This window comes from Streptomyces sp. NPDC050211, assembly GCF_040656035.1.
Taxonomy (GTDB): Bacteria; Actinomycetota; Actinomycetes; order Streptomycetales; family Streptomycetaceae; genus Streptomyces.
The window spans coordinates 135,612-176,994 of sequence record NZ_JBFALC010000013.1 but is presented as its reverse complement, the minus strand read 5'-3'; the positions used below and the strand labels follow the sequence as shown (position 1 = coordinate 176,994).

At 67.9% G+C, this 41,383-nt stretch carries 62 protein-coding genes, 1 tRNA gene and 1 pseudogene; 42 read left to right on the top strand and 22 right to left on the bottom strand.

Annotation, left to right across the window (positions count from 1 at the left end; translation table 11 throughout):
* Positions 1–208: 208 nt before the first annotated feature.
* The 8 genes and pseudogenes from AB0I98_RS17130 to AB0I98_RS17095 form a co-directional block, all read right to left on the bottom strand.
* Positions 209–490 (bottom strand): annotated as a pseudogene (locus AB0I98_RS17130) (sortase); the annotation flags it as partial.
* Between the two features lie 215 nt (positions 491–705).
* Positions 706–1,125, bottom strand: coding sequence for a hypothetical protein (locus tag AB0I98_RS17125; protein ID WP_362941789.1), 420 nt, complete (start codon positions 1,123–1,125; stop codon positions 706–708).
* A gap of 504 nt (positions 1,126–1,629) precedes the next feature.
* A complete protein-coding gene (locus AB0I98_RS17120; protein WP_362941786.1) occupies positions 1,630–2,388 on the bottom strand; it encodes a class E sortase in 759 nt (252 codons plus the stop codon).
* A gap of 12 nt (positions 2,389–2,400) precedes the next feature.
* Positions 2,401–3,705 (bottom strand): class E sortase, encoded by a 1,305-nt coding sequence (locus AB0I98_RS17115; RefSeq protein ID WP_362941784.1) that lies wholly within the window; start codon positions 3,703–3,705, stop codon positions 2,401–2,403.
* Complete coding sequence (locus tag AB0I98_RS17110; protein ID WP_362941782.1) at positions 3,702–4,340, bottom strand: aminodeoxychorismate/anthranilate synthase component II; 639 nt, start codon at positions 4,338–4,340, stop codon at positions 3,702–3,704. Before AB0I98_RS17110 ends, AB0I98_RS17115 begins: the two co-directional genes overlap by 4 nt.
* Positions 4,337–4,534 carry a hypothetical protein gene (locus AB0I98_RS17105; protein ID WP_210573855.1) on the bottom strand — a complete coding sequence of 66 codons (198 nt, stop codon included), beginning with the start codon at positions 4,532–4,534 and terminating at the stop codon, positions 4,337–4,339. The genes AB0I98_RS17110 and AB0I98_RS17105 overlap by 4 nt, the downstream gene beginning before the upstream one ends.
* A gap of 17 nt (positions 4,535–4,551) precedes the next feature.
* On the bottom strand, positions 4,552–5,244 hold the full coding sequence (locus AB0I98_RS17100; RefSeq protein WP_362941780.1) for a class E sortase: 693 nt from the start codon (positions 5,242–5,244) through the stop codon (positions 4,552–4,554).
* Positions 5,245–5,263: 19 nt separating this feature from the next.
* On the bottom strand, positions 5,264–6,043 hold the full coding sequence (locus AB0I98_RS17095; protein ID WP_362941778.1) for a DUF881 domain-containing protein: 780 nt from the start codon (positions 6,041–6,043) through the stop codon (positions 5,264–5,266).
* Between the two features lie 142 nt (positions 6,044–6,185).
* Here AB0I98_RS17095 and crgA point away from each other — a divergent pair, with 142 nt between their 5' ends.
* Entirely contained in the window at positions 6,186–6,440 is a 255-nt protein-coding gene (gene crgA / locus AB0I98_RS17090) for a cell division protein CrgA (protein WP_362941776.1), read from the top strand.
* Positions 6,441–6,698: 258 nt separating this feature from the next.
* Here crgA and AB0I98_RS17085 read toward each other — a convergent pair whose 3' ends face one another.
* Positions 6,699–7,604 carry a rhomboid family intramembrane serine protease gene (locus AB0I98_RS17085; RefSeq protein ID WP_362941773.1) on the bottom strand — a complete coding sequence of 302 codons (906 nt, stop codon included), beginning with the start codon at positions 7,602–7,604 and terminating at the stop codon, positions 6,699–6,701.
* Between the two features lie 110 nt (positions 7,605–7,714).
* Positions 7,715–8,248, bottom strand: coding sequence for a peptidylprolyl isomerase (locus AB0I98_RS17080; RefSeq protein WP_362941770.1), 534 nt, complete (start codon positions 8,246–8,248; stop codon positions 7,715–7,717).
* A gap of 319 nt (positions 8,249–8,567) precedes the next feature.
* Between AB0I98_RS17080 and AB0I98_RS17075 the strand changes: the two genes are divergently transcribed.
* Entirely contained in the window at positions 8,568–9,269 is a 702-nt protein-coding gene (locus tag AB0I98_RS17075) for a DUF5324 family protein (protein WP_362941767.1), read from the top strand.
* A 421-nt stretch (positions 9,270–9,690) separates the two neighbouring features.
* On the opposite strand, the gene AB0I98_RS17070 is transcribed toward AB0I98_RS17075, so the two are convergent.
* A tRNA-Ala gene (locus AB0I98_RS17070) sits at positions 9,691–9,763 on the bottom strand.
* Positions 9,764–9,945: 182 nt separating this feature from the next.
* Between AB0I98_RS17070 and AB0I98_RS17065 the strand changes: the two genes are divergently transcribed.
* Both AB0I98_RS17065 and AB0I98_RS17060 read left to right on the top strand, forming a co-directional pair.
* Positions 9,946–10,494, top strand: a complete 549-nt coding sequence (locus AB0I98_RS17065; RefSeq protein WP_210573411.1) for a DNA-binding protein — start codon at positions 9,946–9,948, stop codon at positions 10,492–10,494.
* Between the two features lie 192 nt (positions 10,495–10,686).
* Positions 10,687–12,333 (top strand): protein kinase, encoded by a 1,647-nt coding sequence (locus AB0I98_RS17060; protein WP_362941764.1) that lies wholly within the window; start codon positions 10,687–10,689, stop codon positions 12,331–12,333.
* Positions 12,334–12,358: 25 nt separating this feature from the next.
* On the opposite strand, the gene AB0I98_RS17055 is transcribed toward AB0I98_RS17060, so the two are convergent.
* A complete protein-coding gene (locus tag AB0I98_RS17055; protein WP_362941761.1) occupies positions 12,359–13,654 on the bottom strand; it encodes a hypothetical protein in 1,296 nt (431 codons plus the stop codon).
* A 289-nt stretch (positions 13,655–13,943) separates the two neighbouring features.
* A complete protein-coding gene (locus AB0I98_RS17050) occupies positions 13,944–14,072 on the bottom strand; it encodes a DLW-39 family protein (protein ID WP_003999697.1) in 129 nt (42 codons plus the stop codon).
* 327 nt (positions 14,073–14,399) lie between these two features.
* Between AB0I98_RS17050 and AB0I98_RS17045 the strand changes: the two genes are divergently transcribed.
* Both AB0I98_RS17045 and AB0I98_RS17040 read left to right on the top strand, forming a co-directional pair.
* On the top strand, positions 14,400–14,735 hold the full coding sequence (locus AB0I98_RS17045) for a DUF6344 domain-containing protein (protein ID WP_362941758.1): 336 nt from the start codon (positions 14,400–14,402) through the stop codon (positions 14,733–14,735).
* 690 nt (positions 14,736–15,425) lie between these two features.
* The gene (locus AB0I98_RS17040; RefSeq protein WP_362941755.1) at positions 15,426–15,938 is read left to right on the top strand and encodes a hypothetical protein; all 513 of its coding nucleotides are present in this window, start codon (positions 15,426–15,428) and stop codon (positions 15,936–15,938) included.
* 256 nt (positions 15,939–16,194) lie between these two features.
* Here the strand turns inward: AB0I98_RS17040 and AB0I98_RS17035 are convergent, their stop codons facing one another.
* The 3 genes from AB0I98_RS17035 to AB0I98_RS17025 all read right to left on the bottom strand — a co-directional run bounded on the left by AB0I98_RS17035 (position 16,195) and on the right by AB0I98_RS17025 (position 18,526).
* Entirely contained in the window at positions 16,195–17,628 is a 1,434-nt protein-coding gene (locus tag AB0I98_RS17035) for a site-specific integrase (protein ID WP_362941752.1), read from the bottom strand.
* Between the two features lie 16 nt (positions 17,629–17,644).
* Complete coding sequence (locus AB0I98_RS17030; protein WP_362941749.1) at positions 17,645–17,890, bottom strand: hypothetical protein; 246 nt, start codon at positions 17,888–17,890, stop codon at positions 17,645–17,647.
* Positions 17,891–18,106: 216 nt separating this feature from the next.
* Positions 18,107–18,526 carry a transcriptional regulator gene (locus AB0I98_RS17025; RefSeq protein ID WP_362941746.1) on the bottom strand — a complete coding sequence of 140 codons (420 nt, stop codon included), beginning with the start codon at positions 18,524–18,526 and terminating at the stop codon, positions 18,107–18,109.
* Between the two features lie 230 nt (positions 18,527–18,756).
* On the opposite strand from AB0I98_RS17025, the gene AB0I98_RS17020 reads away from it, so the two are divergent.
* The 24 genes from AB0I98_RS17020 (at position 18,757) to AB0I98_RS16905 (ending at position 32,169) form a co-directional block, all read left to right on the top strand.
* Positions 18,757–19,257, top strand: coding sequence for a hypothetical protein (locus AB0I98_RS17020; protein WP_362941743.1), 501 nt, complete (start codon positions 18,757–18,759; stop codon positions 19,255–19,257).
* Between the two features lie 78 nt (positions 19,258–19,335).
* On the top strand, positions 19,336–19,938 hold the full coding sequence (locus AB0I98_RS17015) for an RNA polymerase sigma factor (RefSeq protein ID WP_362941740.1): 603 nt from the start codon (positions 19,336–19,338) through the stop codon (positions 19,936–19,938).
* Entirely contained in the window at positions 19,935–20,696 is a 762-nt protein-coding gene (locus AB0I98_RS17010; RefSeq protein ID WP_362941737.1) for a BN159_2729 family protein, read from the top strand. Before AB0I98_RS17015 ends, AB0I98_RS17010 begins: the two co-directional genes overlap by 4 nt.
* Complete coding sequence (locus AB0I98_RS17005) at positions 20,693–21,424, top strand: DUF2786 domain-containing protein (RefSeq protein ID WP_362941734.1); 732 nt, start codon at positions 20,693–20,695, stop codon at positions 21,422–21,424. The genes AB0I98_RS17010 and AB0I98_RS17005 overlap by 4 nt, the downstream gene beginning before the upstream one ends.
* The gene (locus AB0I98_RS17000) at positions 21,424–21,666 is read left to right on the top strand and encodes a hypothetical protein (RefSeq protein ID WP_362941731.1); all 243 of its coding nucleotides are present in this window, start codon (positions 21,424–21,426) and stop codon (positions 21,664–21,666) included. The genes AB0I98_RS17005 and AB0I98_RS17000 overlap by 1 nt, the downstream gene beginning before the upstream one ends.
* A complete protein-coding gene (locus tag AB0I98_RS16995) occupies positions 21,663–22,187 on the top strand; it encodes a hypothetical protein (RefSeq protein WP_362941728.1) in 525 nt (174 codons plus the stop codon). The genes AB0I98_RS17000 and AB0I98_RS16995 overlap by 4 nt, the downstream gene beginning before the upstream one ends.
* A complete protein-coding gene (locus tag AB0I98_RS16990; protein WP_362941726.1) occupies positions 22,184–22,480 on the top strand; it encodes a hypothetical protein in 297 nt (98 codons plus the stop codon). The genes AB0I98_RS16995 and AB0I98_RS16990 overlap by 4 nt, the downstream gene beginning before the upstream one ends.
* Positions 22,477–23,775 (top strand): AAA family ATPase, encoded by a 1,299-nt coding sequence (locus AB0I98_RS16985; RefSeq protein ID WP_362941723.1) that lies wholly within the window; start codon positions 22,477–22,479, stop codon positions 23,773–23,775. The genes AB0I98_RS16990 and AB0I98_RS16985 overlap by 4 nt, the downstream gene beginning before the upstream one ends.
* A 78-nt stretch (positions 23,776–23,853) precedes the next feature.
* A complete protein-coding gene (locus AB0I98_RS16980) occupies positions 23,854–25,323 on the top strand; it encodes a UvrD-helicase domain-containing protein (RefSeq protein ID WP_362941720.1) in 1,470 nt (489 codons plus the stop codon).
* Positions 25,320–25,799: a hypothetical protein gene (locus AB0I98_RS16975; RefSeq protein WP_362941717.1), complete on the top strand. Its 480-nt coding sequence runs from the start codon at positions 25,320–25,322 to the stop codon at positions 25,797–25,799. Before AB0I98_RS16980 ends, AB0I98_RS16975 begins: the two co-directional genes overlap by 4 nt.
* A 78-nt stretch (positions 25,800–25,877) precedes the next feature.
* Positions 25,878–26,324 carry a WhiB family transcriptional regulator gene (locus AB0I98_RS16970; protein ID WP_362941714.1) on the top strand — a complete coding sequence of 149 codons (447 nt, stop codon included), beginning with the start codon at positions 25,878–25,880 and terminating at the stop codon, positions 26,322–26,324.
* A gap of 73 nt (positions 26,325–26,397) precedes the next feature.
* A complete protein-coding gene (locus AB0I98_RS16965; RefSeq protein WP_362941711.1) occupies positions 26,398–27,441 on the top strand; it encodes a helix-turn-helix domain-containing protein in 1,044 nt (347 codons plus the stop codon).
* On the top strand, positions 27,438–28,136 hold the full coding sequence (locus AB0I98_RS16960; protein WP_362941708.1) for a hypothetical protein: 699 nt from the start codon (positions 27,438–27,440) through the stop codon (positions 28,134–28,136). The genes AB0I98_RS16965 and AB0I98_RS16960 overlap by 4 nt, the downstream gene beginning before the upstream one ends.
* On the top strand, positions 28,133–28,423 hold the full coding sequence (locus AB0I98_RS16955; RefSeq protein WP_362941706.1) for a hypothetical protein: 291 nt from the start codon (positions 28,133–28,135) through the stop codon (positions 28,421–28,423). The genes AB0I98_RS16960 and AB0I98_RS16955 overlap by 4 nt, the downstream gene beginning before the upstream one ends.
* The gene (locus AB0I98_RS16950) at positions 28,420–28,713 is read left to right on the top strand and encodes a hypothetical protein (RefSeq protein WP_362941704.1); all 294 of its coding nucleotides are present in this window, start codon (positions 28,420–28,422) and stop codon (positions 28,711–28,713) included. The genes AB0I98_RS16955 and AB0I98_RS16950 overlap by 4 nt, the downstream gene beginning before the upstream one ends.
* A complete protein-coding gene (locus AB0I98_RS16945) occupies positions 28,710–28,922 on the top strand; it encodes a DUF6011 domain-containing protein (RefSeq protein WP_362941702.1) in 213 nt (70 codons plus the stop codon). The genes AB0I98_RS16950 and AB0I98_RS16945 overlap by 4 nt, the downstream gene beginning before the upstream one ends.
* A 2-nt stretch (positions 28,923–28,924) precedes the next feature.
* On the top strand, positions 28,925–29,419 hold the full coding sequence (gene ssb, locus AB0I98_RS16940; RefSeq protein WP_362941700.1) for a single-stranded DNA-binding protein: 495 nt from the start codon (positions 28,925–28,927) through the stop codon (positions 29,417–29,419).
* Positions 29,419–29,592 carry a hypothetical protein gene (locus AB0I98_RS16935; RefSeq protein WP_362941697.1) on the top strand — a complete coding sequence of 58 codons (174 nt, stop codon included), beginning with the start codon at positions 29,419–29,421 and terminating at the stop codon, positions 29,590–29,592. The genes ssb and AB0I98_RS16935 overlap by 1 nt, the downstream gene beginning before the upstream one ends.
* Positions 29,593–29,653: 61 nt before the next feature.
* Positions 29,654–30,271 carry a hypothetical protein gene (locus AB0I98_RS16930; RefSeq protein ID WP_362941694.1) on the top strand — a complete coding sequence of 206 codons (618 nt, stop codon included), beginning with the start codon at positions 29,654–29,656 and terminating at the stop codon, positions 30,269–30,271.
* Positions 30,271–30,531, top strand: a complete 261-nt coding sequence (locus tag AB0I98_RS16925) for a hypothetical protein (RefSeq protein WP_362941692.1) — start codon at positions 30,271–30,273, stop codon at positions 30,529–30,531. Before AB0I98_RS16930 ends, AB0I98_RS16925 begins: the two co-directional genes overlap by 1 nt.
* Positions 30,528–30,719: a hypothetical protein gene (locus AB0I98_RS16920; protein WP_362941689.1), complete on the top strand. Its 192-nt coding sequence runs from the start codon at positions 30,528–30,530 to the stop codon at positions 30,717–30,719. Before AB0I98_RS16925 ends, AB0I98_RS16920 begins: the two co-directional genes overlap by 4 nt.
* A complete protein-coding gene (locus AB0I98_RS16915; protein ID WP_362941687.1) occupies positions 30,716–30,985 on the top strand; it encodes a hypothetical protein in 270 nt (89 codons plus the stop codon). Before AB0I98_RS16920 ends, AB0I98_RS16915 begins: the two co-directional genes overlap by 4 nt.
* A gap of 91 nt (positions 30,986–31,076) precedes the next feature.
* Positions 31,077–31,784 carry a hypothetical protein gene (locus AB0I98_RS16910; RefSeq protein WP_362941684.1) on the top strand — a complete coding sequence of 236 codons (708 nt, stop codon included), beginning with the start codon at positions 31,077–31,079 and terminating at the stop codon, positions 31,782–31,784.
* Between the two features lie 220 nt (positions 31,785–32,004).
* Positions 32,005–32,169 (top strand): hypothetical protein, encoded by a 165-nt coding sequence (locus tag AB0I98_RS16905; RefSeq protein ID WP_362941682.1) that lies wholly within the window; start codon positions 32,005–32,007, stop codon positions 32,167–32,169.
* A gap of 109 nt (positions 32,170–32,278) precedes the next feature.
* Here the strand turns inward: AB0I98_RS16905 and AB0I98_RS16900 are convergent, their stop codons facing one another.
* On the bottom strand, positions 32,279–32,434 hold the full coding sequence (locus AB0I98_RS16900) for a hypothetical protein (RefSeq protein WP_362941679.1): 156 nt from the start codon (positions 32,432–32,434) through the stop codon (positions 32,279–32,281).
* A 634-nt stretch (positions 32,435–33,068) separates the two neighbouring features.
* On the opposite strand from AB0I98_RS16900, the gene AB0I98_RS16895 reads away from it, so the two are divergent.
* On the top strand, positions 33,069–33,401 hold the full coding sequence (locus AB0I98_RS16895) for a hypothetical protein (protein ID WP_362941677.1): 333 nt from the start codon (positions 33,069–33,071) through the stop codon (positions 33,399–33,401).
* A 37-nt stretch (positions 33,402–33,438) separates the two neighbouring features.
* Here the strand turns inward: AB0I98_RS16895 and AB0I98_RS16890 are convergent, their stop codons facing one another.
* Positions 33,439–33,774 (bottom strand): DUF6233 domain-containing protein, encoded by a 336-nt coding sequence (locus tag AB0I98_RS16890; protein WP_362941674.1) that lies wholly within the window; start codon positions 33,772–33,774, stop codon positions 33,439–33,441.
* 55 nt (positions 33,775–33,829) lie between these two features.
* Here AB0I98_RS16890 and AB0I98_RS16885 point away from each other — a divergent pair, with 55 nt between their 5' ends.
* Entirely contained in the window at positions 33,830–34,222 is a 393-nt protein-coding gene (locus AB0I98_RS16885) for a hypothetical protein (RefSeq protein WP_362941672.1), read from the top strand.
* A complete protein-coding gene (locus tag AB0I98_RS16880) occupies positions 34,206–34,415 on the top strand; it encodes a hypothetical protein (RefSeq protein WP_362941669.1) in 210 nt (69 codons plus the stop codon). Before AB0I98_RS16885 ends, AB0I98_RS16880 begins: the two co-directional genes overlap by 17 nt.
* 3 nt (positions 34,416–34,418) lie before the next feature.
* Here AB0I98_RS16880 and AB0I98_RS16875 read toward each other — a convergent pair whose 3' ends face one another.
* Positions 34,419–34,649, bottom strand: a complete 231-nt coding sequence (locus AB0I98_RS16875; protein WP_362941667.1) for a hypothetical protein — start codon at positions 34,647–34,649, stop codon at positions 34,419–34,421.
* A 200-nt stretch (positions 34,650–34,849) separates the two neighbouring features.
* Between AB0I98_RS16875 and AB0I98_RS16870 the strand changes: the two genes are divergently transcribed.
* The 7 genes from AB0I98_RS16870 to AB0I98_RS16840 all read left to right on the top strand — a co-directional run bounded on the left by AB0I98_RS16870 (position 34,850) and on the right by AB0I98_RS16840 (position 38,427).
* Positions 34,850–35,605, top strand: a complete 756-nt coding sequence (locus tag AB0I98_RS16870; RefSeq protein WP_362941665.1) for a DUF2637 domain-containing protein — start codon at positions 34,850–34,852, stop codon at positions 35,603–35,605.
* A 10-nt stretch (positions 35,606–35,615) separates the two neighbouring features.
* Positions 35,616–35,768, top strand: a complete 153-nt coding sequence (locus AB0I98_RS16865) for a hypothetical protein (RefSeq protein ID WP_362941663.1) — start codon at positions 35,616–35,618, stop codon at positions 35,766–35,768.
* Positions 35,769–35,775: 7 nt separating this feature from the next.
* Entirely contained in the window at positions 35,776–36,285 is a 510-nt protein-coding gene (locus tag AB0I98_RS16860) for a hypothetical protein (RefSeq protein ID WP_362941661.1), read from the top strand.
* Positions 36,282–36,962: a hypothetical protein gene (locus tag AB0I98_RS16855; RefSeq protein ID WP_362941659.1), complete on the top strand. Its 681-nt coding sequence runs from the start codon at positions 36,282–36,284 to the stop codon at positions 36,960–36,962. Before AB0I98_RS16860 ends, AB0I98_RS16855 begins: the two co-directional genes overlap by 4 nt.
* Before the next feature lie 125 nt (positions 36,963–37,087).
* Positions 37,088–37,297, top strand: a complete 210-nt coding sequence (locus AB0I98_RS16850; protein WP_362941657.1) for a hypothetical protein — start codon at positions 37,088–37,090, stop codon at positions 37,295–37,297.
* A gap of 152 nt (positions 37,298–37,449) precedes the next feature.
* On the top strand, positions 37,450–37,845 hold the full coding sequence (locus tag AB0I98_RS16845; RefSeq protein ID WP_362941655.1) for a hypothetical protein: 396 nt from the start codon (positions 37,450–37,452) through the stop codon (positions 37,843–37,845).
* A 183-nt stretch (positions 37,846–38,028) separates the two neighbouring features.
* The gene (locus tag AB0I98_RS16840) at positions 38,029–38,427 is read left to right on the top strand and encodes a hypothetical protein (RefSeq protein ID WP_362941652.1); all 399 of its coding nucleotides are present in this window, start codon (positions 38,029–38,031) and stop codon (positions 38,425–38,427) included.
* 84 nt (positions 38,428–38,511) lie between these two features.
* Here AB0I98_RS16840 and AB0I98_RS16835 read toward each other — a convergent pair whose 3' ends face one another.
* Positions 38,512–38,877 carry a peptidase inhibitor family I36 protein gene (locus AB0I98_RS16835; protein ID WP_362941651.1) on the bottom strand — a complete coding sequence of 122 codons (366 nt, stop codon included), beginning with the start codon at positions 38,875–38,877 and terminating at the stop codon, positions 38,512–38,514.
* Between AB0I98_RS16835 and AB0I98_RS16830 the strand changes: the two genes are divergently transcribed.
* A complete protein-coding gene (locus AB0I98_RS16830; RefSeq protein ID WP_362941649.1) occupies positions 38,876–39,142 on the top strand; it encodes a hypothetical protein in 267 nt (88 codons plus the stop codon). The genes AB0I98_RS16835 and AB0I98_RS16830 overlap by 2 nt on opposite strands.
* Before the next feature lie 257 nt (positions 39,143–39,399).
* Here the strand turns inward: AB0I98_RS16830 and AB0I98_RS16825 are convergent, their stop codons facing one another.
* Both AB0I98_RS16825 and AB0I98_RS16820 read right to left on the bottom strand, forming a co-directional pair.
* Entirely contained in the window at positions 39,400–39,522 is a 123-nt protein-coding gene (locus tag AB0I98_RS16825) for a hypothetical protein (protein WP_362941646.1), read from the bottom strand.
* Positions 39,523–39,734: 212 nt separating this feature from the next.
* A complete protein-coding gene (locus tag AB0I98_RS16820) occupies positions 39,735–40,337 on the bottom strand; it encodes a hypothetical protein (protein ID WP_362941643.1) in 603 nt (200 codons plus the stop codon).
* A gap of 119 nt (positions 40,338–40,456) precedes the next feature.
* Here AB0I98_RS16820 and AB0I98_RS16815 point away from each other — a divergent pair, with 119 nt between their 5' ends.
* A complete protein-coding gene (locus tag AB0I98_RS16815; RefSeq protein WP_362941640.1) occupies positions 40,457–40,636 on the top strand; it encodes a hypothetical protein in 180 nt (59 codons plus the stop codon).
* Positions 40,637–41,383: the final 747 nt, after the last annotated feature.

Below are 41,383 nucleotides of genomic sequence, written 5' to 3'. Positions count from 1 at the left end.
ACATGCCCCTTCACCCCTGAGGCCCTGAGCATCGCCGCCGAGACCGGCATCACCGCCATACACCGCGGAGTGCTGGAGGAGTGGAGCGCCGGGGAGCCGCTGAGGGTTCTGGAGTAGGCGCGGCGTGACACACGGAGGCCCGAAGCCGCAAGAGAAGGTTGCGGCTTCGGGCCTCCGTCATGCTACTGAGTTGCTGCAAGTTACTCAGTCAGCGCAGCTCCTCCGGCGGCGTCCGCTCCCCGTCCACCTTCTCCACCCGCTCCAACTCCCCCCCACACACCACATACCGGTACCGAGACGTGAACACCGGCGTGCAGGTCGTCAGCGTGATGTACTTGCCGGCCTTGTTCTTGCCGGATTCCTTCGGGATGGGCGAGAGCACCTTGACGTTGTACTTCGAGGTCTCGGGCAGGACGGCGTAGACCTTGTAGACGTACCACTTGTCCTTCGTCTCGAAGACGATCGGGTCGCCCTTCTCGATCTAGTCGATGCAGCGAAACCTGACAGCGATGGCCTTGACCATGTCGTGGCGCACACTGTCCTCGTCTCACTCTGCGGAGTTGACTGGACAATGGCCCGGTCCGGGCGACGCTGGCCAGCCTGCTCGGCCAGCGTCCACCCGTTCTTCCCCCGCAGTGGAGCGATCAGTAGCCTCAGCTGGTTAGTGCGTGCCGCTCCCGGGGAGGTCGCCCGATCTGACGCCCGTCAGGACCAATCGCGGCAGGAGTTGAGCTTGGTGTCGCCTTCGAAGCGCGCCACCTCGACCCCGGTGGCCCAAATGCCATTCGAAGTCTGGGCTGTGGTGCTGAGGGTCAGGGTGTTGCCCGAGCCCGAGGTGAGGGAGTGCCACTTCCACGTCGTGACCGCATCGGTCCCGACCGCCTTGGTGAGGAGGCGCACCCGCACGTGGTGCCCGTCGGCGGACGTGTCCGAAACCGACAGCGAGATCTTGAACTCGTCGTACATCCAGTTGTCGCCCGAGGGGTAATTCGCCCCCATGCTGCCCCTCGCCCCGGTCGTCGAGCAGCTGGCGGTCCCCTCCGCTGCGGATGCCTGACCGGTGAACGCGACCGTGAGCACAGCGGTCGCGGCAACGGCGGTGGCTATGCGCGTGCGAGTTCTCATATTGCTTCTACCCTTCGGTCGCCGGTGGCCCGATCCCCCTCGGACGGTGGCCTCCCGGTGATCGACGCCGATGGTTCCCTAAGCCTTGATCAAATTCAAGTACATGTCGAACAGTTGATCGACATTGGGCCAGTCCACTTGTTGTTAGCGGATAGTTCAGATCTCTGCGAGCGAACAGGGGAACCTGCGCGCCACCGACGCCCCCTCCGCTGGCACGTTCACACCAGTTTCGAACAAATGATCCCTCCGCGGTTGGCTCAATGCCGCCCAGCCGTGAAGACCGACCGAACTTGGAGGGACCATGAAGAAACCCGACAGGGAAGCGACGGAAAACATGCACGTTCCGGGTGCTGCCGCACGTGCGGATTCGGCGTCTGCGCTGGTGGGAGCGATCCGAATCGGCGCACAGGTGCGCACGGATGAAGTACGACGGCCTTTCGGTAACCGGCCCATACGGCGGCCGAAAATGATCTATCTGGCAGGCCGACGAATGCCCGAAGGCGCTCAGCGCAGCTCCGCCGGCCGCGTCCGCTCCCCGTCCACCTTCTCCACCCGCTCCAACTCCCCCCACACCACATACCGGTACCGAGACGTGAACACCGGCGTGCAGGTCGTCAGCGTGATGTACTTGCCGGCCTTCTGCTTGCCCGACTCCTTCGGGATGGGCGAGAGGACCTTGACGTTGTACTTCGAGGTCTCGGGCAGGACGGCGTAGACCTTGTAGACGTACCACTTGTCCTTCGTCTCGAAGACGATCGGGTCGCCCTTCTGGATCTTGTCGATCTTGTGGAACTTGGCGCCGTGGCCGTCACGGTGCGCGGCGAGGCTGAAGTTGCCGTTCTTGCCGCTGGTGGGGAGGGCGGCCTTGACGGGGTCGACGTAGTAGCCGGCGACGCCGTCGTTGAGGATCTTCGAGGTCGTGCCCTTCTCCACGAGGATCTCGCTCTTGCTCATCGCGGGGACGTGCAGGAAGCCGATGCCGTTCTTGCTGTCGAAGGCGACGGGGCCGGAGTCGCCGTCACGGGCCCAGGTGTCGCGGACCTTGTCGGCCTGCTTGTCGGCCTCCCGGTCCGCGATGACGTTCGTCCACCACAGCGAGTAGACGACGAACAGACCGAGCACCAGGCCCGCCGTGATGAGGAGCTCACCGAAGACACTGACCGCCATGGCGATCCGCCCGGGACCGCGGCGGCGCGGGGCGGGCGCGGATCCGGGCGCGCCGGTGCGCTCTGCGTGCTCGGTGTCGTCAGTGGTCGCTGCCACGTTCATCCGCCCTTACGAGACGAGCGCATCCGGCTTCCCCTTGCTGCGCGGCCGTTCCTCGACCATCTTGCCCCAGACGATCATCCGGTACTTACTGGTGAACTCCGGCGTGCACGTCGTCAGCGTGATGTAGCGGCCCGGCGCGGTGAAACCGCCGGCCTTGGGCACGGGGTCCAGCACGCTCACATTGCTCGGCGCAGTCACCGGCAGGATCGACGCCATCTTGTAGACGTAGTACGTGTCCTGCGTCTCGACGACGATCGGATCGCCCGGCTGAAGTTTGTTGATGTACCGGAACGGCTCGCCATGCGTGTTGCGATGCCCCGCCAGCCCGAAGTTACCGGTCTTCGCACTGGGCATCGCCGTCTTCAGCGCGCCCTCGGCGTAGTGGCCGACCATCCCCTTGTCGAGCACCTTCTTGTTGCTGATGCCCTCGGCGATCGGCACCACCACGTCCAGCTTCGGGATGTACAGAAGGGCGAAGCCCTGCCCGGGCTCGAAGGTCCCCGGGGCACGTTTACCGCTCGCCCAGTCCTGCTGGAGGTTGCTCGCCGCCTTCCCGGCCTGCGCATGCGCCCGGACGTTCGTCCACCACAGCTGGTAGGTGACGAACAGCAGCATCAGTACGCCGGTGGTGATGAACACCTCACCGATCGCCCGGCTGGCCATGACACCGGCGCTCGGCTTGTTCGCCCGCGCCCGCCGACGAGCCTCCACACGCGACAGCGGCCGCTCGTCCTCCGCCTCGGCCGACGACGCCGCCTCCCGCGGCTCCCGCGCCCCGCCATGCCGCCCGTGACGGCGCTTGGCTGCCTTTCTGCGGGCCGCTCGGCCACCCGGGGCGGGTCCGGTGGCCGACGGGGCAGAGAAAGCGCCAGAAGCCGATATGGACGCGCCGCCGGCTGCCGGAGGCGGATCGGGTATCCGCAGGGCGACGGTCTCCTCATCGACGGGAGGCAGAAAGGCCTCACCGCCCGGCGGTATGGAGGGTCCGTCCACAGGGGTGTCATACGCGGATGCGTCGACGGGCGTGCGATACGAGGCGTCATCGACGGAAGCCTGATACGACGGCGCGTACGGCTCCTGCGCCGCATAGGCCTGCGTTTCCTCCACCCCGTAGGCCTGCGTCTCCCCGGCTCCGTAGCCCTCCCGTACTCCTTGGCCGTACGTCCCCTGCCCGCCCTGCCAGTCCTCGCCCTGCCAATCCTCGAACGCACCCGGCGCCCCGTACGGCTGCTCGCCGTACGAGGTCCCCTGGTCGCCGGCGTTGCCATAAGCGGCCGCGCCGGACTCGCGCTCGGGGCGCAGGGCGGTCACGCCGAGGCCCTGCCCACCACCGGGGCGAGCCCCGCCGACCTCGCCACCGCACCCTGGTCGCCGCACTCCACCAGCCAGTTGGCCAGCATCCGGTGACCGTGCTCGGTCAGCACCGACTCGGGGTGGAACTGCACACCCTCGACCGGGAGTTCACGGTGCCGCAGGCCCATGATGATGCCGTCGTGGGTGCGGGCGGTGACCTCCAGCTCGGCCGGGACCGTCTCCGGCTCCGCCGCCAGGGAGTGGTAGCGGGTCGCCGTGAAGGGCGTCGGCAGGCCCGCGAAAACGCCCTCGCCCCGATGCTCGACCAGCGACGTCTTGCCGTGCAGCAGCTCGGGCGCACGGTCCACGACACCGCCGTACGCCACCTGCATCGACTGCATACCGAGGCAGACGCCGAAGACGGGCACCCCCGTGGCGGCACAGTGGCGGACCATGTCCACACAGACCCCGGCGTGCTCCGGCGTGCCCGGGCCCGGCGACAGCAGCACCCCGTCGAAACCGTCCTGGGCGTGCGCCGTAGACACCTCGTCGTTGCGCAGGACCTCGCACTCGGCGCCCAGCTGGTACAGGTACTGGACCAGGTTGAAGACGAAGCTGTCGTAGTTGTCGACGACGAGAATGCGCGCGCTCACTGGTTGTCCACCGTCACATCGTTGAAGGGAAGCAGCGGTTCAGCCCACGGGAAGACGTACTGGAAGAGGACGTAGACCACGGCCACGACCAGCATGAGCGAGATCAGCGCCTTCACCCATGCGTTCCCCGGCAGATGCCGCCAGATCCAGCCGTACATGCCGTCCCTTCCGTCGCACCACGGCACCAGACTCACGCCGTACCCGCACCAGACTAACGGCGCAGGGCCTCTGGTTTCCCGGCCTCCACAGGCTGGGTGGAGTCGAGATGAGCCCAGACGATCAGCCGGTGACTGCTTCCCCACTCCGGATCGCAGGTGGTCAGCGTGAGATAGCGGCCCGCACGTGTGTACCCCGATTTACGTGGCACAGGATCGATCACCTCAACGTCGGTGGGAACGGTTTTGTAGGGCCCTTTGTCGATCCTGTACGTGAACCACGTCGCCCCGTCCGTCAGCACCACCGCATCCCCCGCCCTCAGCTCGGGAAAGTCCTTGAACGGGTCTCCATACGTGCGCCGATGCCCCGCGACCGAGAAGTTGCCCTTCTGACCGAGCTGGGCGGTGCGCGCGTAGTGGCCGAGGCCCTTCTTGAGCGTGCCGGTGGCGGTGCCCTCGAGCACGGGCTTGTTCCACGTGAAACCAAGACGCGGGATGTACATGATCGCGAAAGGCTTGCCACTCTCGTACAGCGCCGGCTCCGCCGGGGCGGCCGAAGCGCCGGGGGCCGCCGACGGCGCGGGCTGCACCGCCCCGCGCGCCCACTGCTCCTCGAGCTGGTCGATCTGGTCGCCCATGACGTTGTCGGCCTTCACGCCGATCCAGAACAGCACATAGACGACGAACAGGACTATCAAGGTGCCTACGGTGATACAGAGCTCGCTGACAGTCCTGACGACGACACGCACCGGCAGCTCCTGAACAGACTCACTCCACGGGCTGGGCGTACTGCAGATCCACTGTGCCCGAGTAGCCGGGCAGAGTCACCGCCCCGTCCTCCTCGACTTTCCAGCCGAGCCCGTACACGTTGACGTACACCATGTAGTTCTGGATCGCCGGAGACGCGGTGAGCGCCTTCTGCAGCTTCTCCGGGTCCCCGACCGCCGTGATCTTGTACGGCGGCGAGTAGACGCGGCCCTGAAGAATCAGGGTGTTGCCCACACACCGCACGGCGCTGGTGGAGATCAGCCGCTGGTCCATGACCTTGATGCCCTTGGCACCGCCCTGCCAGAGGGCGTTCACCACGGCCTGGAGGTCCTGCTGGTGGATGACCAGGTAGTCGGGCTGCGGCTCGGGATAGCCGGGGAGCTTGGCCGTGGCGTCCGGCGGAGCGTCGTTGAGGGTGACCGTGATCGCCTCACCGGTGAGCTTCTGGGTACCCGCGTTCTTCTCCAGGGCGGCCAGCCTGTCGTCCTCGGCCTTGCTGCTGCCGTCGTCCCGCTCGGCAAGCGCGTCGATGTCCTCCCGCAGGCCCGCGTTGGATTCATCCAGCTTGCCGTTGTTGTGGCTGCGCTCCTGAATCAGGTCGGACAGCTTCAGCAAGGAGTCATCCGTGCGGATATTGGTGCCTTTGGCAGTATTGAAACTGGTGAAGAAAATGAGCCCCGCGAGAGCGAACACACCCGCTGTGAGCACCCGCACCGGCCGGAAACGGCGTCCGCGGGCAGGGCTGGATCCCGTCCCGGGGGAGTCGGCAGAATTGCTCAACGTACCCTTATCTCCTTCGGCGCCGCGGAAGCACTACGCTAACGGACGCCCGGGGGAGCACTAAGAGTCCCCTTGTACGCTGCCCCGGAGCCCGCCCCAGTTCCCTGCGCGGCCACGCAGCGCATCGACAGGAGAGACCCTCGTGCCGAAGTCACGTATCCGCAAGAAGGCCGACTACACGCCGCCGCCGGCGAAGCAGGCGACCTCCATCAAGCTCACCAGCCGCACCTGGGTCGCGCCCGTCATGCTGGCCATGTTCCTCATCGGCCTGGCATGGATCGTGGTGTTCTACGTCACCGACGGCTCCCTGCCCATCGACAGTCTCGACAACTGGAACATCGTCGTGGGCTTCGGCTTCATCGCCGCGGGATTCGGCGTTTCGACCCAGTGGAAGTAGCGGCCACGGGCCGGTGAACACAGTTCTGCCCAGGCCTATCCGCTGAGTTATCCACAGTCGTTGTCCACAGTGTGGAAAGAACGACGATCTGTGGATAACCCATCGAGTGTTGACGCCGGTGTGACAGACCTACCGGCAACCGAAAGCACGTTCGCCCCCTGTATCTGACCTGCGGAAACGTAGGTCAGATACAGGGGGCGCAGCCGTTCCCGCACAGCGTGCACAAGATCCGCCACAGACTGTGGACAATGCTGGGGATCAAGTGAGCTGGGCTGTCCTCAAGAGAGTCACTCCGACGATCACGACCAGCAGCAGCACACAGCTGCCGTACTGGACGAGGTTCCGCCGCTCGCGGGGGGCGTGGACCATCGCGTAGCCGATGGCGGCACCGGCGACGAGGCCGCCGATGTGCGCTTGCCAGGCGATGTTGGGCCAGCCGAAGGTGAAGATGAGGTTGATCACCAGAAGGGCGATCACCGGCCGCATGTCGTAGTTGAGGCGGCGCATGAGGATGGCGGTCGCGCCGAACAGGCCGAAGATGGCGCCCGAGGCTCCGAGTGAAGGCTGGTTCGCGGCAGCGAGCAGGTAGGTGAGCGCGCTGCCTGCGAGACCCGAGACGAAGTAGAGCGCGAGGTAGCGGACCCGGCCGAGCGCGGCTTCCAGAGGACCGCCGATCCACCACAGGCTGAGCATGTTGAACAGGATGTGGATGTAGCTGCTGTGCAGGAACATCGCTGTCAGCAGCCGATACCACTGGCCCTCGGCCACGCCCTCGACCCCGCCGAGGAGGGGAAAGTAGGCCCGCCCGAGGAGCTCGAAGCGCTCGGTGAAGCGGTCGCCGACGGACAGCTGGACAAGGAAGACGAGGAGGTTGACGCCGACGAGAATCTTGGTAATCAGCCGGGGATCGACAGTCACCGTGCCGCCGGCGATGGTGCGGGGCCGGGATGCGGTGGGCGAGACGCCGGTGCCGGTGCCTTCGCGGACGCAGTTGGGGCACTGGAAGCCGACGGAGGCGCTGACCATGCACTCGGGGCAGATGGGGCGCTCGCAGCGGGTGCAGCGCACGCCGGTCTCGCGGTCCGGATGCCGGTAGCAGACAGGTGCGCTCTGCGCGGGGCCCTGGTCCTCCGGGCCCTGTGGGCTGCCTGGCGCCTGGTCCATGGGATCCCCTCGTCTCGTACGCAGCTGAACCGCCCCGCACATCCTTACGGATGAGCGGGGCGTTTGGTTCCCTGCGGGAGGTACCGGGCCCTTCGGACCCAGGGTCTGTCCTAGCCTTCGCGGGTCTCGACGACGACCGACTCGATGACGACGTCGTTGACCGGGCGGTCGGTGCGCGGGTTGGTCTGCGCGGACGCGATGGCGTCGATGACCTTCTGGCTCGCGCCGTCGGTGACTTCGCCGAAGATGGTGTGCTTGCGGTTCAGCCAGGTCGTCGGGGCGACCGTGATGAAGAACTGCGAGCCGTTGGTGCCCGGACCGGCGTTGGCCATGGCCAGGAGGTAGGGCTTGTCGAAGGAGAGGTCCGGGTGGAACTCGTCCTCGAACTGGTAGCCGGGGCCGCCGGTGCCGTTGCCCAGCGGGTCACCGCCCTGGATCATGAAGCCGCTGATCACCCGGTGGAAGACCGTGCCGTCGTAGAGCTTGTTGGTGGACCGCTCGCCGGTGGCGGGGTTGGTCCATTCACGCTCGCCCTTGGCGAGCTCGACAAAGTTCCGGACCGTCTTGGGCGCGTGGTTCGGCAGGAGCCGGACTTCGATGTCGCCGCTGTTGGTCTTCAGGGTGGCGTAGAGCTGCTCAGCCACGATCTGCCTTCCGTTGTCTTCCTGTGACCCCCTGATCCTCGCACGGTCCACGCCGTACGTCGCCCGCCGCCCGGTTCCGCACCGGTTTGCCTGCGTGTCGCCGGGGAGAAATCCGGGCGAGTGGCCTCGGGCCGGGGGCGCGAAGCGGCGATCCGTGGCATTGTCGACGACAAGCTCCCGTTGCCCCGTATTCATCCGCTATTGCACTTGATCCATGACCCGGATGCCCGCCCTCACATGCCCAAGGGCTTCCTTGCAGGCATGATCCGTAAAAGGGTGGATAGCCGAAATACCGTACGCCACCGAGGAGGAGGATCCCGTGACCCGCATCGACAGCGTGCGCGCCGCGACCGGCTCGGCGAAGGACAGCGTGCTGCACGCCGCGGAAGTGGTGGCGCCCTACGCCGACACGGCCAAGGACAGGGCCGCGCACTATGCGCACGAGGCACGCGTACGGCTTGCGCCGAAGGTGTCGCTGGCCGCCGAGCAGGCGCGCGCTCAGTACGGCACGCATGTCGTGCCGCGTCTGGAGCAGGCCCGCACCCATGTACCGCCGAAGGTCGACCAGGCCGCCCATGAGGCCGCCGCCCGCACCCGCAAGGCTGCTCGGCAGGCCGCCGACTACTCCAAGCCGCGGCTTGAGCAGGCGGTGGCTGTGGCCGTGCCCGTCAAGGACGAGGCCGCTGCTCGGAGTGCCGCCGCGTTGGCTGCGCTGCGCAGCCATGTCTCGGCCGAGGACATCCAGAAGTTGGCCCGTCGGCACGAGCGGCGTGCTCGGGCCGGCCGGGTCGCCAAGGCGCTGGCGGTTCTCGGCGTGTTGGCGGGCGGTGCTTTCGCCGCCTGGAAGTGGTGGGACAAGCAGGCCAACCCGGACTGGCTGGTCGAGCCGCCCGCCGCGACGGAGGTGCCCGAGGGCGGCCGACTGACCTCGGTGGACGGCAGCGGTCAGGCCGTGCTCGATCCCGAGGTTCAGGCCAAGGAGGCTGAGGAGGAGGCCGCCAAGCGCGACGAGGGTCGGTGAGCGTTCCGGCAGGTCGCGCCAACTGTGCGGTGGGGCGGGAGACTTGAGGGTCTCCCGCCCCACTGTGATGTTTCACGTGGAACAGGCGTCGAGCCCGGGCATGCGTTTACACACGCCGCTCCCGATGACGTTTGCAACGGCCCAGTTGTGCAGGTTCGGCACAGACTTCCTTAACGGAACGTATTCCTCTGGCTACCTATAACCGTTCACACCAGCTCACACGGCCTGCACGCCGGAGCGCGCTCCCTCATCCGCCGCCGGTCACGGTCGGCGACCGCTTCGCCGCCCTCGCCCGCCCCATCTGTTTGCGCAAAGAACTGCAACGCCCTCGGGCGCCCCACGTGACGCACGTCACTCCTGGAAACCGGCCCAATAAAAGAACCGGCCAGGCGCCGCTGAGGCACCTGGCCGGTCCGAGGTGTGGAGCCTAGGGGAGTCGAACCCCTGACATCTGCCATGCAAAGACAGCGCTCTACCAACTGAGCTAAGGCCCCGGAAGATGAGCGTCCGACCGGAAGAACCACATACCGGCGGGCGCCGCAGACCAGAGTACCGGGTCGCCCCCCGTATCTCGCAAAAAGATTGGGGGTCCCGATGGACCGCCACTCTCCGTAAGATGCTCGGCGTGGTTCGCGACAGCGAACCGCCGTTTTGGGGAAAGCGATGGGGAGACGCAATGGACGCCGCACAGCAGGAAGCCACCGCAAGAGCGCGGGAACTGCAGCGGAACTGGTACGGGGAGCCGTTGGGGGCGCTCTTCCGTAAGCTGATAGACGATCTTGGTCTCAACCAGGCTCGTCTCGCGGGGGTACTGGGCCTGTCCGCACCGATGCTGTCGCAGCTGATGAGCGGCCAGCGGGCGAAGATCGGCAATCCCGCAGTGGTCCAGCGGGTGCAACTACTGCAGGATCTGGCGGGGCAGGTCGCGGACGGCAGCGTGAGTGCGGCCGAGGCGACCGAGCGCATGGAAGAGATCAAGAAGTCGCAGGGGGGCTCGGTGCTCAGCAACACCACGACCACGACCAGCAGTTCGGGGGCGCCCACGGTCAAGCGGGTGGTCCGCGAGATCCAGTCGCTGCTGCGCTCGGTGGCGGCGGCGGGAGACATCATCGAGGCGGCGGACACCCTCGCCCCGACCCACCCGGAACTGGCAGAGTTCCTCCGGGTGTACGGCGCGGGCCGCACCTCCGACGCGGTCGCGCACTACCAGTCCCACCAGAGCTGAACCGGCGCCCGGTCACCGAAGGGGGTTCGGTAGCCGGGTCGACGGCCGAGGAGTGGGCGCAAGGGTTCGTGGAACACGGGGGGCCGCGATCCACGGGGGTATCGCTCATCGCACAGGGGGCGGCAGGAGTCGTATCGCTCATCTAGGGGGAAGCAAGGGGGACAGCCGCAGGGGGAGGAGCGACGCACAGCCATGGGTGAGGTCTTCGCCGGCCGGTATGAACTGGCCGACCCGATCGGACGCGGCGGCGTGGGCGCTGTGTGGCGTGCCTGGGACCATCGCAGACGCCGCTATGTCGCCGCCAAGGTGCTGCAACAGAGCGACGCGCACTCGCTGCTGCGCTTCGTGCGGGAGCAGGCGTTGCGGATCGATCACCCTCATGTGCTCGCGCCGGCCAGCTGGGCCGCTGACGACGACAAGGTCCTGTTCACCATGGATCTGGTCGCCGGCGGTTCGCTGGTCCATCTGATCGGGGACTACGGCCCGCTGCCGGCGCCCTTCGTCTGCACCCTGCTCGACCAGCTCCTGTCGGGGCTGGCCGCGGTGCACGCGGAGAACGTCGTGCACCGCGACATCAAGCCCGCCAACGTCCTGTTGGAGGCCACCGGCACGGGCAGGCCGCGGCTGCGGCTGTCCGACTTCGGTATCGCCATGCGCCTGGGCGAGCCGCGGTTGACGGAGACCAATCTCGTGGTGGGCACGCCCGGATATCTGGCGCCGGAGCAGATGATGGGCGCGGAGCCGGACTTCGCCGCGGACCTGTTCGCCGTAGGGCTGGTGGCGCTGTATCTGCTGGAGGGCGCCAAGCCGGATGCCAAGGCCCTCATCCAGTACTTCGCGGAGCACGGGACTCCGGGGGCGCCGAAGGGCATTCCCGAGCCGCTGTGGCAGGTCGTGGCCACGCTGCTGCAGCCGGATCCCCAGGCGCGCTTCCGCACAGCCACGGGGGCGCGCAAGGCCCTCGCCTCGGCCGCGGAGCTCCTTCCGGAGGGCGGCCCGGACGACGAACTGATCGAGATCTTCGACCAAATCGGCCCGCTTCCCCCGGGGTTCGGCCCCGAAGGCCCACTCAAGCCTGCACGGGGCGTGGAGCCGACCAGGGGCGGGCCGGGCTCGGCTGCCGAGCGGGGCGACACGGGCTACGTGCCGAACAGCTCTGATACGGACTCCGATACGGGCTCCGGGCCGAACAGCTCCGGCGCGGGTTCTGGCCCGACCGGCGCGGGCGCAGCCGTCGTACCGGCTGATCTGCGCCAGGAGACCGATCCGCGGCAGGTACCCGATGCCCAGCAGCAGGTCGGCGGTCCAGGGCAGGGCACCGATCCCCGGCAGCCGACGGGGTCGCAGCCGCCCAGCATGTCGGACACCGGCAGCTTCCATCTGCCGCCCCCTCAGCCCACCGGCTCCTCCCCTCGGCCGCAGCAGGTGGATGCCCAAGCCCAGCGGCGACCCGAGCACCAGCCACAACCACAACCTCAGCCGCATCCACAACTGCACCCACATCCGCAGCCCCAGCCACCCGAGGGCAGCCACCACAGCCCCGCCACCTTCTCCCCCTACGACCCCACGCATGTCCTGTCCTCCCCCCAACCGCCCACGCCGCGCCACTTCACTCAGGCCCTGACACCGGCATCGCATCACCGCGCCGATGCCTCTACTGCTTCGTACACCGCTCAGGACCCGCAGGTTCCACCTTCCGCGCAGGCAATTTCGCAGCCACGCCACCGGGCAGCCCGCCCACGCCGCCGCCCCGGCCCGCCGGCGAAGGTGGCCATCCCGCTGCTGCTGCTCGCGCTGGCCTGCTACGTGGTGGGGTTCTGGGCGCTGACCCGCATCTGAGCCCCGGCCCGCGGGCACATCCGCCCTACCAGGCCCCGGCCCGCCTCCGCGCCATGAGCGTCCACACCCCGAGCACCGCCACCAGCACTGTGCCCGCGCCGATCCCGCCCACGGCGACCACCGTCATCGCGGCGTCGCCGCTCCCGGATGCCCCGGAGCCGCCCCCGAGGACGGCCTCCTGGTCCTGTGCCGTGACGTCGAAGAGGTTCGGCGGCTCGGCTTTCCCCGCGTAACCGGGCTCGCCCTCGGCCTCACCGCTGACACGGATCCGCAGCGTCAGCCCGAAGGGCCCGTCGCCGAACTGGTCGGCCACCTGCTCCGCGAGATGGACGACGAGGTAGTACGAGCCGGCGAACCGCATGCCGCTGACCGGGTCGGAGGGACTGGCATAGCGGTTGACGTAGGCGACCGGCGGCAGCGGATCGATCGACTCCGCCTTCTGGCTGCCGTTGTAGTGCAGGCTGACGTCGTCGACCTGGGCGCGTACGGGGTTGTAGAGGGACATGTCCAGGGCGGCGGCCACGAGGCTGCCGTCGCTGCTCGTACTGCCCAACTCGGCGGTGGCGTAGAGCTGCTGTCCCCAGTCGACCGGCACCTTGTAGAAGAGGGTCTGGCCGGGCCGCAGGTCGTCCCGCCAGACGCCTTGACCGATGGATGTGGCCCGGGTGAATCCGCCGCCGCCGTCACGGTGCTCGGCCTCGCTCAGCACGGGTGTGGGCGAAGCGGAGTTCCAGTCCTTGGGTGCTTCGGTCTCGGTCGCGCTGGTCTGCCTCAGCTGTGGTTCGGAGGCGGGGGCCAGCTCCAGGTCCCAGGCGTCGGGTGAGGAACCGCTCCGGTCGACGCGCTCGACGACCACGTAGTAGGTGCCCGCGCCTTCGCAGGAGGAGCCGCTCGCGGCGGCCTCGCGCTCTCCCCAGGCGGCGATCGGGTGCGGGCTGCGGCTCCCGAAGGTGGCGGTGTCGTACGAACAGGAGCGGCTGTTGGCGTCCTGTACCGACACCTTGAGGCTGTCCGTGGGGGTCACTGTGGTGCCCGCGCGCGGGACGGCGGTCACGGAGACGTACACGTCCGAGGTGGCGTCGAGTTCGAGGCGGTAGAAGAGCTTGCCGCCCTGTGGGAGGGAACTGCGGTACGTCGTGGCCACGTCCAGCCGGTCGGCCTCCGCGGTGCCTGCCGCCCCCTCGACGGACCGGGCGTCCTCGTCGAAGGCGTACGAGCTGGGCGTTCCGAAGGCGTTGGCGCTGGCCGCCGCCCCTGCGGCGAGCGCCGCACCTCCCGGCAGAACTGTCGCCGCACACAGGACGGCTGCCGCGACAGCCACGCGCGCGTACTGCGACGGACAAGGATGACTGGGCCATCCCCTCGCACGCCCCCACGTCGTACGCCGCCGCCCCATGACACGCCACCCCTCGTCGTCGCCGGACCCGGGACCGTGGCCCATCCTGCCCCGCTCGGGGGTATGTCATCCGCGCAATCCGTACGAGCGGCCGAAACGCCCGCCTCGAAGGCACCTCGTGGCACATCGCGCCCCCTCGCACATCCGGGGATGTCCCGCAACACAAAACCCCGACCGCTCGGCGGCCGGGGTTTTCAGAATCCGATGTCGATACTCACGAACCCGTGGGCACGGAGTCAGTCGCCTCCGTCCACAGATCCTGCTCGGCGCGATCCGCCTGGATCTGGCGGTACACGAGGAGCCCGCCGATGGCGGCCAGTGCGACCAGGAGAAGCTTCTTCACCGCGCGACCTCGTCTTTCCTTGACGTAGGGGACCTCTGCCGCCCGACTATACACACCGATCGATATCGATCGGTGACCTGAGTCCGCAGCCAACTCCCGTCCGGAACACCGCAGTAGAAGCGGACGACACCTCTCCGATCGGAGGGTGATCACACCGACACGGACGGCGACTTTATGACCCCACTTGCGCTTTTCATCCCCTCTGCACCCATTCGTGTGGTGTTGATCGGAACATCGACGCGCAAGGGGCGTCGGTCCACCACTTCGCGACCCACATAAACATCATGAGGAAAGTACGCAAATCGCCCAACCCGAAAGTGAGGGGCCATGGCCAGGAACAAGGTCATGAAGCTGTGGACCGCCATCGTCACCGCCTTCCTCGCGCTGTGCACGGCGCTCGGATTCGCCACCACGACCGCGAACGCGGCCGTACCGCAGTCCGAGGCCGCGAGCGACAGCGTCACGCACGTGACGGCGCCGCCGATCCCCTGGGCCTGGTCCCGCTCACTGCCCCCCACCATGAAGCAACGCATCCGCGCCGAGGCCCACGGAAAGTCCCCCAGCTGTCGGCACCGACCGCAGACGGACACGGTTGCGGACGCGGCACTCGAAGCCGCCGCCCTCTGCGACCCGGCCGAGCCCCTCACGCTCCTCCAGCGCTGAGTCCCGGCGCGCTCCTTCCTCCTCCCCCATCCCGCACCGGCGAACTTGCGTACAGCACCGCCCGGACCAAGTCCCGGCCGCTCGACTCGAGCGGCCGGGACTTTCTCACGAACAAGTGACGGGGCAGTAGCGGGGTACCAGATCCACACATGCAGAAGCCCGGTAGATCCTGGGGATCTACCGGGCTTCTCACCTGGCGCTATGCCGCTGTGGGGCTAACAGGATTTGAACCTGTGGCCTCATCCTTATCAGGATTCAGGCCTAACTAGATGATCTCCGCAGGTCACCTGACCTGCGACGGAACACCGAATCTACAATCTGCTACCCAATGCATATCCGCCCCACCCCTGTGCCGCGTATAGGTCTCCCGGGATAGTTCCGGGATAGCTCCATGGAATCCGCTGATCTCATCAGTCCGTGACCTGTCACGCGGAACCGACATGATCGACCTAGTGATAGCGCAGATCAGAGCCGAGCAGATACGACCCCTGGCGTCCAGGTCGTTCCTACAGTGGCGCGCTCCACCTGGACGCCAGGAACCACGCCCGCTCCACGGTGTGGGTCGACGGCGGACGGGAGGGAGCTGGGGAGGGTGGGGGTTGAGCAGAAGGCACTGGGCCGTATCAGTGATCTGGTCCTATTTTCTGACATCAGCAGCCACGGACGGAAATCCAGGTATAGAACCTGCCTATGGAGCCAACAGCTGCCAGCGTCGCAGCCGCTCGAAGCATAGGGAAGATCGGTGCGGCAGCCATCAACCACTACAAGCCCACCGGCGTAGCGCGAGTCGGCAGTGCGGAGGATCGCGCGCAGGCATATAGGCGCCTGCTAGATGCCACGGTCCAACACCGCCTCGCGCTGTCGTACGTTGAGGCTCTCAAAGCTTCGCCTGACAGTAGGCACCCACTGTTCGTGGAGTCTGCGCGCCACATGATGGCGACGGGAGCAGAAATCAACTGTGCGCTCCAGGGCGTGCAGCTCTGCGCGCCCTATTTCGTGATCAGAGCAGCCCAGAACGTCGTGGATGCGGTCCCCGTTCTGAGCGAGGAGGGCTCGGCTACCTACCAGACATGCCAGGTTGAGTTCCTCAACGCGGCACGCTACGACCTGGATTACAACCCGAAGCGATGGCAGATCTGGAAGCGGCGGAAGAGCAGGAAGTTCGCTGCCCAACCTCCGCTGCTCCAGCTTCAGTCGAGGTGACGCGCCGCTACCATCAAGGGCAGCGGCAGTCAAGTGATGGTCTGCGGGGTGACATTAACACCTGACACCAACAGGCGCGGATGCCAGCGGACGATGCAGAACGCCAGCGGCTAGCCAAGCAGGGAACGACGCGGATCGAGCAACGTCGGCACCTGTCCTTGATCGACCAGATAACGATGAGGCCAGAGGTTCAAATCCTGTTACCCCCACGCGGCCGGTGGCGCGGAGAAAGCCCACCAGCGAAAACCCCAGTAGCTCACGCGGCCGTCACCGCCCGCAGCCGCCGCGCCGGCTTCCGCTTCTCCGCCCCCGGCTTCCGCTCCTCCAGTGCCGCGAGGACCTGGCCCGCGTAGTCCGCGGCCGCGTGCGTGTAGATCCACGTCACCTCACCCGCGCGCTCGTGCCCGAGGATCTCCTGGGTGATGACCTCCGGGACGCCGCGCTCGTGGAGCCGTGAGGCGAAGGCATGCCGCGTGTCATGGAAGTCGGGCCACCAGTCCGTCCGCTCGACCTTCTCCGCTCGGCTGCGTCCAGTCTCCTCGTCTCGCTTCTGCACGGTGATAGTCCGGACGGTCTTCCGGACGACGCCAGCATCGTCAATGGCCTTGATCCAGACGCGCCAGAAGGCAGACCTCCGGAGCGGCGCGCGGTACGGCTCACCCTCACTGCCGTTCACCTTGCTCCCCCGGCGGACCTTGTTCCGGCCGTGGAAGACCAACTCGTCCGTGCACAGCCCATCCTTCAGCTCCGACACAGTGCGGCTGGGATTGCCCTCCTTGCTCTCCTCCATCCACAGCTCCTTGAGCATCCGGGCCGCGAGCCCGGTGAGCGGCACCGTACGAAGGCCAGCGTCCGACTTCGGGTACGCCTTGCGCTTGATCTTCCCGCGCGGTTCCACCAGGACCTCGCGCACGTGGATGCGCCGACCCTCGAAATCGACGTTGCACCAGCGCAATCCCGCCAGCTCCTGGAACCGGAGCCCGGTCTCCTGCGCGACGATCAGCAGCGCGTGGAAGTACTCGGGCAGCTGCTGGCGGATCAGCCACAGCTGCGCGTACGTCGGCGGGCGCCGGTCCTCGGGGTGCTTCTTCTTCACCGTCGGCAGACGTACGCCCTCGGCCGGATTGAAGGGGATGCGCCGGTCCAGCTTGGCCGCGGTCAGCATCCTGTCGAGCACCTGGAAGCACTTCGTCACCGAGCTGGCGGCGAGCGGGCCACCATTCTCGTCATGCAGCGCGTTGACCCAGAGCTGGGTCGCGCGCCACTCCATCTCGTACAGCTTGACGTTGGCGAAGGTGGGGGCGATGTGGTTGCGCCACATGCCCTCGTCCCGCAGCTGTGACTGCGTCCAGTGCTCGATGCGGTGCTCCCCCTTGGTCTGGGTCGGCCACCACAGCGTCCACCAGGCGGAGAGGGTGATCTCGCCGCGGGCCGGGTCGATCCACGTCCGCTTCCTCATATCGGTGCGGGTTTCCTCGAGGAACGCGACCGCGTCGTCGTACGTCGGCTTGGCTCTGCTCCGCTCCTTTCCGGACGGGTCGGTGTAACGGGCCTCCCACGATCCGATGTGCTCGTCGATCGGCGGCCGGTCGCCGGGGTGCCTCTTCAGGCAGGGTGGGCAGCCGCAGCGCCTGGACGGGATAGGTCGTGGGTTGTTGGTGGCCCTGGTCAGGGCCGTCTTGCGCACCATCTGGGTGTTCTCCTGATCAGAGAGCCGGTGCGCCGGCAGATGTCGGGCTGAGCGCGAGAGGCAGTCGAACGGGCTCGCCGCAGTAGCAGTGCAGGCCGGCACCGGGGACGTCGGGTGCGCCGAGGTCGACCGTCAGGATCGCGTGGATCTCTCTGATCAGGTCGTGCGGGCGGGTGCCCCTGTCTACGAGGATGGTCACCTCGTCCGGGTCCCAGATGGCGATCTTCTGGAGATCGTCGGCCACGGCAATGCGAACGCACACAGGTATCCCCCCAGGGTCGTGCAGGGCACGGAACGACCGCTCCGGGAGGACAGCGGGTAACTGATCGTACCTATGTGTGAAGAGACTGTGGAGATGATCTGGCATATTCCAAGGGTTTGTTTCCCCGCGGACCAAACCCGGATAGATCCCCCTTTCCTCAGCTATCCCATGCGACCTAAAACAGGGCTCCCCCACTAAGGCAACCCTTAGTTGCCGTTACTGGACGCGACTAACCGCCTGCATGGCCTCGGCGTACTTCACCACATCGCGTTGCTTGCCCTCCGGCAGGGCCCGATAGATCTTCAACAGCCGAGCCTCACGCTCGTCACCAACCGGGCCGGGCACCGGCCGGCCCGCCGCCTCGAACATCTCCTTCGGCGTCACCTCCACGCCCCATCCGCGGAACACTTCAACCAGACTTCGGAGCACCTCGTGGTCGATGCGCGAGGTGCCTCGGGTGCGGTTTATCCACGCATTGAGGGTCGGATAGCGGACGCCGGACTCGGTCGCCAAATCCTTCTGGGTCTTGTCGGGCCTCGCCCCGAGGAGGCGTTCGAGGAGTGCCGCCAGGTCCTCGCCCTGCTGGGCGTGGTCCTCGGCGGGTTCTACGCCGGGGTGGTTCTGGTGGCTCGTCACTTGATGAGGATCGGGCATGGGCATCTACATGCGCAAGTAGATCGCAGACCGATGACCCGTTCTTGACGCTGCTCCGGCGCATATACAAGGAACCTTCTGCGCCCCTGTGCAACGTAATTGCGCCCCTACATGCCCCTCTTGACGTCATCTGCATCTACACGTAGATTGTAGATACCGCAGGTCAGCAAGGATCAGCGGAACCCGATTCGGCCATGCGCCGGAGGTTCACCATGCGACGACTGGACAGAGGTGCCCCGCTGCGGGCCGCCATGAAGGCGGCCGGGCTGGACATCCCGCACCTCGCCGCCAAGACGAAGGATGTAGACCCCACAGGCAAGGGACTGTCCGCTTCGTACGTCGGTTTCATCGCCGGGAACGGCAAGACGGCACGCGAGGAATGCAGCGACCGGGCCGCCGATCTCATCGCATCCGCACTCGGCAAGCAGACCACGGACCTGTTCGAGACTGTTCCTCTTTTTTTGACCTCAGGATCTACATCTACGCGCAGATCGCAGATCGAAGGCCGACGGAAGCCGGAGCTGCCGGAACAGCTGATGGATCAGCGGGAGCTGTCCCGCTTCCTGCGGAAGTCCCGGAGCTGGATCGACAAGCAGATCCAGGACGCGAAGGAGCGCGGCGAGGTCTGGCCCGGCCTGATCTACGTCGGCAGCTCGCGGCGGTTCGACCCGCACGCCGTCCTCGACGCGATGCGGCAGCGCACCCCCGCCTGAAACACGAGAGCCGCCCCGGATGCGACCCGGAACGGCTCTCCACAACCCGAAAACCCCTACGTCAAAGGAGACCTGGTCGTGTCACACCAGGCTAACGCCAAGATCAACCCGCCGGGAGGTGCGGTGTCCGAGCTGGTGGCCCGGGCGGCCGCGGGCGACCGTGACGCCTTCGGCACTCTGTACAACGATCACCACGACGAGGTGTTCGCCTTCCTCTACAACAGGACCCGCGACCGGTACCTGGCTGAGGACCTGACGCAGGACGTGTTCGTACGCGCCCTGCGCCGACTGAGCACCTTCACCGCCCCGCGCGACAGCGGTTTCGCTGGCTGGCTCGCGGTGATCGCCCGGAACATCCACCTCGACTACGTGAAGTCCGCGCGGGCGCGGCTGGAGGTCTCGGTCGCCGAGACGTACGACGGTGACTCCCGCGACCGCTCCGCCGAGGTGTCCGCGCTGCGGGAGCTGGACATCGCGGAAGCGGCCGAGACGGTGACGTCGGCGATGCGGGGTCTCACCCCGTACCAGCGCGAGTGCATCGGGCTGCGCTACATCGAGGAGTTGTCCGTCCCGGAGGTCGCCGCCCGGCTGGGCAAGGGCGAGGGCGCCGTGAAGACCCTGGCCTTTCGGGCGATGACCACCCTGCGCCAGGCGCTCGCTGAGCAGGGGGCTGCGGCATGAACAAGAACTTCCCCCACGCGGTTCGAATCGTCCGCAAGGCCCTCGGGTCCGGCGGGAGCGACCCTGCGGCCGCCATCGTCCACGCCCTCAACAGCACCGGCCTCCTGGTTGACCCGGAGAAGTCGTACGGCATGGAGCCGCAGCGCACGCCGGTCGACGGGGGCCCGCGCGAGCACCAGGAGCAGCCGCAGCTGCCGCCGCGCACCGAGTTGGAGGAGCAGGCACTCGCCTGGGACGAGTCCTGTGAGCGGGCGCGCAGGGTGGCGGCCGTTATCCAGCGGCACATCGGCGAGCACCCGGCGTTCCAGAACATCCAGCTGGACGGCGACCGCATCCTGGTCGCGCTCCACATCGTCAATCAGTCCCAGTGGGGCCAGTGGCGCAGGTACTTCGGCATCAGGCACGACAAGGAGACCGCGCTCCCGTACATGGTCGCTGGTGACGGCTACCGCGACGGGGTCCGCGTCTCGGTCGTGGCGTACGACCTGCCGGAGGCCCGGAAGCACGCGCAGCAGATCGCCAAGGCGCCGTTCGAGTTCCAGGGCATCGTCTACGACCTGGCGCTCCCGCAGCAGGACGGGGCCGGTGAGGTCTGGTTCTACCAGGGAGTGCGGACAGCGGACGGCATGCCGCTGCTGTCGGTCGACGGCCGCCCGGAGCGCTGCACGCTGGCGAACATCGTGCGCCTGTCGGGTCCGTTGACGCCCGTCAAGGGTGCGGCGACGCCCGTCACCGACGAGGGCGGTGAAGCCGCATGACGCAGCCCACCGAGTCCCTGTTGGCGAAGGTGCGCGCTCTGTTGGCCAAGGCCGAGGACCCCGCGTCCACGGCAGAGGAAGCGGAAGCCTTTACGGCTAAGGCCACGGAGCTGATGGCGAAGTACGGCATCGAGCGGGCCATGCTCGCCGACGTGGACGCCGAGTCCGACGTTCCTGCGGACCGGATGATCACAGTGACCAATCCGTGGGCCCGGGAGAAGCAGAGCCTCGTCGCGGGGATCGTCGAGGCGATGCGAGGCCGCGCGGTGTTGCGGGATCGCGGCTCTGTGCACCGGGTGCACATGTTCGGCTTTCAGTCGGACCTGGAGCGCGCCGAGCTGCTGTACACCTCACTTCTGCTCCAGATGACCCAGCAGCTCACCCGCGTCGAGGTGCCGTGGGGAGAGAACCCTCGGGCCTACCGGCGGTCGTGGATCATCGGGTTCCGGTACGAGGTCGTCCGCCGGATCAAGGCAGCCGAGGCCCGCGCGGTCGCGGAGGCCAGCCGCCCTGAGCAGCCCTCGGAGGGACGGAGCACCGAGCTGGTGCTGGCCGACCGCACTGCCCTCGTCGAGCAGCGAGTGCTCGCCGAGTACGGGAAGCTCAAGAAGCGCCGCACGACGTACCGGGGCACTGGCTTCCGGGACGGGCAGGCCGCCGGGCGTACGGCAAACATCGGGCAGACCGGCCTTGCCGGTGGCCGCCGAGAGATCGGCGGTGACCGCTGATGCCTGAGCTGACCACCCGCCGCGCCTACCTCCTCGCTGCTGTGATGGAGTACGGCCGCCCGGTCACCACGCAGCTCGCCGAGGGGCTGATGGCCGACTCGCCGTGGCCGACGACCGGCCGGAACACGGCCCGGAAGGACCTGCGCGGCCTGGCCAAGCACGGCCACCTCACCGCAGTCGACACCGGCCAGGGCCGCGTCTACCGCGTCACGGCCGTTGCCGAGGGCGGTGACGGCCGATGATCTCGAAGCTCGCCATGCTGGCGAAGAAGACGATCGAGGGCGCGTGGCTGAACGGGCCGTCGTACGACCTGGCGACACAGGCCGCCGAGGCCCTGGAGTCGGCGCAGCTTCTCCAGTCCCCGGAGACGGCTGCCGAGCTGGAGCGGCTCCGTACGGAGCTGGAGCAGCGGACCCGGGACCTCGCGGACATCGTCGCGGGCCCGACCGACCGGCTGACGCGCACCTTCGCGCCCACCCAGGCCCTCCGCGCGGACCAGGCCCCCGAGGCTGACACCCCCACGCTTGTCGTCTACCGCGCCTACGACGGCGCGATGCCGCTCGGCACCTACACCAACACTGCGGCGGCCCGCGCGCATTGCGAGGCTGACGCCCGCCGCAAGTGGCCTGACGAAGGCTTCATCTGGATCAGTGACCCGGACGGCGGCGGCGACCTTGTCACGAGCGATGTCGAGCGGCCCACGGGCTACGTGGTGACCGCTCTGACGGCCGCGTCCGAGTACGACCCGGAGGCCGACGAGTGAGCGCCTACAGCAGGGCCTACCAGGGCCTCACCAGCGACCGGCCGCTCGGTCCCGGCGAGGCCGCGCAGCTGCTCGCCGAGCTCCGCCAGGAGACCGGCACCGAGCTGGCGGACGCCATCGAGAAGCAGCTGTCCGGCAAGTACCGGCGTACCGCGACGGACACCGACGCCGAGTTCCGGCGGAAGCGCCGGCAGTACGGCGCCGCCATGCGCGTCGTCAACGCCGTCCGCCACCTCGCCGCCTCCCCTCTCCGCACGTCCATGCCCAACCAGCGCACCCGGAGCACGTCATGACCACCTTCACCTTCGCCCCGGCGACCCGCGAGACCGCCAAGGCTCGCATCGCCCTCCAGGGCCCCGCCGGCTCCGGCAAGACCAAGACCGCCCTCCGCATGGCCGAGGGTTTCGCGAACGGCGGCGCGATCGGCGTCGTCGACACCGAGCGCGGCTCCGCGAAGAAGTACGCCATCGTCCCCGGGCGGCCCGACCTCGGCGGGCACGAGTTCGGGCACATGCCCATGGCGTTCTGCTCTCCCGAGAACCTCATCGCCGCGGTGAAGGCCGCCGAGGAAGCTCGGTTGGCCGTGCTCATCGTCGACAACTGGTCCCACTTCTGGGCGGGCAAGGGCGGTCTCCTCGCCCGCGTCGACCAGGAGGCCAAGAAGCCCGGTCACTACGGCGGTTCGTACACCGCCTGGGCGCCTGTCAACGACCTTGAGCAGGACATGCTCGACGCCCTGCTCAACTTCCCCGGCCACGTCATCGTCACCATGCGGACGAAGAACGACTACGAGATGGAGGGGAAAAAGGTCACGAAGGTCGGTGTGAAGACTGTCCAGCGTGAGGGCGCGGAGTACGAGTTCGACGTCGTGATCGACATGATCGCGGGCACCGGCACCGTCACGAAGACCCGATACGAGCCGCTGTACGACGTCAGCGTGCACCACCCGGGCGAGGACTTCGCCGAGGTGATCCTGGAGCAGCTCGGCCAGGGCGTCGACCCCGTCCAGGTCATCGTGGACGAACTGGTCGCCGACGGCCTGACGTATGACCGGGCGCTGGAGCTCCACGGCCAGGCGAAGACTCGGAACCTCCTCGGTGCCGACCTGCTGCACCCGAAGACGGGCGAGCCCGCGAAGCTCGGGGACGTCATCAAGGAGTACGGACAGGCCGTCAAGACCGTCACGACGGGCGTCACGAACACCTCGGCCCCGTCACCGCAGGCTGCCGACGCCGAGGCTGCTGCCGCCGCCCACTCCGGTGATCCGGAGCCGTCCGACGACATGCACACCGCGGCGGCTTCGCCGGAGCCCGTCACGGCCCCGCAGATGCGGATGATGCACGCCTGCTTCGCCAAGGTCGGCCTCGGCCACAAGGACTCGCGGGCCGAAAGGCTCCGCGCGACCTCGCTGATCATCGGCCGCCGGATCGGCTCGGCGAACGAGCTGACGAAGGACGAGGCCCAGACCCTCCTCGACACGCTCACGACGTGGGGCGAGCGGGAGAAGCCGGCGGATGAGTTCTCCGCGATGGTCCAGGGCCTGGAGGACGACGCCGCCCGCGCCGCAGCTTCCGCTCCGGCCGCCTGATTCACCACTGACCGCGGGCCCGCCCCGACTTCCCCCATGCGGGGCGGGCCCGCACCCCGAGAAAGGAGGTGCACCACAGTGGTGAACCCCACCATCGAGCAGGCCGAAGCGATCGACGCGTACGGTGATGGGCTCGACCTGGTCCTCCAGGCCGGCGCGGGATGCGGCAAGTCCTCGACGCTCAAGATGATCGCCCGGTCCGACAGGCGGCGCCGGATGACGTACGTCGCCTACAACAGCGCCATCGCGGCCGACGCCCGCCGCAGCTTCCCGTCCAACGTCAACGCCAAGACCGGTCACGGCCTCGCCTTCGACCCGAAGTACGGCACCCGCCTCAAGCGGCCCCGCCAGACCGCGCACCAGGCCGCACAGGCCATCGACGTCCGCACGATCCTCGGCATCATCGGCTCGACGCCAAGCATCCTCACGGACCTCGGCGGTCTCAAGGCCATGACCTCGAAGATCATCATGAGGAAGGCGTTGGACACCGTCACCCGGTTCTGCCACAGCGCCGACGACGAGATCGTCCAGAAGCACATCCCCCACTTCGACGGTCTGAAGAAGAGCCGCGGCGAGCTGGTGAAGCTGGTCCTCCCGGTCGCCCGAGCGGCCTGGGAGGACCTCCAGGGCGAGGACAGCGTCCTCAACTTGAACCACGACCACTACCTGAAGATGTGGGCGCTCTCGAAGCCCACCATCCCCACGGACGTGGTGCTGCTCGACGAGGCGCAGGACACCAACGACGTCCTCTCCGCCGTCCTGCTCGCCCAGGAGCACGCGCAGCGCATCGCGGTCGGCGACTCCGCCCAGCAGATCTACAGCTGGCGCGGCGCCAACGACGCCCTGCGCAAGTTCGCGACCGAACTTGGCTGCCCTGAGCTGACGTTGAGCCAGTCGTTCCGGTTCGGCCTCGCCATCGCCGCCCGCGCCAACCTGTGGCTACGGATCATCGACGCCCCGCTCCGCCTCACTGGCTGGGAGGCGGCTGAGTCCACCGTCGGCCCGCTCGACGCCCCGGACGCAATCCTCTGCCGAACCAACGCTGGCGCGATGGGGATCGTGATGGAGAGCCTCGCCGCCGGCCGAAAGGTCGCCCTCGTCGGCGGAGGCGGCGACATCAAGCGCCTCGCCTGGGCCGCCGAAGCCCTCCAAGACGGCAAGCCCACCGACCACCCGGAGCTGTGCGGCTTCGCCTCCTGGGACGACGTCCGCGAATACGCCGCCGAGGAGGACGGCTCCCTGGAGGTCCTCGTCAAGCTGATCGACGAACACGGGCCCGAGCGGATCGTTTCGGCGGCCGATGGCCTGGTCTCCGAGGCACAGGCCGAGCTGGTCGTGTCGACCGCGCACCGGTCCAAGGGCCGCGAGTGGCCGGCCGTCCGCATCCACAGTGACTTCCGGGCGCCGAAGCCGGACCAGAAGAACGGCCTGGTGGTCCTGCCCCGTGAGGAGGCCCGCCTGGCCTACGTCGCGGTGACCCGGGCGCGCGAGCAGCTCGACGACACCGCCCTCGCCTGGGTGCGCGACGTGACGGCGGTGAGCGAATGACCAGCGCCCCGGAGTGGATCTCGGTACCCAGGATGACCGTGCCGACGGTGTGGCTCGCCACCCCGGACGGCCTGGTCTCCCTCGACCTGATCGCCATCGAGCTGGCGATGAACGGCCGCCGGAAGCGCTGGACGCTCAGCCAGGACGAGGCCCGGTACGCGGCCCGCGTGATGCTCGACCGCAAGGTGCCGTACTCGGTCATTGCCTCGCGCGTAGGAGTGAACACGAACACCTTGCGCGCCTGGTTCCCGGGCGAAATCGAGCCCGCAGATGACCGGTCCGCCCGCAGCGGGTCCCGCAAGGCTGCGCCGACCTCCGACGTGAAGTGCGGCACCCGTCGCGGCTACGGACGTCACCACCAGCGGGGCGAAGTGCCCTGTCGGCCGTGCAAGGACGCCAACGCCATGGCGGATCGCTACTACCGCAAACACGGCACGTACCTGGGCGCTCCGGAGCCCTCCGCGGTGGCTCTGTGACGGGCGTCAGCGGCCCGTCACGTACCCGCCGCCTGCACAACTTCGTTTGATCTTGACCGACCGTACGGAGGACCCGTCATGGATCGAGATTGGGAGCTGCAGGCCGCCTGCAGAACTGAGGACCCCGACATCTTCTTCTCATCGAGGTCGATCGGCCTGGCGCGGCAGACCTGTCGGGGATGCCCGGTCCGGATGGAGTGCCTGGAGTCCGCCCTCATCCGCGAGGCGGGTGTGGCGAAAGCATTCCGGACCGGCATCGTCGCGGCCCTCTCGGGCGCGCAGCGATGGGCGATCGAGCAGCAGCGGAAGGCCGCCCAGGCCGCTGAGGCTGATGCGAAGCAGCCGGAGAAGAAGCAGACGGGGCGGCCGAAGGGGTCGGGGCTGGCGCCCTGTGGGACACCCTCCGCGTACCAGCGGCACGTGCGCAACAACGAGCCGATCGACGCGGCGTGCAAGGCCGCGAACGCGGCGAGCAGGCGCGAGTACCGGCGTACGGGCTCCACCAAGGTCCCGGCCTCCCGATGAGCACCGGTGGCCTGGCGGATGAGCACGGCCGCCGGGCCACCGGCCAGCACCCCACCCACCGAATGAGGAGCGCGTGAGCACTGAGGCCGTGACCTGGGCGATGGACGACGCCCCGATGCTGCGGACCGACAAGGGTCGGCCCGACAGCACGGCGCGGCATGTCCTCCAGGTCCTGGCCGAGCACGCGCGCCCCGACGGCTCCAACTCGCACCCCTCGGTCCTGCGGATCCAGTACCGGACCGGCTACGACGAGCGGACCGTACAGCGGGCTCTTCGCCGCCTGGAGAGCGGCGGGCTCATCAAGCAGCAGGGCAGCGTGCAGGGCCGTAAGAAGTGGCGGCTTCAGGTGCAGCTCAAGCGGCCCGAGTTCGACTGGGCTGAGCTGGAGGCGGAGGCCGAGGAGGCGAAGAAGCAGGCCGCGGAGCGTCAGCGTCGGGCCCGCGCGAAGCGTGTCACGCAGTCAGAAGCCGTGACCGTCACGCACGGAGAGTCCGTGACGGTCACGAACTCAGACGACGTGACAGAGGGCGATGTCACGCACTCAAAGTCCGTGAGTCACGCACTCCCACTGCGTGACGTCACGCACTCTGCGTCCGGACGTCACGCACTCAGTGCCCCCCTAACCGTCATTAACCACCAGTGGAACCACCAAGAACCGTTCGCGGGCCAGGCAGACGCTTCCGGTCCTGCCGTCGAACCCACCCCCGGTGACACAAAAGACGCACCAGACGAGGTCCTCGACGGAGAGCCCGTCGATGACGCTCCGTCCGACGTCTCCGAAGCCCCGGTCACCGCGCAGACGATCGTGGGCGAGTGGCTGGCGCGATGCGCCGAGCGCCCGCCGTCCGCCGTCATCGGCCAGATGGCCAAGCAGATCCGGATCCTCCTCGACGAGGACCGCATCCACCCCGACCACATCCGTCGCGGCATCGCGCACTGGATGCGCAAGGGCCTCCACCCCTCGACGCTCCCCAGCGTCGTGAACGAGGTCATGAACGCCGCTGCGGCCCCAGGCGCCCCCGCGAACGACCAGCCCGCCAGCGGAACCGTCTTCGACCGCGCCCGGGCCCGCGTGGCCGCCCGCGCCGCAGCACGCCAGGAAGGAGCAGCCCCGTGACCGAAGAAGAAGCCGTGCAGATCGCCGAGTACGTCCAGGCCGCCTGCCCCGCCCAGAAGTTCGGCGAGTACACCCCCGACGTCTGGGGCGAGATCCTCGCTCCGTACGCCGTCGACGAGGCCCGCGCCGCCGTCATCGCCGTTGCTCGCCGCCAGCCGTTCGTCTCCCCGGCCGAGATCGTCGCCGAGGTCAAGGCCCGCCGTACCGAGCGCATCGAGCTGGCGAACATCGTCGTCGACGGCGACCCGACCCACACCGGCGCCGAGTCCGCCGCCGCCCTCCGCGAGATCATCCGAGCCGCTGGAGACGGCCACACAGGCGCCAGCAGCATCTCCAAGGCTCTCGGGGCCGGAGATCACCTCGCACTGCCCCCAGGCGCCGATCATGGCCCGTACACAGGCCGTGCAGCCGCCGCCCGGGCCGCCATCGGCAAGATGCCCGCCGACCGGGACCCCACGAAGGACCCTCGCGGCCGCGCCTGCCGACGTTGCGGCGCAGCTCCCGGCTCCAGCTGCACGACCAACGGACAGCGTCGTCAGGACGTCCACCCCGTCCGTCTGGAGGACACCAAGCGCGCGGCCGCCGGCCTCCCGCTCCTGGACCACGACCAGGAGCAGGCCCGCATCAAGGCCGCGTCCGCCGCCGCCCTCGCCCGCGAGGACCAGGTACAGGTGCTGGAGGCCGAGGCGTCATGACGCAGCCGACCCCCCGCAAGCCCGTCCCGTACCGGTTCGCCGCGATGGCGATCCTCTGCACCTGGTGCCGCGCGCGCCCGGGCCAGCTGTGCACGAACCAGCGCCAGACACAGGACCGGCGTCGCGACGTGCACACCACTCGCGCCATCGACTGGATCAGGGTCATGTCAACCCGGTGCCCTGAGCGCATCTGCCAAGCCCCCGCCGGACAGCCCTGCACCCTTCACCCCAACGTCCACCAGGCCCGCATCCTCGCGGCCAACACCCCGACCACCACCACGCCATGAAGCGACTCATCCCGTGCAGAGACTGCCGCCACCCCATCCTGTGGACCACCACCGAGGCCGGGAAGCGTCTCGCCGTCGACCCCGACCCGGACCCCGCCGGGAACACGGCCGTCTGGCGCGACGGAACTGGTGCCGTACGGTCCCGCCGCCCCTCAGCCGAGCTCCCCCTCACCGGCTGGGAGCGGCTCCACATGCCGCACGTCGCCACCTGTCCCACCCACACCGAGCAGTTGGCGCTGCCCGTCGGCGTGACCAGCCTCGCCGAGCACCGCCGAAAGAGACGCCGATGAAGGCCGTCCGCTGCTGCTACTGCCCTCAGCTCCTGCTCACGCCGGAGTCCCGGGCCCGCGGCTACGGCCCCGTCTGCGGCCGCAGACGCGGCCTGATCCCACCCGCGATGCCCCGTCGGCGCGGCGCGACGACACCCGTCACGACGCCCGACGTCCACCCCGGGCAGACCGCCATCCCTATCCAGCCCGAACTCCCGAAGGAGACCTGACCTTGTTGCCCACCCTCACCGGCGTCGGCCGACTCACCTCGGACCCCGAACTCCGCTTCACCCAGTCCCAGAAGGCCGTCGCCAGCGTCACGCTCGCCTTCAACTCCCGGCGGCTCAACAAGCAGACGAACGAATGGGAGGACGGCGACACGTTCTTCGTCCGCGGTACCGCCTGGGAACGCCTCGCCGAGAGCGTGGCCGAGTCCCTCGCCAAGGGCATGGAGGTCATCGTCACCGGTGAACTCCGCACCGAGCGCTGGGAGAAGGACGGCCAGAAGTACGAGCGGCCGGCACTCCTCATCCGCTCCATCGCCCCCAACCTGGCCTACGCGGTCGCGCAGGTCTCGAAGGACGCCGCAGGCCAGCAGAACGCCCAGGGCGGGCAGCACCCTGGAGCCCAGCAGCGACCCCAGGGACAGCAGCAGTACCGCCAAGGCCCCCCGCCCCAGGACGACCCCTGGGCGACCGGCCCCGGCAACAACGAACCCCCGTTCTGATGGCCATCGTTGTACGCCTGACGGGCGCCGACGACCTCTCGGAGATCGTCGAGGCGCTCCTGACGGCTGCTGAGGCCAAGGAACCGCACGCGCCCGAACTGGCCCTCCGCTGGCGCTGGCTCGCGAACGACATCGGCGACGCGCTCGACGCCCTCCCACAACCACGACACTGACCACAGCGGACAGGGACCCCACGCAGGGACCCGCCCCGGCCACCACACCGGAGCAATGTCCATGCCACTCAAACTCTTCCGCAGGAACCAGGAACCGGAACCGGTTCGCCCCGGATCCCAGGGCCTCGCGCGCGGTAGTAGCGGAAACGCCGCCCCGATCGAGGACCCGCTGACCGTCCTGTCCGCGGAGCTGAGCCGAGCCCAGGAGGAGGCCGCGCGCTGGAAGCGGCACGCGGACACCTACGACCGCGAGCGCGCCGAGGCCTCGGCACTGAGCCACCACTACCGCGACGAGATGGAGCGCGCCGAGCGGGACCGCGATCACGCGTACCGGGAGCGGGCGCAGCTCCTCGCCTGGCTCGCTGCACTGCACCCGTCGACGGCCGTCATCACCGCCTCGCCCGACGTCGATGAGGACGGCTGGCAGCTGCTGTACCTCGTGGCCGGCGGCTGGCAGATGTCCTGGCACATCCACCCCCGCGACACCGAGCTCTTCAAGCACCTGACCGTGGTCGACGTGACCGACCCGCGGGCGCAGTGGGACGGGCATGGGTCGGAGCAGAAGTACGAGCGGATGCGGAACCACGTCCGGCTCCTGGCGCTCGATGGTCTGGGCGATGACGACCCGTCACCGCCCGTCAGCACGGCCGCTGGCGAGGCCGACGCGGAGCAGCGCTGATGCCCGAGCCGTACTACTCGACCTTCCTCGTCGCCGAGAACGCGCTGCTGGCCGCGGCCCTCACCGCCCGACTCTTCAAGGCGATCAGCACGCGCACCATGCTGGCTGTCCTCACCCTCGCCGCAGGCGTCACCGCCGTACGCCACTTCAGCACCCAGGCGTGGGTCTGGGGTGCCCTCGTCACCGTCGCGCTGGCCGTCCTCAGCTGGGCTTGGCTGACCGAACCGGCACGTCAGTCCCGTCAACGGAGGGCGTCATGACGGGCGTCGCCGCATACCTGACCTGCGTCATCGCCACCACCGCGGTCATGTGCTGTCACCACGGCGAGGGCACACCGCCCGGCGCGCACCCAGTCGCCCGTGCAGTCCGCCGGCACCGCCCCGCCTGGGCGCGCGGGCCGTACCGCGCCCGCCAGCTCGCCCGCCGTACCCGCCAGGAGCCCACGTGATCAATAACCCGAGCGGTGCCGACTGGCTCAGCGTCATCGTCCTCGCCTGGATCCTCCTCTCCGCCGTCGCCATGACCGTCCAGGCCACCTGGCGCGCGGCCGGCCGACGGCACGCCGAGGCCGACTGGGAACGCCGCCACGTACTCGGTGAGCGCCCTGCCCCGTTGGATCTCTGCTGCATGCTCGCGCGCCACAGCGATGGTGCAGCACACGACCGGCGGAAGTGCACGGACGAGTTCCACCGCATCACCGCCGACCTCGCATGACGAAGGGGCGCGCTTCACGTCTCGCCAGACCAGCGCGCCCCCAGGCAGTGATCACCGTACCGCCCCCACTGCCACCATGAGGAGCAGCGCCGTGACCGCAGCCCACACCACCACCGCAGCCGACCACCTCGACACCATCACCGAACGCTGGACCAGCCTCCAGGATCGCGTCGGCGACCGCCCCACCACCACCTGGCCCCCAGCCATGGGCATCACCCGCCTCATGAGCGACGAGGAGCGTCAGGAGCAGGCCGCCGAACGCGCCGACACTGCGACTGACGCCCCGGGCCCCCGTCCGACGCCCGTCGACGTCGACGTCCTGGACGTCATGACGACCATCGAGACCGGTCTCGTGACAGCCGCGGACTGGCTCGCCGAACGCATCCAGCGGCCGGCCTTCCGCGCCACCACAGGGCGCGGCTGGAGCGACGACGTCCACCGTCAGGTCGTGCTCCTCGCCGCGAAGGACTCGGCGGACCCGCGCCGCTGGACGTTCACCGGCCAGCGGACGGCACCCGAGGCCGCCGAGTGGCTGTCGCTCCGGCTCGGGGGCACGCCCGGCCCGTTCCGCACGCTGGATGAGGGCGAGCGCCAGGCCGTGGAGGAGGTGGCCCGCATGAGCGCCGAGCTGCTCCGGCGCACCCTCGGTGAAGCCCGCCGTAAGGAGGCCGTCCCGCACCCGTGCCCGCAGCCCTGCGGCGGCCAGTTGGTCGTCGAAGGCGGGGATGGCGCTCCGCCGGTCGTACGGTGCGAGGACTGCGGTCGCACATGGACGGATGTGCCCAGTGACGCAGCATGACGGGCGTCCCCGATGGAGCCCCGCGTTAACGATGGATAACCGGTTCTGGATGACCGGCGGCGCATAGTGTGTGCGCCCCCCTGTGCCGCCATGCCCCCAGCCTGACAGGCACACAAAGGGCAGTTCCTGACGCAGGATTACGAAGACACGAAGGGGCCCCAGCGTGCGGCTTCCCAACCATCACCGCTGCGGCCCCAACCTCACCTGAAAGGCGATACCCATGAACATAGCGCTGTGTTTGTCCGATGACGACGGCGCGCGCGGGTGGCGCGTCATCGTCGCGGCTGTCCTCATCCTCGTCATCGTGCTCTCGTGTGCCGGTGTGAGCCCCGAATGGGTTGCCGCCAGCGCGGCACTGATCGGGCTCGCGAGCACGAAGCGGTAAGCGCAGGGCACGCAGACGGGCGCCCCGGGGTCTCTCAAGAACCCTGGGGCGTTCCCCATTCGGCTACGCCCTCGGCCGCCGTCAACGCAGCACCGCGCATCTCGCAAGATCATCCCGCCCAGCCGACGCGCAACACGTCGATCCCGTCGGCGTACGCGGCGAACGTGATCCACGTCCGCGATCCGAACAGTGTGGCCGCGTCCCACCCGCCCGAGGCCGACCACGACTCCCGCCGGAACAGGGCCGCCGCGATCAGCTGAATCACCTCGCGGCGGCTGTCATCAACGAGTACGCCCCGCGCTTCTCCGCTTGCTCCGTGAGGTTAACGCGGTACATCACGCACCCCCGCTGTGTGATCAACCGGACCGTACCGTACGACGGTCTCCTGGCTGTGGGTGGCCCTATCGATAACCGGGTGATCCAGAATTTGGGGCACATCTCACCCGAATGGACGCGACGTGCTGCAATTCGCACAGTCGTGGGCAACCATTTCAGCAGGCGCTCAGAACAGGTAGGGGATTATGGCTACACCCAACAGCACAGAAGAGATAATTCGCATGTTCAATGCAATTGTCCGGCGAGAAGCCCCTCGGAACTCTGCACTAACATCTGACGCCTGGGCCCTGCTCGACAGCGCCCTCACTCCGAGGGCTGAGGAAATAATGGCTGCGAAAGGCGAAGACCGCGACAAGCTGTTTCAGGATTCCGCAGCCGCCCTCCAGCAGGCCGCGAGGGAAGCATCTTCCCAGATTGACCCCATCCGAGGCGAAGGTCGATACGCACGATTCCGCGCCGAAAGGGTAAAGGGCGGACCAGCCTTGGAGGTCGGCCGAGGCGAGATGTCCAGGCTCCTAAAGGACTTCGGCCCCATTCCTCCATTTTGCTAACGGAGACCGATCATGCCATTCAACCTGGCTAAAGAGGCAGTAGTTCAAGTCAACACCCTGGCGTCAGCAGTACTCGCCCTTTCGGTAACTTTCCGGAAAGACCTAGCTACCAAAGCAGATGAGACCTCGGTGGCGATTCTTCAGAGTTCATGGGGACTTCTTATCCTGTCCCTCTGCTCAGGCATCGTTGCTCTATTGGCGCTCACAGGGCAACTATCTAAGGCAGCGGCGGGAAATGCAGCGAATCTCTATGCGGGCGGACTGCGCCTTTTTTGGATCGTGCAGCTCGTTGCCTTTTTTGCCGGGATGGGGCTCTTCGGCGTCTTCGGCATCCGCGAAGTCTGAGGTCGGGAAAGTCGATCACGGCTGAGACCCCAACCGACTACTCCAGAAAACCGAGCACTGCGTCCGGGCCACATTGCGGGCAGGGCTTGACGCCGTCGGCGAGCGCGCGCAGCGCCCCCTCCCGGCTGATGCCCTTTGACCGTTTTCCGGCGTCCCAGCAGTCGCCGACGTGGACGTAGACCGCGGCCCGTCCGGACAGGCCGCGCTCGATCAGCCATTCCGGCGCTGGCGGCCGGGCCTGGAGGCCGCGCCGACACTCGGCTTCTCGCCGCTCCTCGTCGGCGATCCACCGTCGGGTGCGCTCCAGGTCCTTGAGCTGCACGCGCTCCAGGAAGCGGAGCAGCATGAGTCTCGACGGGACCGATTCGTTCACATGTTCTATTTTAACGCTAGGGTGACCTCCACATCGCCAGGGTCGAGGAGACGGCATGGAACACAGGGAACGGATGAGCGTCGAGGAGCTACTGCAGCGCCACGACGTGGACCCGGCCCTCTTGGACCCCGCGCCGGCGGACCCCGACCGTGCGCAGTTCAGGGCACGCTTCGCCCTGCACTGGACGCAGCCCTGCTCAGCCTGCGGAAAGACCCAGGACTGCCACACCTCCCGCGCCGTGACATTCCCGGAACACGGCACACGGTGGGTGGACCTTTGCCGTGATCACATGCTGGCGACCATGCCCGAGTGGCATGGTCCGTCCACAGTGGAGGGCATCTTGCAAGACATCCGGGAGGTCGTCGCCAAGCTGGCTGCCGAGCACGGTACGCCGGCCCGCGTGCGAGTCTGGACAGACGAGGACGGCTGGCATGACCTCGGTGAATGAGCCGGAGCGCTACCACCTCACCCTCAACTCTGCCAACCGCCCTGTACAGCACGGCTGGTGGGGCAGCGACGTGACGGCCCGCGCGAAGTTCACGGTCTGGGTGGGCGAGCACGGCAGCATGCCCGGCGCACGCCTCATCCTGGTCGACGAAGTCGAGGGCCGCACGCTGGCCGTAGGGCCGGAAGAGGCGTAGCGGTCAGCCGGGACGCCGTACGGCCTTCTTCACCGCCTGCTCCAACTCGTACCGGGACTCGCTCACGTCATCGCGGGCCGCGTACTCGGTCACCGCCGCCTGAAACTCGGCGGCCTTGTCGCGCCACACCCTGCGCTGCGCCTCCCAGTCCTCGCCATCGAGGCCAGTGAGCTTCGCACGCTCTGCTTCGGCGGAACGTTCCAGCTTGATCAATTCGTCGGGGATGTCTGCCACGACCGGATCCTAAGCTGACGCCCCGATGACGCCCGTCAGCGCGCCCCGTCGTTGGACCCGTAGCACCGCCCGCGTACGCGCGGTACCGTCATGGACGGCAGATGCCCCCCGTAGGGCGTCACCTCCAAACAGAACGAGCCCCGGCAAGAAGACTTAGGACCCCTCTCGCCGAGGCTCTGACCACAGGAGAGTGACCTCCTATGGCTGAGCTGCACCCTAGTGCGCCCAACCACCCCAGCAACACCCACCCACGCACCGTCACGGCACTCGCCATCACCGCCGCCGGACTGATCTTCCTCCTCACCGGCGTGTCCCTCTGGCTCTCCTACGAGCACCTCCACGACGTCGGCGCCCGTCACGGCTTCGCCGACGACCCGATCCGCGCCTGGGCCTGGCCCGCCACCCTCGACCTCTTCTACGCGGCCGGCGAGGTCCTCATCCTGCGAGCCGCGCTCGCCCGCCGCGTCGACTGGTGGGCGATCAGCCTCGTCGTTTTCGGTGCCGGCGGATCCATCGCGCTGAACATCGCCGGGGTCGGCCCGGGTGCCGAGCCGCTGGACTACGTGGTCGCCGCCGTGCCGCCCGTCGCGTCGCTGCTGGCGTTCGGCGCGCTGATGAACCAGCTGTACCGACTCCTCGTCCCAGCGCAGGACGTGACGCCCGTCGTCACCCCGGAGCGGCCCGCGACGGCCCCCGTCATGCCGCCCGCGCCCGCCGCACCTCCGGCCCCGAAGCCGATCACGTACAGCGATCCCCGGTGCGCCGCCGTCCGTCCCCTGTACGACAACGGCACCCGCCCGGGCACCAAGGCCATGCGGACCGCCATCATCGCCGCCGGGTTCGCCGACCTGTCGGACGGCGTGATCCGAGGCCAGCTCCGCGCCGAGGTTGAGCGGCACGAACCACACCTCGCGCAGCTCCCACCGGCCCCCGTCGCCATCAGCGCCGTTCCGTAGGCACACCGCCATGACCGCCGTCTTCGGCGTGTTCTGTGCTGCGTGCGCGCTGCTCGCGCTCGCCGGTCTGGCCCTCGTGGCCCCACGCGACGTCCCCCCGATCACCGGGACGACCGCGCTGATCCTGACTTTCGCCGCGCTCGCCGTGGCCATCCTCCGCTGAGGAACCTGTGAACTACGTGACGTTCGGCGGTGTCACCGTCGGTCTCTGCATCCTCATCTACCAGGTCGTCACCTGGTACCCAGGCTTCAAGACACTCCGCAGCGATCCTGCGCGGCAGCTCGGCAAGCTGCTGCCCTTCCTGCTCGGCTGGTCCTACGGCTGCCTCACCACTCTCGGCGTCGGGGGCCTCATCGGGACGGCGTCCAGCGCCACCCTCGGCCTGTCCAACTGGCTCGGCGACGTCGCCCTCGTATGGGGTGTCGGCGAGAGCAGCGGCCAACTCTCAGCGCGCCCCACGTTCGTGCCCTTGACCACGCCCGGCGCCGCCGTGGTGCTCATCCTGACCGTCGCGTTCATCGCGGCCGTGAAGAAGTCGAGGTACAGCTCTGAGCTCAAGCGCGGCGCATGGTGCGGTATCACGCTCGGCACCTCGGCCGGGATCGCCGGGTTCGCCGCTGTGCCGCTGGCCGAGGCCGCGAACTGGCTCGGTGACCAGGTCTACGGAGCGATCCGATGACCGACGAGACCGAGCAGCAGGCGGCGGACGACGCTGGGGGAGAGGACGAGGCGCCCGGCCGGATCGCTGGCGTATTCGTCATGGTCATCCTTGTCGGCATCGCCGTCTTGATGATGAAGGCCGTCATGACCTTCGCCCCGTACGTGGCCTACTTCGTGGCTGGCGTCCTCGTCACCGTGGGCGTGCAGAAGGCCCGGGCGCGCTGGGGACGGCGCGGCGACGACAGCACAGCCGCCGAGGAGGAGGCCGAGCAGCCAGACATCGCCGAAGCGCTGCGCCGCCTCGTCGGCGACGACCGAGGTGTCCTCCTCACCCGCCTCCGCGACGGGCTGAAGCTCCCCGACACCAAGGCCGTGAAGCAGCTGCTCGACGCCGACGGCATCCCATGGAAGCCCGTCCGCACCTCACGCGGGAACGGGCCCGGCGTACACGTGAAGGACATCCCGCCCGCCCCCTCCCCTGCCGCCGACGTACATGAGTCAGGTTGTTGTTGCAGGTCAGGCGACAACGGCAACAGCAACAACGGCGATGGAGAGGGGATCCGTGTAGAGGCCATCGGAGACGGCGGCCGACTCGTCCCGCCCCACCCCGCCCTCGAATTTCTGGTCGACCGCTTCTTCGCCGAAGCCGAGAAGAGTCGCGGCGGCGCCGACCCGGGGGAGGCGCGCGACCGATGATCCGACGCCTCCTCGCCGCCCTCGGCTACGAGCAGCAGCCGCTGTACTACTGCGCCTCATGCGGCGGCTACTACCCGATCCAGCACTTCTGCGAGTGACCCCCCAACAGAAGGAGAATGAGCATCATGAGTGAGCGACTGTCTGCGCGGGTTCTGCTGCTGTTCGGCGACGAGGCCGAGATCACGACGGAGCACCGCGACCACACGGATCCGGAGCGCGTGCCGGTGGCACGCCTGGTGGAGGAGACGGGTATCCCGCGCGAGGAGTTGGCCGGGGCCGCGTTGGTGGCCGTCGTGAGCGATGACGGGGAGCTGGTGCGGTTCGAGCGGGCCTGAGTCCGGGGGTGGGGGCGGTTGTTGGCCGTCCCCTTTTCCTCACGAACTGGTGTTGCAATATTAGAAGCGAATGCTGTAAAGTTATCCATGTCGGGACGGGGGGTGACAGCCCCGAAACCGACACCAGTTGAAAATTCCAGAGAGGAGAAGTCGTGGCAGACCACGACAACTACAGGGAGCGCCTCGTAGCGCTCATGGAAGGCCTCCTCGGCCTCTACGCCTACATGCAGGGGCTCTTCGAGGAACTTCCCCTCCCCGTTACCCTCCGGGACTTCGAACCGGCGGACGACGAGGACACCCCCAGTCAGGCGCTTCTGGCCCTGAACCGAGTGCGCCAGCTCATCGAGGACGAGCCGATCTCGGAACGCGACAAGCGAGCCTTCGAGCACCTGATACTCGATTGGTTCACCGCGTACGAACTGCTCGTCATCACACGGCTGGCGGGACCCGCTCCCTGGCGACTCGACGCGGCTGAGTTCTCACTCAACCGGGTCATCACCTGGATCGAAGTGATCGAGGAAGACGACCCGGACGACGACGAGTCGTAAAACCCACCCCGCCCCGGGCAGCCAGTCCGGGGTGGGGAACCCTCTCCTCTTGGGATCTTCACACCGCACAGCCAGCTGTCACAGAGCAAGATGAAAGGGGCCGGCGCGAACCCCAGGCATGCCTGGGGGTGACAGTGCGCCGGCCCCAACCAGTTGAAAACTCCGCAAAGGAGATTCGCCACCATGGTAGTCCGGCCCGGCTGGATCGCTCCCGAGATCGCTGAGCAGTACGGCGTGGGCATCCACACCGTCACTAAGACTTGGGCTCAGCACCCGGCCTGGCCCGCCTCGGTCGGGAAGCGCGGCCGGTACAAGGAGTACGACAGGCAGGCCATCGCCGACTTCGTACGGAAGCACGTCAAGCGCCAGGCCGTCGAGCTCGAACCGAAGCGGCTGTACACCGCGCAGCAGTTGGAGGACGCGGGCATCGGCATCAAGGCCGGGACCATCCGCGCCGACCTGACGCGTGGCCGGTGGCCCGAGCCGGACGACACGGACCATGGGATGAACCGTTGGACCGGGGAGACCGTCATGACGGCCATGACGGGCCGTCGCGGCTACCGGCGCAGCACGGATGAATGATCGCGACCGTCCCCCCGACGGTGGCGAAGAGCCATGGGCAGGGATCCTCTCGAATGTGGATCCCCGCCCATTCCGACTCCAAGGTCAAGACCCTCCGAGCCACCCATAGGCAGAGGACAGATTTGATCGTGAACTGCCGGGAGCCAGCAAGATGCTCGTGCCAGTGCACCACGCGCCGGTCCACAGTCGCTGATACTCGAACGATTGGTTTAGTGCTGACCTCGCGCCGAACGTGAACAACGTGCATTGCCCAGAAGGAACCGGACGGCGCTCGGCCTTAAGCCCGTTGAAAGTCGGCCCCGACCACGCGCAGAAGAAGCCAGTTTGGCAGGTTACTTGAGGGCTGGGAGCAGGCGCAGCGACCGCTGGAGGGCCAGAGAGAAGCGCCGCACCGAGAGCGACGACAGACGCCAACGCGGCCCCGAGTCGTAGCTGTATGGATGTACGCATGATCGATTCCTTCCCCCCGGGAGTCTCCCGGGCTCCGTTCGTGGCCGACAATGCGGCGCGCATGTGTACAGGAACCTTGCGAAAACCTTGCTTCGCTGGTCAGCGTGGGTCGGCTGGCGGAACGGTCGCAGACCGGTGCTTTCCTGCCGACCTCGCACGCGGCCGCTGGCGCGTGCCCGACGACACCACCGACGGCGTCAACCGCTGGTATGGCGCCACCGCCGCCAAGGCCATCGCCTGCCGCCGCGGATACCGCAATCGTTGACTCAGTTCCGAGTCAGTTCGCGGTCAGTCCACAGCTCTGACCTGCTGTTTCACCGCTGCATGACCCGAAATCGGGTCGAAAGCTGGTAATGTTTTTCCTGTCGCCTCACGTGTCAAAGCGCGGGGCACGGAGTGACCTGACCCGGCGGCCACCAGGCCAGGCCCTCCATGCAGTTCCACGAGCCCGGTCGCCTTTGATAAGGCCGGGCTCGCTGCGTTTGCAGCCCCGGCCGCTACCGGCTCGCGTGTGGGCGCCCCTTACTGGACGAACTGCCCCACAGTGGCGATGATCGCCACGAGCACACCAACCGCAGTCAGTCCCACCGACCACTTTTCGGGGCCGGTCCACCGCCTGCGCGGCTTGCCCATGTTGGACCTCACCACTGCTTCCTCCTTTCCTCCTTTCGCCCTGTCCGTCAGGGCGCCCGCCAGCCCCTGCGAAGAGGTCGACGGAGTTGTGGAGGAGGAGCAGGCGAAGCGGTGATAAGCATACGGTCGCGCAGAACTGAGATGCCCTGAGTCAACAAATCTTGGGCCTTAAAGGGTAAGCCTCGAGTGTCGGCAGCGACCACAACCCAAGCCCTCACTGACCGTCATGACGCCCCGTTGGCTGGTGTCTCCTCCAACTTCCCGTATGAGTCCAGCGTCCAGCGGACACCGCTGTCGTCCGTGAACGTCACACTGGGCCGATTGTTGTGGAGCGTGGATGCAGGCCAGAGCTGCGACTTGAACCGAACGGCACGACCCGGTCCAAGCAGGTGGACGGGAGCCGCGAGGCGATCACCAAGTTGAGCGCCCAAGTTGTGGGTGGCAGAGGGCGCAAGTTCGTACACCTCGACCGCGACGTACGCCGTACCGAAGCGCACCTCAATGCCGTGCACAGGGGCGTCGCTGGTATTCAGGATGGTCACGATCCAGTGATCTTCCTCGCCCGCAATGCCATCGATGTGCCTACTGATGGCCTTGTGGTGGTGCATGCGCAACTGCCGGGCCTGAGCCCACTTCCGGTCCTCGGCAGCCGCGCGGAGCTCGGCGCGCTCGAGCTCGAGAGTGGCCGACTGCTCAGCGATGAACTGCCGCTGTTCGCCGATCTGCTCCCGCTGGCTCCTGATCGTCTGGTACGCGAACAGTGCCGCGCCCCCCGCGAACACCGCCGCCAACCACGTGGGCGCATCGCCCCAATTCACTGCACTCACAGGCGCACCGTAGAGACGATGGCGGGCGGACGAGACGGGTTTCTCAAGACTCGTACCGGGAAGCACCCGGGGCCGCCGGAACTCCCACACGGCAGGACCCAGTGCGCCATCCTGAGACCATGCCAACCTCCATCCGGGCCACCGGGGCCGACAAGGACCTGACCCTCGACGAGCTCGCCCAGTTCGTCGAGGACGCGCGCAAGGCCGGCGTCCCCGGGGACAACCCCGTCCGCGCCGAGCTGTCGACGAGCCGGAAGATCAAGGAAATTGAGGTCGCCCTCGACGTCGACCGGGGCTGACCCGAGTGCGCGTCTTGCGGGCCCTGACGACTCGTCGTAGCTACCGATGCCGTACGGCGAATACCGACGAACATGCTGACGGCTGAGCAATGTTCACGGACAAGTTCACAGACTGCGAGTCGAGCATTTGCTAGGGGGAGAGCTATCATTTGATTAAGTCGACCCGGTCATATGAACCGCGTCGACGGAGAGCCCGACCCGGTCTCCACCCGAGCCGGGCCCTCCTACGCAGTTCACGAGCCCGGTCGTCCAGACATCGACCGGGCTCGCTGCATCCAGCAACCTGACCGGTTCATCCGACCGCGTTCGTCAGCCCCTATCGGACTGCCAGGAACTGCGCCGCGCCGATGGCGATGGTTGCTACCACCCCCGACGCCGCCAGGCCGAGCGTCCATTTCTGGTAGCTCGTCCAACGGCCTCGCTCCTCCGAACCGTCATGCTCTTCGGGGCGATCCTTGGGCTCCTCGGAGTGACCCTCGGAGTCTTGGGACGGGTTGCACATCGTGAGACCTCCCTTCCTCGCCGACCCGCCCTATGCAGGCCGGAGCAGGAGGCCGCACCCCCAACGCGACTCAAAAGAGGAGCTGTTCGGTCTCTACGTGAAATCATACCGGGGCCCCCGACAGTAGGAGTCCGGCGCAAGGACTCCCAGGTCAGGGGCACTTGATGTCCTCGGAGTCCACGCGCGCGGAGTCCTCGGAGTCCCCCCCGCCCCTGGGCACCCCGGGCGCCACGTCGTCCCGCCGC

Excerpts from the sequence above, each read along its gene's own strand:
- AB0I98_RS16835 (WP_362941651.1), bottom strand. The coding sequence starts at position 38,877 with ATGCGTACATCCATACAGCTACGACTCGGGGCCGCGTTGGCGTCTGTC.
- AB0I98_RS16985 (WP_362941723.1), top strand. The coding sequence starts at position 22,477 with ATGACCACCTTCACCTTCGCCCCGGCGACCCGCGAGACCGCCAAGGCT.
- AB0I98_RS16865 (WP_362941663.1), top strand. The coding sequence starts at position 35,616 with ATGACCGCCGTCTTCGGCGTGTTCTGTGCTGCGTGCGCGCTGCTCGCG.
- AB0I98_RS16870 (WP_362941665.1), top strand. The coding sequence starts at position 34,850 with ATGGCTGAGCTGCACCCTAGTGCGCCCAACCACCCCAGCAACACCCAC.
- AB0I98_RS17125 (WP_362941789.1), bottom strand. The coding sequence starts at position 1,125 with ATGAGAACTCGCACGCGCATAGCCACCGCCGTTGCCGCGACCGCTGTG.
- AB0I98_RS16935 (WP_362941697.1), top strand. The coding sequence starts at position 29,419 with ATGGCCATCGTTGTACGCCTGACGGGCGCCGACGACCTCTCGGAGATC.
- AB0I98_RS16885 (WP_362941672.1), top strand. The coding sequence starts at position 33,830 with ATGGAACACAGGGAACGGATGAGCGTCGAGGAGCTACTGCAGCGCCAC.
- AB0I98_RS17005 (WP_362941734.1), top strand. The coding sequence starts at position 20,693 with ATGACGCAGCCCACCGAGTCCCTGTTGGCGAAGGTGCGCGCTCTGTTG.
- AB0I98_RS16950 (WP_362941704.1), top strand. The coding sequence starts at position 28,420 with ATGAAGCGACTCATCCCGTGCAGAGACTGCCGCCACCCCATCCTGTGG.
- AB0I98_RS17085 (WP_362941773.1), bottom strand. The coding sequence starts at position 7,604 with ATGGACCAGGCGCCAGGCAGCCCACAGGGCCCGGAGGACCAGGGCCCC.
- AB0I98_RS16880 (WP_362941669.1), top strand. The coding sequence starts at position 34,206 with ATGACCTCGGTGAATGAGCCGGAGCGCTACCACCTCACCCTCAACTCT.
- AB0I98_RS16895 (WP_362941677.1), top strand. The coding sequence starts at position 33,069 with ATGCCATTCAACCTGGCTAAAGAGGCAGTAGTTCAAGTCAACACCCTG.
- AB0I98_RS17040 (WP_362941755.1), top strand. The coding sequence starts at position 15,426 with ATGGAGCCAACAGCTGCCAGCGTCGCAGCCGCTCGAAGCATAGGGAAG.
- AB0I98_RS16995 (WP_362941728.1), top strand. The coding sequence starts at position 21,663 with ATGATCTCGAAGCTCGCCATGCTGGCGAAGAAGACGATCGAGGGCGCG.
- AB0I98_RS16925 (WP_362941692.1), top strand. The coding sequence starts at position 30,271 with ATGCCCGAGCCGTACTACTCGACCTTCCTCGTCGCCGAGAACGCGCTG.
- AB0I98_RS17010 (WP_362941737.1), top strand. The coding sequence starts at position 19,935 with ATGAACAAGAACTTCCCCCACGCGGTTCGAATCGTCCGCAAGGCCCTC.
- AB0I98_RS16930 (WP_362941694.1), top strand. The coding sequence starts at position 29,654 with ATGCCACTCAAACTCTTCCGCAGGAACCAGGAACCGGAACCGGTTCGC.
- AB0I98_RS17020 (WP_362941743.1), top strand. The coding sequence starts at position 18,757 with ATGCGACGACTGGACAGAGGTGCCCCGCTGCGGGCCGCCATGAAGGCG.
- AB0I98_RS16920 (WP_362941689.1), top strand. The coding sequence starts at position 30,528 with ATGACGGGCGTCGCCGCATACCTGACCTGCGTCATCGCCACCACCGCG.
- AB0I98_RS16905 (WP_362941682.1), top strand. The coding sequence starts at position 32,005 with ATGAACATAGCGCTGTGTTTGTCCGATGACGACGGCGCGCGCGGGTGG.
- AB0I98_RS17065 (WP_210573411.1), top strand. The coding sequence starts at position 9,946 with ATGGACGCCGCACAGCAGGAAGCCACCGCAAGAGCGCGGGAACTGCAG.
- AB0I98_RS16970 (WP_362941714.1), top strand. The coding sequence starts at position 25,878 with ATGGATCGAGATTGGGAGCTGCAGGCCGCCTGCAGAACTGAGGACCCC.
- AB0I98_RS16815 (WP_362941640.1), top strand. The coding sequence starts at position 40,457 with ATGCCAACCTCCATCCGGGCCACCGGGGCCGACAAGGACCTGACCCTC.
- AB0I98_RS17045 (WP_362941758.1), top strand. The coding sequence starts at position 14,400 with ATGGCCAGGAACAAGGTCATGAAGCTGTGGACCGCCATCGTCACCGCC.
- AB0I98_RS16955 (WP_362941706.1), top strand. The coding sequence starts at position 28,133 with ATGACGCAGCCGACCCCCCGCAAGCCCGTCCCGTACCGGTTCGCCGCG.
- AB0I98_RS17000 (WP_362941731.1), top strand. The coding sequence starts at position 21,424 with ATGCCTGAGCTGACCACCCGCCGCGCCTACCTCCTCGCTGCTGTGATG.
- AB0I98_RS16850 (WP_362941657.1), top strand. The coding sequence starts at position 37,088 with ATGAGTGAGCGACTGTCTGCGCGGGTTCTGCTGCTGTTCGGCGACGAG.
- AB0I98_RS16855 (WP_362941659.1), top strand. The coding sequence starts at position 36,282 with ATGACCGACGAGACCGAGCAGCAGGCGGCGGACGACGCTGGGGGAGAG.
- AB0I98_RS16830 (WP_362941649.1), top strand. The coding sequence starts at position 38,876 with ATGATCGATTCCTTCCCCCCGGGAGTCTCCCGGGCTCCGTTCGTGGCC.
- AB0I98_RS17035 (WP_362941752.1), bottom strand. The coding sequence starts at position 17,628 with ATGGTGCGCAAGACGGCCCTGACCAGGGCCACCAACAACCCACGACCT.
- AB0I98_RS16945 (WP_362941702.1), top strand. The coding sequence starts at position 28,710 with ATGAAGGCCGTCCGCTGCTGCTACTGCCCTCAGCTCCTGCTCACGCCG.
- AB0I98_RS16975 (WP_362941717.1), top strand. The coding sequence starts at position 25,320 with ATGACCAGCGCCCCGGAGTGGATCTCGGTACCCAGGATGACCGTGCCG.
- AB0I98_RS17060 (WP_362941764.1), top strand. The coding sequence starts at position 10,687 with ATGGGTGAGGTCTTCGCCGGCCGGTATGAACTGGCCGACCCGATCGGA.
- AB0I98_RS16840 (WP_362941652.1), top strand. The coding sequence starts at position 38,029 with ATGGTAGTCCGGCCCGGCTGGATCGCTCCCGAGATCGCTGAGCAGTAC.